Origin of the sequence: Psychrobacillus sp. FSL K6-1267, assembly GCF_038003265.1 — a bacterium.
Taxonomy (GTDB): Bacteria; Bacillota; Bacilli; order Bacillales_A; family Planococcaceae; genus Psychrobacillus; species Psychrobacillus faecigallinarum.
The window spans coordinates 1,557,134-1,614,804 of record NZ_JBBOOR010000001.1; the positions used below are offsets into that span (position 1 = coordinate 1,557,134).

The window sequence follows — 57,671 nt, forward strand, 5'->3', positions numbered from 1 at the left end:
CAATGCTAAGAGAATATATTATTAGTGAAGCAATGCATGGTCTTGGAATACCGACAACGCGCAGCCTGTCTGTTGTAACTACTGGTGAAGCTATTGTTAGAGAGACTAAACAGCCGGGAGCAGTTATGGCGAGAATTGCCAGCAGTCATATTCGAGTTGGTACTTTCCAATTTGCTGCAAATATGGGTGAGTATGAGGATTTGCAGGCATTAGCTGACTACACGATTAACAGGCATTATCCTGAATTGAAGGATAAAGAAAATAAATATTTATTGCTACTTGAGGAGGTAGTAAAACGTCAAGCAGCCCTTATTTCTAAATGGCAGCTAGTTGGTTTTATACACGGCGTGATGAATACAGATAATATGAGCATCAGCGGGGAAACAATAGACTACGGACCATGTGCTTTCATGGATACGTATGATATGAAAACAGTTTTTAGCTCGATTGATACTCAAGGTCGCTACGCTTACGGAAACCAACCAGGTATTGGTGGTTGGAACTTGGCTAGACTTGCTGAAAGCTTATTGCCCCTTTTACACGAGGAGCAGGAGGAAGCTATTAGGCAAGCACAGGAAGTACTATCCGCATATCCAGAGTATTTCCAAGCAAATTATTTAAATGGTATGAGAGTAAAATTAGGATTATTTAATAAAAAAGAAGAGGATTTATCTCTTATTCATGAGCTTTTAGAACTAATAGAGAAATATAATGCAGACTATACGAACACCTTCCGTGCTCTTACTATGGAGAAACTAGAGGAAAATGAACTTTTCAAATCCGATAAATTTGCTCAGTGGCAAACGAAGTGGTCAGAAAGATTAGAAAAACAACAGGAATCGAAGCATGAATCTATAGAACTGATGAAACAGCATAATCCAACAATAATTCCAAGAAATCATCGCGTAGAGGAGGCCCTAGATGCAGCAGTTGAAAAAGGAGACTATCATGTGATGGAAAAGCTACTAGCAGCGCTTAAAAATCCTTACGATTATTCAGCTGATAACCTGGAATATACAGAACTACCTCCGAAAACTAGCGGCGGATACCAAACCTACTGTGGTACATGATAATAAAAGACTGTATTTCCTTCCTTTAAGCAAATGCTAAAAGATGAGAAAGCAGCATTAGTCACCTAGTAATTCTAAATTAATTTCTTATTAAAGCCTACAAATAAGTATTTTGTTTGTAGGTTTTTTGGTTTGGTATGCAGTAATTATTTCGTTTATATGCTTAATCATAACTTCAATTTTAGAAAAGGATTTTATTGGTAAATTGAAGGTCTTTAGTATTATCTGTTTCTGATAGGTATTATATATCAACTAACATAGCGACATTTTTAATACATATCTATCCTATCAAAAACTAATATACTGAAAATTGTAATTCTAACGATAAATGAAGGTTTTTAAAAAAGGAGGAAGTGAATGTTCACTTTCCTCCTTTCACTATTTATCTCTTTTTCTTTTTTCCGAGCTCTAAGGCAGCTTTATTTTTCTCGACTATTTTTTCGAACTCTACCTGAACATGCACATGATTATTGTCATTATAAGTGACATCTAGAACCTTACACTTTCGTCCTTTGATTTTTAAATCTTCGTCCACTGCAGGAATAGTTCTTAAGGCTTGAGTTAATAGGATTGTGTTATTTTCATGAAAATGTACCACGAACATGTGCTTTTCCCCTTTTTCCAATAAATTAATTCCAATAGTAGAATCTCTATATTTTATGAAAAAGATAGGAATATAGAACAATAGAAACGGCAAACTTAAACTTGAAGAGAATAGAGTAATAATGATGGAATCGACCGATTAACTCTTTGAACAAATAATTCCCCGTAACAGTTTAAATATGTCTAACTGTTACGGGGAAGTTCACTTTGTGAGGCATCTTTCTTTTAAACCGAATCACTTTTTATATCCTGTAGCTTTTCATAAATTCTTCTTTTTCTGTAAAGCATAGTTCCAGTCTCTGCGATGTCTTGGATCATTCCTTTGTTTGCAAATGCTCCGAAGATGATTCCAGCGATTGGCACCATTTGTAAGAGCTTTTTCCATCCGAATTGATCACGATAAGTGAAAAATACCTCCAGCCATCCTTTTAACTGAGACAACATATTTTCAGATGATTGCTTGTTTTGATGTAGAGCAGATAATTCATTTAAAATGGATTCCTTTCCCACAATATCAGCCGAAGCAAACTGTAGGCACTTAACGATAAAAACACGCTCTTGCTTATCATTTGGATCATAACCATGAATAATCGCAATTTCTTGCAAAGTTTTAAGTGCTGTACCTAGGATCAAAGGAATATCAATCGCTAAAGTAAAAATACCCCCGATCCCAGTTGTTGCACCTTGCAGTGTGGCAAATTTCACTCGTTCCTTTTGGAGATTTTCACTCAATATAATCATATCTTCTAAAGGGATGTTCCTAATATCCTCAATAGATTCTATAGGTTCATATTTAGTGGAAGATTGTATTTTTTTAATCATTGCTTGTTCATTAATTAAGTATTTTCCACCCGTTTGAATATAACTACCTATTTCAGAAACAAGTACGCCAATTTTCTCCTGGATGAAAGCGGGAGTTAACTTGTCAAGAACCTTAAAAGGAAGGCGCCCTATCTTCTCCCAAAACCATAAACCCTTTTGGTCTTTCTCCCAATCTTCAATTTCCTGTATTCGAGAATATAAATATTCTTTCGTTTCCATCTATCACTTCTCCTTTTAATGAATTCCTACTATAACTATAATCTATTGTAACTTTCTTTTCTTAATAAGACGCCCACATTTCTTGAACAGTTACCTGAAAGCAAGATTATTACAGCTTCCAAGAATTGTTACAGGTGCCAGGCACCTGTAACAATTAGTAAATATTATCTTGCAATAATTGTTTACCAATTCTTAATCTTCGTGTTAAACTATCATTTATACTTAGATAACACAATAATTTGACATAATGAAGAGTCATTACATCTTAGATTATGCTATTATGTTAAATATCGGGGGGAAAAACATGAAAAATCTTATACATAAGTGGAACCAAGTAAGCCTAGTTAAACAAATTTTACTAGGGATTGTAATAGGCGTGGTTCTAGCTGTCACTATACCTGACGCTGCAAACTGGGTAACTATTTTCGGAACTTTATTTGTAGGTGCTTTGAAGGCTGTTGCACCAATATTAGTTTTATTCTTAGTTATGCATGCTATCTCTTCTCACAAAAGTGGCCAGCAGACTAATATGAAGTCAATTCTTATACTTTATGGAATTGGAACTTTCCTTGCAGCACTAGTTGGTGTAGTTGCTAGCTTTATATTTCCGGTTACTCTAACCCTCACCACAGGAGTTGAGGATGTAACTCCTCCTAGTGATATTGTAGAGGTATTGAAAACTCTATTGTTCAACGTTGTTGATAATCCAGTAAATGCAATTTTAAATGCCAATTATATCGGAATTTTGACTTGGGCTATCTTACTAGGTCTAACTTTAAAGAATGCTGCAGAAACAACAAAGAATGCCATTGCAAACTTTTCTGATGCTATTTCTCAATTAGTTAAATGGGTTATTAAATTAGCTCCACTCGGCATTTTAGGACTTGTTTTTGAGGCAATAGCTACAAACGGTCTTTCTGCTCTAAAGGAATATGGCCAATTAATTATCATATTATTAGGATGTATGTTATTTGTGGCGCTAGTTATTAATCCACTCATTGTATACATATATGTACGCAAAAATCCTTATCCATTAGTATTCCGAACGTTAAGAGAAAGTGGTATTACTGCCTTCTTCACACGTAGCTCTGCTGCTAATATTCCAGTAAATATGGGGCTTTGTGAAAAGCTAGAATTGGACAAGGATACTTACTCTGTTTCAATTCCATTAGGTGCTACTATTAATATGGCTGGAGCAGCAGTAACTATTTCTGTATTGACACTTGCTGCCGTTCACACTTTAGATATAGAAGTAGATATAGCTACTGCAATAATCCTAAGTGTACTAGCTGCCGTTTCAGCTGCAGGTGCTTCAGGAGTAGCTGGCGGATCTCTTTTACTTATTCCATTAGCTTGTAGTCTATTTGGAATTCCTAACGAAATAGCAATGCAGGTTGTTGGTGTTGGATTCATCATTGGAGTTATTCAAGATTCATGTGAAACAGCGCTAAACTCTTCTTCAGATGTATTGTTCACAGCAACGGCAGAATATGCGAAGGATCGTAAAGAAGGAAAAGAAGTAATTATTCACTCCTAATAAAATAGCACCCCTTCATAAAGAGAAACTTTGTGAAGGGGTGCTTTTTACATATTTCTCATCAAATGAAGGATACTAAAGCAAAAAGGAGATTCCTAAATGTCCGAGTGTCCTCTATGTAACGCATTTAATCATTTAGAGCAAAACTGTCCAAAGTGTACCAATCCTTTAGAAGATGCTGGTAAGGAAAGTGATTTTTTTGATCCCTATGCTCATTATAACGATTTAAATACTATAAAGATGGGAGACGGTTATCCAGACACATACAAAGATGACACCTGTCCACATCTCATTATGTGTAATAACTGTGGTTACGATGAGGTAAAATTTATACAAGGAATATAATAAAGAAACAGCTGATTTTGAATTTGCAAAACAGCTGTTTTATTTTGTTGTATAAAGTACAATATATGTAATATTGAAAAAATATGTAAGTGGGGTGGAATTTTGAGTATTGGATCAGAATATTTAATGGTAGTTAAAAAAAGATTTGAAAGTATGAAAGCACTTGGGGATAAAACTTTTAATCAATTATCAGAAGAAGATATACATTGGACTTTAAATGAAGAGTCAAACAGTATTGCAATTATAGGAAAGCATATGAGCGGTAATATGATATCAAGATGGACTGACTTTTTAACCTCTGACGGTGAAAAGCTAAATCGAAATCGAGATAGTGAATTTGAAGACAATAACACAACCAAAAGGAATCTCCAGGCTATGTGGGAGAATGGATGGCATGTATTAATGGAGGCACTAAATGAACTAAAAGAGGAGGATTTATTGAAAATAGTTTATATTCGTGGTGAAGGTCACTCAGTTATCGAGGCGATTGAAAGACAGTTAGCACACCAATCCTATCATGTCGGTCAAATAGTCTACATTGGTAAGCTTATCAAAAATAAGGAATGGGAAAACTTAAGTATACCAAAAGGTAAATCAGATGATTACTTACGCCAAATGCTAGAACAAAATGCTAGTGAAAAGAGGAGTTATCATTAAAAAAAAGATTCATCACCCATTCATTTATTTCTTCTTTGAGCCGAACACAGTCATGGTTTATAAAATAGAAACTCAAAAATATATAACTGTTTATGATTTAAGAAAACATGAGTGTGATATTTATAAAATTAATGCAGCAATTGACTTTGAATATTTCCATCATGAAGATTATGAACCAGCTATTTCTTATAGCTACTTCATCAATGTGGATTTAATGGTTGAAATAGTAGAAGAAATCAACCTAGTAATACAAGATTATCTTCGCAAGAATTTCCAAAAACCTGTGGGCCCTTATCATTTAGTTTGCTTTGAATCTACTGCCGGTTCGCTTAATGTGGGACTTCCAAGGCCAAAGACGGTAATCGCAATTCCGGATAACTTATCGTACGGTCCTTTAGGGAAATTAGATAAAAAAGAAGACAGAAAAATACGTGAAGAATGGCTATATGAAAATATAAATGACGAGCTTGAAGAAGGAATTTATACATGTAAATTCAGTAATTCCTTACGCCAAATCGAGGATATTTCAGAGTCAGTACCTATTTATTTATGGTGTGGGAGCAATGCAGCTGAACAAATAGGACTTCGATTTATGTTGTATTTATTGAGAAAAAAGAAAAATACTATCTATCTATTAGGAAATCAGATAGAAGAGAAAAAAGCTGATATTTCTTTTACGAGTCAAATGGATTCAAAACAAATAAAATCCTTATTTGAGCGAAATAAAGAAAGCCGCCAACTATCCCTAGAAGAACGTTCTTATTACTCGGAGGAATGGTTAAAATTAATCGAAAGAATGGAAGTATTACGCATTTGGAATGACGGGGAAATATTAGGCGTCCCAGAGAGCTTTTTTGATTCTCTCATCCTGGAAACACTAGAAGGACTTCATGCCAAGCAAACGGAAAAAGATTTCATCCCTGTTGGAGAAGTGATTAGAGAGATGTTAATTTCTTCAGAAGCTAATATCAACTTGTTCTTTTTAGAATATAGAATAAGACAGTTAATTTATAATGGCTCTTTGTATATAAAAGGAATTCCTAAATCTATTGACCGATACAAAGTAAAACTTCATTAATGACTTTCAAACAACATTGGCTTTTAAGTCCGGGACTTTTATAAAGGTTTTTAAATACTTGGAAGGGAGTCTTGAAAATGAGAAAGTTCTTTGAGTACAATTGGCACGTAAGAGATGATTGGTTTGAATGGTGTAAGCAATTATCAAAAGAGGAGTTATATAAAAAACGATGCGGTGGAGTAGAAAGTATTTTACATACCCTTTTTCATATTACAGAAGTGGAATACAGCTGGTTGCAAGGGATTCAGGGAAAAGAAGATATCCAATTTGAATTCCGTAATTACGAAACCTTGGAAAAAGTACAACTAATCTCAGATGAACTGAGAGATGAAAATGCAAAATTTTTAAAGTCGAACTTTGATATGAATAAGGTGGTTAGTGTACCTTGGGCTAAAGCAAAGTATACAATCGATGAAATTTTACACCATATTGTCGCACACGAAATACATCATATAGGTCAACTTTCAGTTTGGGCAAGAGAACTAAATTTAGCGCCTATTCAAGCTCACTTCATTGGAAGAAGGATCGATATTTTAAGAGAAAATAAATGAAAGTAAATTAAAATAAAATTTACTATATACAAAAGGAGGAAAAGTAAATGAAGGAACTTTATATAAAGCAAAAGGTATTGAGTCTAAGTGGCAAGTTTACTGTAAAGAATCAGCAGGAGAACGATGTTTACTTCGTGGAGGGCAGCTTTATGCAGATTCCAAAAACTTTCTCCATTATGAATACATCAAGAGATGAAGTCGCGCTCATTACAAAGAAAATGTTCAGCTTCTTACCAAAGTTTTTTGTAGAGGTGAATGGTAGAGAGGTGTTAAACATGGGGAAGTGGTAGGTAATGTGAACAAGGAGTGGTTCACTTGGGGAGATAGTTACAAGGTTCAAATTCTAAAAGAAGAAATGGAAACTATTATTATTGCGCTTGTTATCGCAATTGATTGTGTGAAGGCTGACGAAGCTGCATCCTCATCAGCCTCAGTTTAAAAATAAGAAGTTATGAGTATTACCTAATATGTATTTTTAGATAATACTAGAAAGAGATTCTTAAAATAATGTAGATACTATAAAAAGTACAAAAAGAGCAACATAGTCTTTACAGCAAAAAAACGTCACAAAACACGATTTTTGCAAATTCACAAGAATCGTATTTTGAGAACTCAATCGGAACTATAATATTGCTTCAATATCCTTTTCCATATCTACTGTGTCAGTAGTAGGTTCAAAGCGATGAAGAACATTGCCATTACGGTCTAATAAAAACTTGGTAAAGTTCCATTTAATAGAGTTACCGTGCATATAATGTGGAACCTTTTCATTAATGAGAGAACTTAAGATTCGCGATGATGGATGAAAATTGTTGAATCCTTTAAAGGGCTTAACCGCAGTTAGATAGTTGAAAAGAGGTTCAGCTCCCTCGTCTCTTACTTTTACCTTAGAAAACATAGGGAATTGAACACCATAATTTAACTTACAAAATTGGTTAATATCCTCATTCGTCCCAGGCTCCTGGTTATCAAAGTGATTAGTGGGGAATCCTAAAACAACAAATCCTTTATTCTTATATCGATCGTATAACTTCTGAAGATCTTCATATTGATATGTAAAGCCACATTTACTAGCAGTATTGACAATTAATACTACATTCCCTTTAAATTTCTCTAACGAAACTAAGTTACCGCTGATGTCTGGCACTTTAAAATCAAAATCATAGATACTCATCTTTATTCTCTCCCATCTTCTAATTAAAATCATGTAATAAGAGTCTTATGAACTAAGTCTTAAGTCTTGTATTTTGATTATAGTATACTTTTAACTCATTTACCAAATAACTGCTTAGTAAATTAATAGATGGTAACTAAATAATAGTTTGAATGAGCTAGACTAAAACTGTTTGTAAATGCAAAAAACTCAGACTATTAATAAATCCAAAAAGGGCCATCAATTTAAGAAGGAAATGAAGAACTTTTGGCGTATTTATATAAATTGAGATTTTTTTTCATTTAGTTTTTATTACCATGTGGGTTCGAGAGGGTGTGGATGGGATAGTATAATGAGTTTCCATGTTTTGAAAAGAGGTTAATTCTTAGTATTTATGCATGATACATACTCAAATACTAGAAGGATATACATTTCTAGTATTTGAGAGGCTGAATTTATAGGTTTTCGTTTTGTTGTTTTATTTCATTTCATCGCCAGTCAGAATTATATTGGCTTCCTCAAACGCCTTATGTTCATCAACAGAGTTCCCAGGCATATTTTTGCCATTGGGAAAGGTAGAACCATTATCAAGTGTTAACTTCTGTTTTTTATGAGAATTTTTAAGATAATTCTCTTGCTTTTTCAATCTGTATCACTCCTTTTTAAAAGGTTTTACAACAGCATGTAAACTTATACATATATAAATTAATAGGTATTACAAGCTAAATAATGGGGTTTTAAAATGATAGATTTATTTGGAGTTGTTTTCTTATGGGGAATTCCAGTTTTGTTAATGTGGAGCATTATTTTAAGTATTCTTCATACGGTGAAATATAGTGAATCAGGACAGTTTCTAGGAAGAATAGTGACCTTCATCGGTGCTATCTATACATATTTTGTGGGTTCATTTGCAGCTTAGTTTGGTCTAATTTGTATATTTTTTGGACTAATCGGTTTTACGGAAGGGGCGATTATATGGTCGTTACTATGTCTATCGTTCGGCGTATTTATGGTGTATCAATTTTTCCCACGTTATAAGATGCCTGAGGAATAAAATGGAGGAGGAAAGTAAATGAATCGAATTAATATTATTACACTAGGTACAAGGGATATAGTCAGTGCTCACCATTTTTATAAACAGCTTGGATTTGCCACATCTATTAGAGGAACAGAATCAAATCCGCATATTATTTTCTTTAAAAATGAAGGAACGAAAATAGCATTGTATCCAATTATGGAGCTTGCAAAGGATACAAATAAAGAGAATCCCCCAGTCTTATCAAGTGGATTCCCAGGAATTACATTAGCTTACAACGCAAAAACCAAAGAAGAAGTGGATGAGTTAATGGAAAAGGCTAATTTAGCAGGGGCAACTATTCAGAAAGCACCGAAAGCAACTGATTGGGGAGGCTATGGAGGCTACTTTACTGACCTAGATGGCTACTATTGGGAAATAGCTTATGCTGAAGACTGGGAGTTTGACGAAAACAATATGTTAGTGATAGAGGATCAATAAAGCTTGTTTTTAAGATAACGGAGGAAAATGAAAATGGAGAAGTTTGTGTTTATATTTGGTCCTCAAGCAGTTGGTAAGATGTCAGTTGGACAGGAGCTCGCAAAATTGACGGGTCTAAAGCTATTTCATAATCATATGACAATTGATCTACTAGAGCCGCTCTTTGGCTTTAGTGATGAAATGTGGCGGCTCACTCATCAATTTCGAAAGGAAATATTTCAATCATTTACTCAAAGTAATCATTACGGAATGATTTTTACAAAGGTTTGGTATTTTGATAAAAAAGAGGATTGGGATGATGTTGAAAGTATATGTCAGTTGATGTCTTCTAATGGGGTCTCTATTTACTTTGTTGAGTTAGAAGCACAAGTAGAGGAAAGATTAAAGCGAAATAAGAATCCACACCGTTTGGAATGTAAACCAACAAAAAGAAACGTGGAGCAATCAGAACAGCATTTACTAAGTACATTGCAAAGCAATAGGTTGAATTCGTTTCCTGAGGAAATTAAACGTGAAAACTTTTTAAGAATAGATAATACTTTTTTAAGTCCAGACGAGGTAGCAAAAATAATTAAATCTAAGTTTCATATATAAAATTATAGAATATGAGGAAACAATATGTCTGTAAATTCCACGTTAGAAATAATAAGTGAGTTAACTACAAAGGATCAGTGGATAGAAGCTTATCCTATAATGAAGCAGCTGAGAACTGATTTGACCTTGGAAGCGTACATAGATTTATTACAAGAAATGCAGAAGGATGGTTACAAGCTTTACGCCTTATACTTTCAAGGGAAAATAGCTTCATTAGTCGGTTTTAGCTGGAGAACAAATTTTTACAGTAAGCGTCATATATTTGTCTACGATTTAGTAACCGATGCGTCCCAGCGTTCAGGTGGCTACGGCAAGAAGTTATTAAAATACATACAGGATTATGCTAAAGAAAACGGTGCAGAATATGTAGCACTAGAATCAGGTATTCAACGAATAGATGCACATCGGTTTTATGAAGAAAAATTAGAATATGACAAATGGTGCTATTCCTTTAGAAAAACATTAATTTAATATAAAAAACATTAAACGTCTTCAAAGTATTCATTGAAGACGTTTTTCTTATACGAATAGAGATTTATGATTAATTTTATATGCGTTCAATAAGACAACTAGAGTGAAGCACAGTCTTTATTACATATAGGTATCAGAAAATTTACTATTAACATATTTTCCATTTATTAGTGTGTTATGATAAAGATAAAGCCTATTCTTGTAGTCTAGGTATAATATTCTTTTTTGCTAGGTGGGGTTTAATGGAAAACATATTAGAAAAATTAAAGGAAATTAAGCAGGGGGAAATTGGAATCACGCTTTACTCAACGACAGAAGATAAGATTTTACATACTTTAAATAAGGATTTAATAGTGCCATTAGCTTCTGCAGCAAAGATAGTAATTGCTTTTTGCGTTGTAAAATTGGTGGAAGAGCAGAAATATAAGTGGACGGATCAAATACAAAATATAAATTTTAACCCTGATGAGGATAGCGATGTCCTTTATCCTCATTATCAAAATAGGTCCAGGCTGATGCTTTGTGAAGCGGTAGAGGTGATGATTGCCTGCCATGATAGTCATGTAGCAAATAGCATAGTTCAATTTTGTGGAACCTGGGACTATTTTAATCAAAAGATTCGAACCTATTTTAAGAAAATTAATATAAAGCAAAATCCAAAGGATTTAAGTAGCGAGGGCGAGTTAGCTCAAATCTTAGAACTTTTAAAATGTAGTATTCAAGGCTATGATTCAGAGCCAGAAGTATGGGCTCCCCTTATCAATGGTCTAGTTAGGCAAAGAGGAGAAATCAAAGGAATTCCAAGCCACTTAGTAAATCATATGACAGGTGGATTAGATAATGTAGTAATAGATATTGGGATAATCGGTGAATTTTCGAAAGCTCCAATTTTATTCGTTTTAGGAGCCAAAAATTTGCCGAATCGAAATATTAATCAATTGGCGGATGAGAAAATAGCAGAAGCTTTGAAATTAATTTACGAAACATATTGTAAAAGTAACAACGTTCAGGATTGTAAAATTTTATAAAAGGGGACAACTTATGAACGATGGACAGTTGATACAAATCAATGGAAAAGAACTTTGAAGAAAGTAAGACCTGTGACAAAGCTGTCTTATTTCTTCACGGCGGACCAGGAGAGAGCTGCTTTGATTTTTCTTATCACCAGACAAGTAGGTTAGGCAGTCGCTTTAGATTAATTACTTTAGATCAACGTGGTGTTTGTAGGTCGGAGGCTATTAAAATAGAAGAATCTTTTTGTCTAGATAATTTAATAGAAGATTGTGAGGAGCTTCGAAAACATTTGGAAATACAGGAGTGGTCTATTATTGGACATTCTTTTGGAGGCTATCTAGCTGCACTTTATGCTCATCGCTACCCCAATTCAATTGAAAAAGTTATTTTTGAAGCTCCAACTTTTGACTTTGAACTGACAGGAAAGGCACTCCTCAGTAAGACGGCGGATTTATTTGAAAAATATAAACAGCCAGATCTTCAAGAACAGTGCATGGAATTGGCTAAAAGCTCTTATTCGCCAAGATTGCTTGTCGAAGGATATATGGAGCTTAGCTCTTTTTTAAATGATAAAAGAATGGAAATATATACATCTAATTTTGATAATACTACCGATTCAACTGTCTATACAGAGAGCCAATGGGAAATATTTTATGATAAATCAGAAATTCATTTTAATCGTTTGAGAGAAGAAGGAAGTATTTTTAAATCAGCCTTACACTTGCTTAAAGAAATAAATATACCTTGTTTATTAATCTTAGGCGAGCATGATGTAGTGACTTGTCCTATTCAAATAGAAGTTTTTAACAAAGATTTACGACAGGGTGAAGTGGTTTTAATAGAAAACTGCGGACATTCCCCACATTATGAAACGCCAGAGCAATACTGTGAAATTGTAACAGAGTATTTGTTGAAATAAATTTTTTTATGGAAGCTGAGGATTTTAATATGGATCAATTATTTACAATAGATTGTGGTGAAATATTATTAAGAGAGTTTTCAATTGAAGATGTCGGTGCTATTTATTAACTAACATCACAACCAGAGGTTTATGAATTTTTACCTGATTGGCGTTCTACAAAAGAACAACGAGCAAGCTGGGTTACAAACTATGAAATTCCATCAAATCAATCTTTTTTGTCAGCAGTGCCAAATATTGATGATCAAAACTATTTAAAGTTAGGGATTATTTTAAAGAAAAGCGGAAAATTTATCGGTTTTTGCAATACAGGTTTGAAGGAGGAGCTCCCCGAACAAAATCGAGAAATAGCTTATGCAATATCCAAGCATTATCGAAAGCGTGGTTATGCTTCAGAGGCTGTAAAGGGATTAGTCCATTATTTGTTTACATATACAAATGTTCAACTACTAAATACGGTAGTCCTTCCTCGCAATCTTGGATCGCTCAAAGTTATTCATAAATGTGGTTTTTGCTTTAAAGGAACTATCCAAATAGATTCTGAACAACATGAGCATTATACGATAACAAAAGAAGACTGGCTGAGAGGTTATTGAAATGAATATAGTACCATCAAATGAACACATAAATAGTTGGATACAACAATATGTACCAGAATTAGATTTCTTTTTTATTAAAGAATCGGACTTACTAGAATTGGATAAGTATCTTTTTGAAGTGCTAATTATACCGAAGAATGAATTTTTCAAGCACACTTCTTATAATGATATTCAAATTGTGAATAGCTACGAGTATTAGAACATAGCAAATGATGTTCAATATATTATAATGGCGAAATCTGAGTGGTTTAACAAACTACCGAAAGACCAAAAAAATATGTTAAATAAAAGGCAAGTAGAAATAAATAGAGGATTAGTTTTACCTTTAAATAATACAAGCAGTAATATTTCAGAAGATCATTTGGTATTCAAAAATAATAAAACATACATAGTAGTTCAAAGTAAAATGTGGAACTCTCTCTCTTATCAGTTAAAAGTAGAGATGCTTCTGGAATATGCAAAGAAATGGGATAGTTGGTCTTGTTCGGAGTTGCCAGAAAAAGCTCCAATACATTTAAAACAGTTTGCAAATACTTTTCCCTATAAGGCGGGAAGTAATTGCTTATCCGCAACATTATTCGCTGCCACGCAGCATGAATGGATGATACATGAATGGGTACATCCACAAACATTTCTAGAAGGGATTAAGAAGGCGGGGTACTTAATTCATGAAGGAGATGTTGAAGATACTGACATTATTACTTGGATTAATGCAGAAGGAGTTATTCAACATGCCTCTTACTGTATAGGTGATAAGCTCTTCTTCAATAAAAATGGTCAAACCTTCTTTAATCCTTGGAAAATAGTAGAATGGACTAAACTTAAAGAAGAATGGAAGAAATTCAATACAAGAATCTATAGAAAACCTTATAATAACCAAATCTAATAACAAGGGAAAGACATGATGAAAATACTAATATTAGGTGCTACAGGATTTTTGGGCTCTACTCTATATCGAAGGGCTTTAGAAGATGACTCGCTAACCGTTGTAGGAACCTCTAGATCACTGAAAAATGAAATAAATTTAATGCATGTAGATGTAACAGACAAACCTTCCATTGTACAAGCTATTAAGAAGAGTATGCCGGATGTAGTAATATGGTGTCTTATGAGTATGGAGGCAGAGGATCAACTAATTCACGTGGGATTGAAAAATGTCCTAGAAGAATTAGAAAGTACCACCAAGCTAATCTTCGTATCTACCGATGCAGTATTTGTGGAAGGGAAAGGCAGCTATAAGGAATTGGATCCTACCGGTTTGTTGCCTAAAGAAGCCCGGCTAGCAGTATATGTGAATGCTAAACATGAGGGAGAAAGATATGTTATGAATACTCATCCAAATCATGTAATAATTCGAACAGGTCCTTTGTATGGCGATATGAATAAATTAGACAATCGAACAGACCAAATAATAAAGAACATTAAAGATGATAAACCATTCCATGCGTGGGCAAATGTTTATAGATCCTTTGTGAATGTGGATGACTTATCTAATGCTATTTTAGAGCTAGCTAAAAATGATGTGACGGGAATATTACATGCTGGGCCGTTAAAGAAGGATAGCTATTATTCTTTTTACAAAAAACGTTTAGAGCAGCTGGGCTTGGATAGCCCACTTTTTCTTCCGAAAATGGTCTCGCAGGAGGAATCTCCTTATCTTTCCTTTGATACATCATTAAACACCGAAAAGATTCATCAACTGCTTTCAACTACTTTTCGAATCATTTAATTACATTAAGCTGAACGGTCATAAAAAATTTTATACGGTCATAACAAAACGAATTACTAAAAATCTACTTTTTTATCGTGCAGCAAACGTAACTACTTCTATTAAAAAGTGAAAAAATCACCACTAATACAAAAGACGCGTTATTCAGAAAGTGTATATAGGCTTATCGAATGAGTGAGGCTACATTAAACTCAATCGAAAAGCCTGTTTTTTATTCCATTGAAGGAAATTTTTTCTTTATGAGGAATATGACCCTTATCTATCAATGAAAATTAGAAGAGGGGGAAGGTTATGAGGAAAAAGTGGACAAGCCTAATGATGGCTTGGGTATTATTTGTAAGTTTACTTGGAATGGGACAGGTTGCTCAAGCAGAAGAACCGTTCGTTTTGACTTTGGATGAGTCTATTTCAAAAATTATTGATGAAAAACTGACAGGTGGAGAGGTGAGTATCGCGGTTATCGATCGGATGACTGGTGAGGCTGTGTATGACTATAATGGTCAAACTCCTGTCAAACCAGCTTCGAATATGAAACTAATCACCACTGCAGCAGCACTAGACATTCTTGGAGAAGATTATCGTTTTAAAACAAGCTTATATACTAGTGGTAAGCTGTCTAACGGAGTTCTCAAAGGGGATGTATATCTTCAGGGGCAAGGAGATCCTACTCTTATGGAGGAAGACTTAAGACAATTTGCGCAAGCTTTAAAAGCAAAAGGTATTCAATCTATTGATGGAAGAATTGTTGGTGATGACAAATGGTTCGATGATGATTTGTTAACTCCAGGTATATGGGAAGGTGATGAATCGTATTACTATGCAGCTCCAATTTCTGCATTGACTACATCACCAAATGCTGACTATGATTCTGGAACAATTATCATAGATGTAAGTGGTTCGGCTATCGGAAATGCTCCTTTAGTAAAAGCAACTCCTTATCTTGGAGATTTAGAAATAGTCAATCAAGCTCAAACCGTTGCGGCGGGTCAAAGCAACACCATTACCATTGAGAGATCTTATAGAACAAATCAAATCATCATAAATGGTAACCTACCGATTGATAAAACCAAAAGAGAATGGGTAACGATGCTTCACCCTACTACTCATACGCTCACAATGTTTCAAGAAATACTAGAAGAAGAAGGTATAGAGTACAAAAAAGAAAAACTTTTTAGAGCAGCAACTCCTAAAAGTGCTACTCTCATCTCGGTGAAAGAATCTATGCCATTGAAGGAATTACTTATTCCTTTTATGAAGCTAAGTAATAATGGAATTGCTGACATTTTAGTAAAAACGATGGGTAAAGTAGAGGGACATCATGGAAGCACGAAGGCAGGTTTAAAGGTAATTGAGCAATACGGCAAGTCCATCCAATTAAATATGAATGACTGGAAGTTTGAGGACGGGTCCGGAATGTCTCATGCAAACTCGGTCTCTAGCTTTGCTATTAGTGACTTGCTATATAAAGTGCAAGGGGAAGATTGGTTCAATACTTATTTTAATAGTCTTCCTATAGCTGCACATCCTGAAAGAATGGTAGGAGGTACATTAAGAAATCGATTGAAGGATTCGCTCACTTCAGGTAAGGTTTTTGCCAAAACTGGATCTTTAACTGGAGTTAGTACACTTAGTGGTTATTTAGAAGGCAGTAGCGGTCAACAATATATATTCAGCGTATTAGTACAAAACAAATCCGGTGTAGTGACTGCAATAGATGAAATTGTAAAGGAAATGGCTAGGGAATTATAAATTATAACGGTGAAATAGAGAAGCTAGTAAACGAATGTTTGCTAGCTTCTTCTTTACTAAGGAATTAAGCTGAAAGAATGAGTGAAATCTGAAAAAGTATTGATTTTTTAGAATTTTTAAAATATATTAATATAGTTACAGTACAAAAGGGGGAAAATTATGTGAGGAAGATTAATAGAAAGTTATTATGTGTGTTTTTACTTGTCTTAAGTATTTTGTTAGTTGCATGCAATCAAGAAGAAAAAACAGAAAGTAGTACACCAAAAGAGCCTGAAACTACTGAGGGAAAGGATTCTGGTGAGCTTGATGAGGCACAAGAGTTAAATTTAGTTGCAGGTGCTGAAATTCCATCGATGGATTCTGTTTTAGCGGACGATGCAGTTTCATTCAATTACTTAAACAATGTTATGGAAGGTCTTTACCGATTAAATCAAGAGAACATTGCAGTGCCTGCTATGGCTGAGGGAGAACCAGAAGTTTCAGAGGATGGATTGACCTATACGTTTAAATTACGAGATGCAAAATGGTCAAATGGTACTTCAGTTACTGCAAATGATTTTGTGTTTGCTTGGAGAAGAGCGATTGACCCAGACACAGGCAGCTCATATGGACCTTATATGATGCAGGGATTAATAAAAAATGCAACGCAAATTTCAATGGGTGAGATGAGCAAGGAAGAATTAGGTGTGGAAGCAATAGATGAGAAAACATTGAAGGTAACTCTAGAAAGACCAGTGCCTTATTTTAGTTCGTTAATGGCATTTGGAACTTTTTATCCTCAAAATGAAGAGTATGTAACAGAGATGGGAAGTTCATATTCTTCTAATTCTGATAGTCTTATATACAACGGACCATTCGTATTGACTGAATGGGATGGGACAGGCTTATCTTGGTCACTAGAGAAAAATCCAAATTATTGGGATGCGGAAGTTGTTCAGTTAGACAAAATTAACGTGGACGTAATTAAAGAAACTGCTACATCTGTTAACCTATACGAGAATGGTGAAAAAGATCGTGTTGGTTTATCCGGTGAGTTTGCTCTTCAATATGCCGATCATGAAGAGGTGCTACAAGAGCTAAAACCGACAATATTCTATTTGAAGCTGAACCAAGAGCGTGATGGACAAAAGACTGCTCTTTCAAATGTGAAAATCCGTAAAGCAATCGCAATGTCCTTCAATAAAGAGGATTTGGCATCTGTGATATTAGCTAACGGCTCTATTCCAGGAGATTTCCTAGTTCCTAAAGGATTAACTTTTGATGAAAATCAACAGGATTTCCGTGAAATTAACGGGGATATGGCTAAGTACAATCCAGAAGAAGCTACTAAACTATTTGCAGAGGGAATGGCCGAGGAAGGATTGACGGAATTAGAATTAGAATTGGTCGGTAATGATGGTGAGCTAGCTCAAAATATGGATGAATATTTAAAAGCTCAGATGGAAGGTAATCTTAAAGGATTGACTGTCAAGCTTATACCAGTCACTTTCAATGTAAAATTAGATAAAGACGCAGCACAGGATTACGACATTCAAAGTACAGGCTGGGCACCTGACTTCCAGGATCCAATTACCTTCCTAGAATTGTTTGTCACGGGCTCACCACAAAACAATATGTCCTATTCAAACCCCGAGCTGGATAAGCTCATTGACCAAGCAAAAAATGAACTTGCATTGGAGCCAGAGGCACGTTGGGAAGCACTAGCTAAAGCAGAGAAAATTATAATGGAAGAAGATGCTCCAATTGCATCCATGTATCAATCAGGGCTTATGTCGCTACAAAAACCATATGTGCACGGAATCATATCTCATCCGTTTACAGGTGACTATAGCTATAAATGGGCTTATATTTCAGGAAAAGAATAAGAAACTAAGAGTGTCTATCCGTCCCTAGGATATTCACTCTTTTTTATTTAGAGGATTAAAACCTTAGTTTTCTACATAGTCTGCATATTTGCAAATTGGGGGGAGAATATAATAATATGGACTATTTACTTAAACTAATTAGGCAAAAAATAGGAAGGTGCCAAAGAGGGTGAACCAACTAGGTTTGCGGCCTCCGGAGACACTACCATATAGTCAGAAAGTTTATAAATGGAGACTTAAATATGCTTCTGCAATCATTGCCAAAAGCCCAGAAGATGAAGTATATATGGAAAAGAGAATAAGTAACGCAAATAAATTCTCCTTTCAAAATTTAGCGGATAACTTTTATACTTCTAAAAGCGATTTAATGGAGATTTTATTGTTAAAGTAGTAGGATTTAATAGATAAGTTAAGGAGGCAATATAATGGACAAACTTAAAGATAAGGTAATTATTGTTACTGGTGGCGCTGGAGGTATTGGACTTGGTATGTCCAAGGCGATGGCTAGAGAAGGAGCAATATTAGCAATCGTGGATGTTAACGAAGAGGCTGGACAAGCAGGTTTAAAAATACTTCAAGAAATCTCGCCTAAATCTATGTTTTTAAAAGCGAACTTAATGGATAGAGAAAATCTTCCATCTATAGTTACAGCTGTAGCAGAAAAATACGGAAGAATTGATGTTTTAGTAAATAATGCACATGCATCTAAACAGGTGACAATTGAAGAAACGACGCAAGCCGATCTTGACCTGTCATTTGGAACAGGATTTTACCCAACCTTCTATCTAATGCAGGCAGCACTCCCTTACTTAAAGGAATCTAAGGGAAATGTTATTAACTTTGCTTCTGGAGCAGGTTTAAATGGACACGAAACACAAGGTGCTTACGCTGCTGCCAAAGAAGCGATTCGTGGAATTTCCAGAGTAGCTGCCAATGAATGGGGTCGCTTCGGTATTAATGTAAACCTTATTTCCCCTATTGCAAACTCAGAAGGCGTACAAGCATGGGCGAAAGCACAACCAGAATATTATGAAGCCGTTCGCAGCAAAATTCCCCTTGGTCGCTTTGGTGATGTTGAAGAAGATATCGGTCGTGTAGCAGTATTTTTAGCAAGTGAGGATTCTCAATATATCACTGGCCAAACAATTATGGTTGATGGCGGATCTATAATGCTTCACTAAATAAATAAAGAAAGTCAGTGTGATAATTACGTCGCTCTGGCTTTTTTTGTTTATTAACAAGTGAATGGAAGCTCCGCAAGGTTCTCTTTCGTTTCTGCAAGGTTTACTCCACTCTTTATTCTATCCATTATAAAGAACAAGGAAATAGGAACAATTTGTAGAATTATACTAGGTGGCTAACAAAAATGCATAAAGGAGTAGACAAAATTGGAACTAAACGAAAATATACATAATTATAGATTTGATGAAAATGAATATGAATGTTTAAATGTGGAGCTATTTACTAATTCAAACGGTTTTCTATTAGATGTAAAAGAATGGACTATAAAAAATGATTGGTCTTTATCAACATTAGATAATGATTTCAAAGAAAACTTTCTAGCTAGCTTAGAAAAGTTCCAACCATACTTAGTTATTGCTGAAAATAGCAATACCGGAAATTTAATTACGATCTCCCAGACTACAAGTGAAATATATGAGCTTGAGCACGAAATCACGGAAAGAGTAGAAAAATATTTTGTAAATTCCTCATTAGATAGCTGGTTTTCTTGTTTGAAATGTTTTAAAAAGTACTGGCTTTTAATAATAGAAACAGAAAACGAAGAAAAGTTAAAATGCATCTTTAATGAACTAAAGGATAAATTAATGAAATTAGATGAAAGAGTACAGATAAATGAGGATAATTATAATAGACAATTTTGGAACTCCTTGTATCACGATAATTTAAACTTTTTCATTGAGAGACTTAGAGAAAAATAGATTATCTCGATAATATTTACTAATAAAGGAGGGAAATAATAAATGGAAAATCGATTATCTTTATTAGATCAAATTCGATCAATAGCTCAGCATGGTCTTCATTATGCTAATGATCCGTATGATAGAGATAGATATGAAATGCTACTCACCCTAGCAAGCAAAGAATATTCGGAAATTGTTGAAATTAAAGAAAGCATTATTAAAGATAAATTTTTAAAAGAGCTTGGACATGTAACGCCCAAGGTCGGAGTAAATGGTGTGATTTTTTCAGAAGATAGAAAAATTCTTTTAGAGCGTCGAGCAGATGATGGAACATGGGGCATTATTGGTGGTTGGTGCGAAGCTGGCGAAAGTCCTCAAGAATCTTTAAAAAGAGAATTTTTAGAGGAAACGGGTTTAACTGTAAAGGTTAATGAACTTATTGATATATTTACAAGAAAGCCTGGAAACCTTGGACAGCCACATACTTCCTATCACCCGCTTTTTGCTTGTGAAATTATGGGGGGGAAAATGCAAAAATCATTTGAGAGCTTAGAGCTGAAGTTTTTTCACTTTAATGAGGTGAAAAATTGGCACGGTGACCATTATGAAATGGCGAAGAGGGCATATGAATCGAGTATTAATAATGGGGAAATTATTTAATTGCAACGAATAACTAAACCAGCCTCATAAACAAGAGCGGTGAATGGATTGTAGTAAAATATCGGGGGATTGTCGTAAAGTAAAGCTCGATTGTAGTAAACGAGCGCTAGATTGTCGTAAAGTAGCTCCACAAACATGATCAGGAAATGGATTGTAGTAAAATATCGGTGGATTGTCGTAAAGTAGAGCCTCATTGTAGTAAACGAGCACTAGATTGTCGTAAATCAGCCTCACAATCAAGAGGTGTAAATGGATTGTAGTAAAATAATGAGGGATTGTCGTAAAGTAGAGCTCGATTGTAGTAAACGAGCGCTAGATTGTCGTAAACCAACCTCACAAACAATAGCGAGAAATGGATTGTAGTAAAATATTGAGAAATTGACGTAAAGTAGCGCCCCATTGTAGTAAACAAGCGTTAGATTGTCTTAATAGTCTTTAGGATTTGGATTCCAGTAATACTCCCATGTATTAGATAGTGAGGAATAGGTGAAAATTCACATAGATAAGCTTTAATTTCCCTATCAGAGGAAATGGCAAAGAACCAAAGAAAAAGAAGACTGAAGAACAGTCTTCTTTTGGAATTTATTTTAGGAAATTTGGGTCTTCATATTTTGGGTGTGGATAATCATAGAATCCTTTACCTGTTTGTATGCCAAGTCTGCCTTTATCGATTAGCTCTGTTTTAAAGTATTCTGCTATTTTAGCCTTTTGATCATTACCTGATTTGGCTTTTTCAACTGCTATATTATAAGGTGTGTTAAGCCCAATAATATCTAGAACGCCGAAGGGACCTCTCGATACTCCCATGCCAGCCATCCATGTCTTATCAACTGTTTCAGGGTCTGCAATACCATTAGCTACTAAATTTTGAGCAGCGTCTAAAAATGGTACTAATAAGGAATTTAAAATATATCCAGGTTGTTCTTTGTAAATAGGAAGAGCAATCATATTTATAGCTTTAGCAAATTCAATAATTTCTTCAAATACGCTAGCATCTGTTCTATCATGCTTCATAATCTCGGCTGTGTTGTTTACCCAAATTCTATTAGCGAAGTGCAAGTGAAGGAATTTTTCAGGGCGACCTGTAAATTCAACAAGCTGACTAGGAATCATTGTGGAAGAGTTAGATGCTAAAATTGTTTTTTCTGGTGCAATCTTTGCCAATTTTTCATATAATGCTTTTTTGATGTCTAAAACCTCAGGGACTGCTTCAATTACTAAATCAGCATCCTTAACTGCTTCAGCCAAATCAGTAAACAAAGTTAAACGTTCGTAAGCAGCATCAACTGCCTCTTGGGTAGTCCCTAAGTCTTCTTTATAATCTGCTTTCAATCCAGTTAGTCTTTCCTTGGCTCTCTCTAAAGCCTCATCATTAATATCATAAACGGAAACGTTAAATCCGTTAAAAGCAGTTTGAAATGCTATTTGACTTCCTAAAACTCCACTTCCAGCAACCATAACTTGTTTAATATCCAAACTATTCTCTCCTTCATACAGTCTAATAACTAATAGTTATTTTCTAAATTCTACGTAATATACATCTCAAATTCATACAATCAACTTTCTCAATTTTGCTTATCTAAAATATATCCCCTAATTAATTGGAAAATTTAAAGAATAAAGTATTTATCATTCTGTAGTCATGTTAAAATTAGATAAGAATCAATTTACCAATTTTAGGATTTATCGACTTTATTAAAGAAGAGGTGAGAACATATGGAACTACGAATGATAAGAGAAGATAATAATGAATCTAAAAAAAATATTAATGAACGATTGTATTATTTTAATCTTGCACACTTTCCGGAGGATTTAAGAGGTAGGTATGAAGAGGTTAACATTTTTTTAAAGGATGAAAATGATAATGTACTTGGAGGGATTTTGGGAGAAATCTGCTGGAATTGGCTAGAAATTCATGTTTTGATAATGGATGATTCGCTACGGAATAAAGGATTTGGTACAAAGTTGTTAATGGAAGCAGAGGAAATTGCTAAGGAACAAAAATGTGACTTTATCAAATTGGATACTTTAAGCTTTCAGGCGTTAGACTTTTATAAAAAACATGGGTATGAAGTATATGGAACTCTTCCTAACGTAGGTAGGGATTTTAACCATTATTACTTGAAAAAAGATTTATTGAATTAAAAGAGATAGGAGTAATTTAATGACCATGCAGAATATACATGCACTAGACATTTCATATTGTGAAACATTTTCGAGAAAAATAGATAAGCCTTGGGGAATACTATTTTATAATGAAAATCAGCCTAATTACTATGACGCAAATCATGCAAGGATAATGAATGCTTGTGAAGAGCCTCAAAAAGTAGTTGAAGAGACAACAAAATTCTATCAATCAAAAAATATTGTTCCTAGATTTTATATTTATGATTTAGTAAATCAGCAAAATTTACTTTCCGAATTAAAATTGAGAAATTTTAAATATGAAGAAATGATTAGCCCAGTTCAATTATGGGATAACAAAGAACTTAATATACCACCTAATCCTATGGTGACGATTGAAATAGTTACAGATGAAAACTATAAAGAAGCACTAAAGATAGAAGGTAGCATTAAAGAGTTCGGTGGCATTGAAGTAATGGAAAAAGTTTTTGAGGAGCAGTTTAATCATCCAGCTTTCACTCATTATCTTCTCCGTTACGATGGTATTGCCTGCTCCACTGCTTGTATCTTTGAAGATGGCAATCAAGCTAGAATGGAAAGTGTTGCTACATTAGAAGCCTTTAGAGGTAAAGGATTAATCGGTCAAATCATTGATTATATCCAGCAAGAGATAAAGAAAAAAGGGATAGAAATGCTTTGGGTTTTGCCGATAAATGAAGCTATAGAAAAGGTCTACCAAAAATATGGATTTGAAACAGTCGAAAAATACATATCAGGTCACGCGTTTTTAAGTGGGAAAAGCATTAAAGAAATTCAAGGATAAACCTAGGTAAATAGGAAATATAATATTATTGGCTTGGTTCATTTTAATGAGCTAAGCTTTTTGGACGGATTTTAGGCTTTCTGCAAGGTTTATGCTTGTTTCCGCAAGGTTCTCCCCGCTCTTTGCATGTTCTGTTTGTCTCCCACAATCCTTAGTGGGCAATTCGTATACAAGAATTGGTCACTAAAAAATTTCCAAGCTGTTTCTTTTGTTTGACTTTTCAGTTGACTTTTTTATTTCCAGATATTACAATACAATAAGGATTAACAAATCGTTAATCAAAAAATGAATTAAATCGTCTTCGAAAGGAGTGCTAGATATGTCTAACGAAGAAGCGTTAAAGCAATATAATATTAGTAAATATAAAACCCCTGATGGCTATACATCGGACATTGCGGTTTTTACCATCATTCCAGAAAACAAGGAAGAACACAAACCACCAAAAATGTCACTAAAACTTATGCTAATTCAGAGAGCGTTCCTCAATGCAGAGGGAGAGACAAATATAGAAGCGGGAAAATGGGCGCTTCCTGGAGGGTTTGTCCAAGAGGATGAAACAGCTTTGGAAGCTGCTAAAAGAGAGTTAGAGGAAGAAACCGGTGTAGCCGATGTACTGATTAAACATTTCGGGGTGTACGACAAACCTGGTAGAGACCCACGCGGATGGATTATTACGAACGCACACTATGCAATTGTTCCCATGGATTACCTTTCTAAAAGAAAAGCGGCAGATGACGCAGCAGAAGTTGAGTTATATTCCATTGATGAAGTATTAAACCTTAAGTTAGCTTTCGATCACCAGAATATTATTACAGATGCTATTCGAATAATCACTAATGATTTGCTTCAAACAACGGTGGCTAAAAACTTCTTGCCGAAAAATTTCACTTATTCGGAGCTGCAAGCGGTACTAGCAACGGTAACTGATGAACCAAGTATACTGAGCGAACAATCATTTGCTCGCAAGATTAAGACCCTTCCTTTCATTCAAAAAGTGCCAGGCAAAAAGACACAAAGGACTTCTAAGTCACCGGCGGCTCTATACGAATTTTTGGAGATGGATATTATAAAGTCAATTTATACGGCTAGGTATTAATTTTTTTAATATTTATGATTAACATTTTGTTTGTCAATAACATTAATTAGGAGGAAGTTAAAATGAAAGCACTTATTAACATTGATTACACAAATGATTTTGTTGCAATGGATGGAGCTTTAACATGTGGTAAACCAGGGCAAGAAATTGAGCAAGAAATTATACGCCTAACAGAATCTTTTCTTCAGGAAAATCATTACGTAGTATTTGCGATTGATCTACACAAGCAAGGAGATCCCTATCACCCCGAAACCAAATTATTTCCTGCCCACAATTTAGAAGGAACAGAGGGTCGTAAATTATATGGTGGACTGCAAGAGGTATATGAAAAGCATAAAAGTAGTAACCAAGTGTATTGGATGGACAAAACAAGATACTCTGCTTTCGCTGGGACAGATTTAGAAATAAAACTACGCGAAAGAGGGATTACTGAAGTTCATTTAGTAGGAGTATGTACCGATATTTGTGTGCTTCATACTGCTATGGACGCTTACAACAAAGGCTTTAAGATTGTCATCCACAAGGAGGCAGTTGCTAGCTTCAACCAAGTGGGACATGACTGGGCATTAGGGCATTTCCAAGGCTCTTTAGGAGCAGAAATTATTTAATCGAATTTAAAACTAGGAGGTTTTATTAAATGGAAAGGTTATATAATGACGATAGCTTGGCACTTCATACGGACCTTTATCAAATAAATATGGCACAAACGTATTGGAAAGATGGATTTCACAATCAAAAATCTGTGTTCGAAGTTTATTTTCGAAAGCTTCCCTTTGGTAACGGCTATGCTATTTTTGCCGGTCTAGAGCGAGTAATCCAATTTATAAACAACTTCCATTTTTCTGAGACAGATATCGATTATTTAAGAGAACAGGGCTATGAAGAGGAATATCTAAATTACTTAAAAGGTCTTCGATTCACTGGTACTTTGAGAAGTCTAAAAGAAGGAGAGCTGGTTTTTCCGAATGAACCCATTTTGCGCATAGAGGCTCCACTGGCAGAAGCTCAGCTGATTGAAACTCCAATTTTAAACATCATCAATTTTCAAACGCTTATTGCAACTAAGGCAGCACGAATCAAACAAGTAGTTGGAGATGATACAACTTTAGAATTTGGTACACGTCGTGCTCAAGAGATGGATGCGGCTATCTGGGGCACAAGAGCTGCTTATATTGCAGGTTTCAATGGGACATCTAATGTCAGAGCTGGAAAACTGTTTGGTATCCCTATTGCCGGTACCCACGCTCATTCATTGGTTCAGGCTTATATTGATGAATATTTAGCGTTCACCAAGTATGCCGAGAGTCATAAGGACTGTGTATTTTTAGTCGATACGTACGACACATTGAAGTCGGGTGTGCCGAATGCTATTCGAGTAGCAAAAGAGCAGGGGGACAAGATTAATTTTAAGGGTATTCGGTTAGACAGTGGCGACTTGGCCTATTTATCAAAAGAAGCAAGGAAGATGCTGGACGAAGCTGGGTTCAAAAACACAAAGATATCTGCCTCTAATGATTTAGACGAGGAAACCATTATGAACCTCAAAGCACAAGGTGCAAAAATAGATACATGGGGAATTGGAACAAAGCTAATCACTGCTTTCGACCAGCCTGCATTAGGGGCTGTTTATAAGCTTGTTTCTATAGAAGGAAAAGATGGGGAGATGGTGGACACTATCAAAATTAGTGCGAACCCAGAAAAGGTTTCGACCCCTGGCCTCAAAAAGGTTTACCGAATCATTAATCGAAACAATGGAAAATCAGAAGGTGACTATATCGCATTGGAAACAGAGGAACCTCAAAACGAGGAGAGATTAAAGATGTTCCATCCGGTCCATACATTTATCAGCAAATTTGTGACCAATTTCGAAGCAAGGGAATTGCATCATACGGTCTTTCAAAATGGAATTCTTGTTTACGATCTTCCTTCCATTCAAGAAATTCGAGAAAATGTTACCGAAAACTTGGAGCTGCTTTGGGATGAATATAAGCGCCCACTTAACCCGGAAGAATATCCAGTTGATTTGAGTCAAAAATGTTGGGATAACAAAATGACTCGAATTGCGGAGATTAAAGAGAAGACTCATAAAATGATGAAACAAAAAAATTAGATTTGCAGGAGGAAACAATATGGCTAGGATTGGAATCTATGGTTCATCCTTTGATCCCATCACGAATGTCCATTTATGGACGGCGAGTACAGTGGGACGTAGGTGTCGTTTGGATAAAGTAGTCTTTTTACCTTGCTCGCATAAGAGAAGGGACAAAGAGATGAATGTTGCAGATAGTCATCGTTGGAATATGATATTACTTGCTATCGAAAACAACGAAAATTTTGAAGCGGATGACTATGAGATGAAACAGGAAGCTTGGAATGCAAATACTTATGAAACGATGAAGCATTTCAAAGAAAAATATCCAAATGATGAAGTGTTTTTCATTATGGGAGCTGATTTACTGGTAGACATAGGCGCTGGTAAATGGCAAAGAGGAGAAGATCTTGTGAAGGAAAACAAATTTATCGTTATGGCAAGAGATGGAATCGATATGCTAAAAGTAATCAGCAAATCACCTATCTTAAGAAACAACGATGAAGGCTTTCACCTCATAGACAAAGGCCTAGCAATGGAAATCAGCTCTTCCTATATAAGAGATGAGTTTGCAATGGGTGGGGAGCCAAGATATCTTCTTCCAGATAATTGTTACCAGTACATTATAGATAATTTACTTTATCAAAGAGAATAGATAGAAGACGCCTGTATTATTGTAACAGGCGTCTTTTTAAGTTTAAGCAATGTATGACTGAGATGGCAACTAAAGCAATAGAGGAACTACAAGAAAGAGTAAAAGAGCTTGGAATGGATTCAATTGGATTAAGTGTATTTGGTAACAATAAAAATGCACAAAGACTTTATGAAAAAATGGGCTATACATCCTCATCAATAACCATGTATAAGTTGTTGTAACTTTATTTATAACTTATCTTATTCAACATAGAAATTTGCATTTATCACTAAGCAATAGTCGGAACAAATAAGAAAACCTCTTGTTTGATGTGCTCGGGGACCACCATCAAACCAAATCATCCCCGATATGATTAACTTGTTAGCATAGTCATACTAAAGATTTGCTTTCTCGGAAGACAAAACACCCCACATAGGGGGTGTTTGTTCAATCCTCTTTCGGTATATACAGCTTCACGTTGTAATAGCCTTCTAGGAAGTGAAGCGTCCCTTCAGGAGCAATGGCTTCCTCTAGGTACTGATAAGTTATATACGGTTCGGTCAATCCTTCGACACGCACACGCTCCACATTAAGACGAAGCTTTTCCCCATCTGGAATGTCCCCACCGCTCAGCTGATAGGAATACAGCTTGCGCGGAGGGTCAGTGAAGGAAACCATCTCAGCACGCATGGAATTAATTTCCTTGTACTCATCAATCTTTAGGGTCACCAGTGGAAATGTAAGGATATAGTTCTCTTCTACCTGTTCCTCCCAATCTGTGATATGTTCCTCCTCATAGGAGTCCACGATGACCCATAGGTAGAATCCGCCAAAAACGGTAGCAAGAAGGGTTATAAAGAACACCCCGACGAAGGCAAACAGACTGATCTTCCGAAACAAGAACCACATCAATATTAATGCTAGTACGATAAATGCTCCCCCGATGATTAACCAGCGCTCCGTAGAAGACAGGATAAGCGCCTCCTCGTAGGTACGTAACACATCTGCTTTTGTAATATCTTTTCCCCCTTTTTTTGTCCGTAAAGAGTAGCAACGTTTCTCCATCCTTCTCTATAAAGGATACCACGGAAAGAGGGGGGAAATCTAAAAAAGTTAAAATGATGGTTTTGTGTTATATTTTTACAAAATAAGTCATCAGGAACCTGAGCACTTACTTTCAATAATGCTCAAATGGGCGAAGGGACAGCCGATGCTCTGCTATCTCACTGGCGTCTGCATTTTCCTGAGCGTCCCTTGAAGCATGTGCAATCCCTCATGCAGGTATCGCTTAAATCTAAAGCTTAGGAATTATGTTAACTGCAACGGTTTTATTGTTTGTTTTCTCGTTTGAGTTACTCATTTTATAATATTTTATCATTAGATTGTTTAGTTCATTTTGGAAAAGCGTAAATTGCTCATCAGATAAGGCCAATTCTATTAATGAGAATGTGGCTGTATCTTCAACGTTTTCCTTATCCTCTAGTAAAGTTAAATAATTTTGATATTGGGATAGTAAAACCAATTGATAGTTGGAAATATAATTTAATTTTTGTTCCTTTGTAAGGCTCTTCCAATCTTCGTCATTTATACCTGCTGCCTCTTCTTCATTAAGAGCATAAAATTTTTCAATGACGGATCTTACCTTCCTTTCCTTGACGATCTTTATGATACTTTCATCCAACAAAATTTGAATATGGCGATATAAGGTTGCTTGTGGCACATCTTTAATAATGGCAATCATTTCTAATGTACTTACGCCTTCTTCTTTATTTTTCATTAGAGCTTGTAATATTTTCATTCTCACGGGGTGCATTATGACCTCTACTTTGTTACGCATAATTAGTTCCTCCTACAAGTTAGATGTGATGTTATCAATATTTAAAGAGTTTCATTCCTATAACAGAGAACATTATCAAAAAATATAAAATAAAATTTTAGAAATGTACAGTGAAAAAAGTTATTGAGTTTGGTTAATTCTTCTGTTATCGTTATCGATAATGATAACAGAATGGAGTGAAAAAATCATGCAATTACACTTTGGAATAAATGAAATTTCAGAAATTGATTGGGGATTCTTTTTGCCAATTATAATTCCTTTTTTTCTTGTAACACTTTTATTGATAATGATTGCCTTAATTGATTTATATCGTCATAGATCCACGAGACAAAATGTGTTTCTTTGGACATTGTTAATAATCTTCTTTAATACTATTGGACCTATTTTATATTTTGTGATTGGCAGAAGGGACGTAAATGAACATGCGATTAGAAATAAATAATATTACTAAAAGGTTTAAACATAAAACGGCTGTTCATCATTTTTCAATGGAGATGGATTCAAACGAATGTGTAGGTCTAATCGGTCCAAACGGTGCTGGTAAGTCTACCCTAATACAAATCATTGCAGATATTCTAAATGCTGATGAAGGTAATATTTTGCTAGATGGAAAAAAAATCTCTACAAAAAAAAATCAGATTGGTTATTTACCGCAGTATCCAAATTTTTTCTCATGGATGACTGCTTATGAAACCTTACTATTTATGGGGACATTATCAGGTATTGCTAAAAACATATTGCAACAAGATATTCCTCTTATTTTAGAAAAGGTAGGACTAGCAAATGAGTCTCAAACTAAGGTAGGGATATTTTCAGGTGGAATGAAGCAGCGGTTAGGTATTGCACAAGCCCTCCTACATAAGCCAACAATAATAATCATGGACGAACCTGTATCTGCACTCGACCCAATAGGGAGAAGAGAAGTTTTGAATTTGATGAAAGAAATAAAAAAGGATACGACAATATTATTATCCACACATATCCTGGGAGATGCAGAAGAAATCTGTGAACGATTTGTTGTCATAAAAAACGGTCAGAAAATTGAAGATGCAACAAAATCAGATTTACTAAATCGAAATCAGGAAAGCGCTATATACATAGCTATTCCAAAAGAAAATTTTAAATGGTTACAAAAAGTTGACCAGTTGCCTTATGTTAAGAAGATAGTCAGCTATGAAGACGGGTTTAAAATATTCGTAAATGAACCAGAAGTAAATGCTTCTCAATTATTACAATTTGGTTTGGATGAAAAAGTTTGTTTTACAAAATTTGAGATAGGGATGAAAGAGAGTCTTGAAGAAATCTTTTTATCATTGGTGGTGGATGTATGAATACGTTTATAGCATTAAGTAAAAAGGAAATCAATCAAATGATTAGCGAATATAAAATTATATGGCTACCAATAGTTTTTGTCCTGTTAGGGCTTACTCAGCCGATTATGATGTATTATTTGCCACTTATTTTAGAAACCCTTGGTGGAGTGGAGGGTATTATTATTGACCCTACAATGACAAAACCTATGGGTAGTGAAGTACTTGCTTCGACACTTAACTCACAGTTTGATCAGTTAGGGATTATTGTTCTGGTAGTTGCTGTAATGAGTGTGATTCAATCTGAGAAAGCAAATGGAATGCTGGCATTTATTTTGACGAGACCAGTTTCTATCTCCTCTTATATAGGAAGTAAAATATTCACCCATTATTTGTTGGCAGTTCTTTGTATTGCAATTGGTTACACCGTGTCCTACGGCTATACTGCTTACTTATTTACGCCGATTCCTATTTCGCAAATGATTTTAGCGTTTGTTCTATATAGTATTTGGGTGTTATTTGTCATTACATTTGTAGCCATGATGAGTACATTTTTTACTAGCCCTGCGTTTATCGCATTGATAAGTATTGTTTTTCTTTTAATAAGCCGTTTATGTGCAGGTTTACACCCAATAATAGATACTTTTAATCCGGCAAGTATGAGTCTTCGAGCTACAAGCATTCTTATAACAGGTGAACTGGGTGCTAGTTGGGCAATTGATATTATAGCAACACTCCTCATCATTTTTGTAATGATGACTATAATGCACTACTGGATTGCCAAAAAGAAATTTTAATAAATTAAGGAGAGTACAACAGTGAAGGAAGGTAGGCGTAGGTGCTAACTATTCTAAATTTAACCAAAAAGTTTGGTAAACAGGAAGTTTTAAAAGGCGTAGATTTACAAGTGAAAAAAGGAGGAATTTTAGGATTTGTTGGCGCTAATGGTGCTGGGAAGACAACTACATTACATTGTATCACGGGGTTGGAAGAGCAAGACGGTGGAAATATAGTGATAAATAATATACCGAAAACTCATGAAACAATATTTAAAAAGCAGTTTTATTTTATTCCGGATACAATTCATGTCTTTAAAAATATTTCTGCATACGATTGGATACATTTTGTTTTAAAGCTCTATGAAAAATTAGATGAAGAAAAGTTAGATTACTATATAAAGTCATTTGAAATGCAAAAGAGTATTTATAAACCAATGGGAACTTATTCCTATGGAATGCTTCACAAAATGGCATTGATAGCAGCTTTCACGATTAGTCCACCTATTATCATTATGGATGAACCGTTAAATGGTTTAGACCCTTTTGCTGTGCTTGTCTTTAAAAATTGCTTGAAGGATTATGTGGAGAATGGAGGAACCGTGATATTTTCTACTCATTTACTGGATGTTGCAGAGAAAATCTGCGAATCCATAGCATTTTTAAAAGAGGGTAGGATCGTATTGCATGAGTCTGTAGAGAGTTTGCTACTAGAAGGAAATTTAGAAACTACTTTTATGGAGATACAAGCAAATGAAGTTTAATTTTCAACTAGTGAGATTTTTTATTGCTTCGAGCTATTCAAAGCCCCAGCAGCTACCTATATATATTATGTTAATCATAGCTATATTTTATTTAGCTTCACAGTACCTAGGGGTTAATATAATGATTTACTTTTTAGGAACTTCTAAAGAATATTTGTTTTTCAATCTATTTATTTCCATGGCATTAACTTATCTATTGACAGCTTATTTTGCCGTTTCAGTTGTATTTAATCAGCGTGATTTTAATATCTTATCTAGTCTTCCTATTTCACCAAAACAAATAGTTAAAGCAAAAATTATAAGTGGGCTTGCTTTTCCTATAATTATAGTTGGAACGTTACAAATACCAATTTATTTATTATTGTTTTATAAATATGAGATATGGGAAATTGTCCGAGCGGTGATTATTCTAACTCTTATAAATGTAATGACAGCATTATTTATTTTATTTATATTGTCTATTTCGAACCGCTTTAGAAGACTATACTCAAGTTCCTTATTGTACTTCGTGACAAATACATTATTAGTCGTACTAATTGGAGTAAGCCCAATTATGTATTTCTTTGAAATAATAAATACTGATATAGTGAGTCTTCAATTCTCATCTATGTCCGACATAATCACTACTTTATCAAGTTCGCTTAAAATGTACTATAGTTTTTCAATTCAAGAGCCACTTATAAAAGTTATAGTAACTCCACTCTTATCCAAAGTTAGCATGATAGATTTTCTCGTTATAGTCAGTAGTCTAATGGTAATCTGCGTGCTCTTTTTCATCTCTACAGTAAAGAATACAGCAGTTAACTATTACAAAAATGGGTTGCTAGAAAATAGTGTAGAAAATATGCCTAAGGTTAAGATATACAAAACGGAAAATATTTGGTCATATTACTTACAAAGAGAGTGGTGGATTATTCAATCAGAGCCATATTTTAAATTGCAAGTGATTTTAAGTTTGTTTTTAGCTCCACTATTCACCTTTATCTTTCTCATTGTAGCTCAGATGGATTTATTGAAGACGGAGTGGCTAATCGACAAAGAACTTTATATATTTGGATATATGATTTTGTTTGTAAGCTGTGTGGACAATATTAGTGGTACGCCATATTCGAGAGAGGGAAAGAATTATGCTTTTAGTATTGTACTTCCTTTAGATCGCCGAAAGGTTTTTCTTTCAAAAGTTGCAACTTCCTCGTTTATTAGTATCGTTTCCGTTGTAATCAGCTATATTATTTACCTGTTGTTTGGAAAAGTCGATATTCTCAGCTTGTTGCTATTATTTATTACATTAGTCTTAATTATTTGTTATAACTTACTGTCTCCTATTCATGATATGCGACATCCGTTAGTAAACTGGAAAACACCATCAGAAGCTGTAAAATCGAATCCTAACGTTTTAATCAGCTTAGTATACGGTTCTCCAATATTAATATTTATTGCCATCTGTCATTTCTGTTTACTCGCGTTCAATGTTTCTCAATGGATAATGGCGATTATCATTGCACTCTTAACAGTAGCAATTACAATGTTCACATTTATAAAGGTAATGCGCTCTATTTAAATATGAAAGGAAGGAGAGAAATGAATGTAACTTTAGACCCGAGCAGCAAGATTCCTCTTTATCAACAGCTTGCTCAGCGACTCATATTAGAAATGGCTAAAGGAAATTTGAAAAATGGCGATCGATTACCATCTATTAGAGACTTGGCAATCCAAGCAAATATTAACCTACATACCGTTCATAAAAGCTACAAAGAACTTCAGAATAAAGGTTTGATAGTAGTGAAGCCTAAATCTAAAGCTTTTGTTTTCACTGGAAAATCAAGTCCTCCAAAAGAAAATAAACTGTATCATATCACTTCTAATCTTGAATCCCTTTTAGCAGAAGCATATGTAATAGGATTAGATAAAGAAGAGTTACAACAATTATTCAATCAAATCATTCAAAAATATTCTTTTTCATAACATATTTTTTTGTAAGTTTTATAGCAGAAAATAATCCCTATCCTTCTTATCGTTTTTAAGCGTTAAGACAGATAGGGATTTATTAATGAGTAAAGAGCTCATCTCAATGAATAAAAAAGTGGTTTCCCCTTTACATTGGTGGCAAAAAATAGCAAAACAGTCTCTAGTCATTGGACGTTAATCTACTATATAATATATGTACAAAAGATAAATTGGAACGGAGAAAATTTCTTGACACACATTCTGGTAGTAATAATGGCAGGGGCAATAAGTTTGTTTCTTAGCTTATATATACGAGTCAAAGCTAAGGATGCTCCAGGAGTAAAGCCGTATATTTTAGTTACATTACTGTCATCGATTTTCACTTTTGCTTATGCCTTTGAATTAGCAAGTACCTCTTTAAAGGAAATGAAGTTTTGGCTTGGTGTAGAATATCTTGCCATGCCTTTCATACCTGTATATGTTCTTTTTATGTGTTTAGAGTATGTAGGACGCAAAATAAAAACATGGAACTATGCTCTTTTCATCATTCCCATCACTACTATATTTATGATGCAAACGAATGACCTTCATCATCTTTATTATAAATCTATGAACATTAATAATGAAGGACCATTCCCATTGTTAAAGCTAGAATGGGGGCCTTGGTTTTATATTCACGCCGTTTTCCTATTTGTATGCTTAACTCTATCTGTCTTCGTATTGCTACGAGAATACCGTAAATCTTTATTTTTGTTTCGTATGCAAATATTATTGATGGTTGCAGGTTTTATTACCCCAATAATAGCGAATTATTTTTATTTAAACGACTGGAGCAAAGGTATTGATCTTGGTCCTATTTCTTTGAGTATCGCTTTTATTTTTCAAGGCGTGGCTCTTATATCCTTACAAATGTTCAATGTCGCTCCGATTGCTAGGGAGAGTGTATTTGAAAGTTTAAAGGAAGGAGTAATTGTTTTAAATCAAAATAAGGTGATAGTTGACTACAATAAGGCTGCATTATTTTTAATCCCTCAGTTGAGTAACCATCATATCGGTAAATCGATAGCAGATGTCATCGATGACCCTATACTGAAAGGAAAATTAGATGAGGAATTAGAGTTCGATTATACTAGCTTACTAGAGGATCGAGCTATTCACTTTCGGATTAATTTTACAGAAGTGAAGAATAAAAATGGAGTACAGGTTGGTAAGATTATTACCTTTATGAATGTTACGGAAAAAGTGCAAATGGAAGCGAAACTAAAACAATTAGCAAGCCTAGATGGCCTAACAAACGTGTTGAATCGAACATTTTTTATGAAAAAATCTGAAATGCTATTTGATGATTTAATGTTGGATGGAGGGAATATATCTATTGTAATGTTTGACATTGATTATTTTAAAAGGGTAAATGACACATATGGACACGAGGCTGGAGATATAGTCTTGACTAGAGTCACAAGTATAGTAAAGGAAAAATTACGTTCTGTAGACTATATGGGTCGTTATGGTGGAGAGGAGTTCATTATTTGTATGCCTGAAACTACATTAATGGAGGCCACTAATAGAGCGAATATAATTCGAAAAGCAGTTGCAGAAAGTTTAACGACTTTTAATAAAGTGGAAATTCAAGTGACATCAAGTTTTGGGGTATCCCATGCACTTTTGGAAGTAGGAGAGGAAAGTTACTCCATTCAACAATTAATAAGAGAAGCCGATCAAGCGTTATATGCTGCCAAGCATAAAGGTAGAAACTGTGTAGAGTTTTACAGTGCAGATGAACTTTTGCTGCAAATTTAATGAATATAACTTTTTAAAATTGAGTGCAAGTGAGTAAACAGATGATCTGTTTGCTCTTTTTTTCTTTGTAAAGAACTAAGCGCATATGTATTTATTTAAGCTATCGGAATAGGTTTTTATACAAAAAAATAAGTATAAAGACTTGTGTGAGATTAATACAAAAGATTTAAATGTACAGAAAACTAATGCTCCTTCTGAATTATTTTAAGAGAAAAGGCAATTTAACTCTTTACGTTTCTTTGGAATAAATGGAATATTATAACTAACGAAAGGTTACTAGAGGAGGAGAAAATATGTCTAGTGGTAGGGAAATATTGTATAATAAAGAGAACAGGCAATCCTTCCTTGTGCCCAGTATGTGGAGTGCTTGCCTATGAAAATATTAGACGTAGACTTACTTCAAGATGGGCTAAAACGAAATATGGCTATGCTGGAGCGCCTGAAAACCGAGACAGAGAATATAGAAAGAACAGTAAGCGGCTTAGTTGAAATGGACGAACTGTTAAAGGGAGAGGGAGGCTATGCTATCCGCGATTTCTATGCAGAATGTCACCTGCCCTTTCTACAATTCTTTCAGCTGTTTTCAGAAACCTACAGACAGAAGCTACAACAAATAGAGTCTGCACTACAATCACTGGAGCCAGATTCGGCTGGATACATAATGCAAGAATTTCTAGAGGGAGAGCTGGAGCAGGGTCTAACACTTATCGGTAACCTGACGGAAGCCCTCACGAATGAGGCTAACAGTATAATGGATAGTGTCAGTGATATCGTGTCCTTGCCGCATCTCGATGACAGTGCTGTCCAAGAGGGTGTCATTACTTCCAAAAAGAAGCGGGATGACACCGTTCAACAGTTGAATGAGTTCGATTACTCTCAGACAGTATCATTAAATCCTGTGGAACAAGATATCCAGACGATGGACACATGGCTAACGGATATAGAAGGAATGTTTCAAAGCGGTCTAACCGATGTCCATTTTCAGTCTAGTCATTGGGGGGTATTAGCTTCACGGAACACTTTGAAATTGGAATTAGAGGCACGTAATATTCAGGTTACAGGAAACACAATTGTACAAACAAAGAACCATGACTTGACTACCATGTTTTACACTTTTCTAACAGGCGCACTTCCGCTTCAATTTGGCTACGGAGGGCTTATCCAAAAAACCAATGCTTTATATGGTCCTAGTATTCTAGGTTTTGCCAGTCTGCCTATTCATACAAACAGTGTAGATATAAATAAAAACGTTCAAAATGAGACGAATGAATTGGACGAAATTTATGCGGCAATGTTACAAAGTAATCCAGAATTGGCCATTGATCATCCGTCTTCAGGCCAGACGTACACTGCTAATGAACCCATTACCTATGAGGGAATGAGGAAAGTGCTAGGAGGAAACGGGTCAGGAACGCCGGATGGATTGTTTGGAATGGGCCTAGGTTTGAAAATAGTGGGTGAAATAGTTGTAGAAGAATTCGTGTTAGATGATCTTTTCACCGTATTTGACCCAGATGCTTCGAGAAGAGAAAAAGGTGTAGCACTATTATCTCTTACACCAGTAGGAAAATTAAAAAAAGTAGCTGAAGGGGCAAAGGAAGGAAAGGATATTCTAGAGCATATCATCGAAGCTCAAAAAAAAGCCGATAAAGCAAAAGATACGTCAAAGGATGCTAATAAATCCGTGGGGGATGTTGAGGTTAAGGGTACGGATAGTTCTATCCAATATGCTGAATCTGGCGGAAGAAATATATCCCCAGAGCAGTTCTTCAAAGAAGAAGCTATTGCAGAAGAGATGTATGAAAAATTTAGGAATTTAGGAACAGAAGACGTGAATGCTATCGCTAAAAATACGGGCTTTTCTGTTGCTAGAGTACAAAGGATTAAAAATCATATTTTTAATAACTCCCATATAAAGGATCACGGATTTGGGAGATTTGATCCGGACTTCGAACTAGCTCAAGCATGGCAAAGATTGATTGATGGGAAACAAGTAGATTCTGATATACAATTGTTACATCACGAAATTTTCGAATCAAAATTTGAGAGTATATTCCAGACTAATTATAGAACAGCTCATGACAAAACAATAGAATCTGGAAGGCTTTGGAATTGGGAGAAAAACAATGAGGAGTGAAGATTCATGGCAGTTTTTATTTTAATGTTGAAGGAGTTTGAGGATGAAGAGAGGGTAGTATATCAATATGGACCGAATGAGGATTTAATGGGTCGAATTGAATATGATAAAAAAAATGAAGTAATCAACCAACTATCTCAAATTGATTCACAAGAGTTCGCTGATGAATTCTTCTTTAAGAGAGCAGGAAGACGTCTTTCAAGAATGATTATTAAAGAGAATCAAAATTTTGTTGATCGAACAACTATTGAATCTTGATACTTGCTTATGATTTTAGAAATTTTTAGCAAGAAATATAGCACAGAGTAAGAACCTTGATTGGCTTTTGCCTTTTAAGGTTTTTACTTTTAGATATTTGGGATTAAAAGTAAAATGAGTTTTGAATCAAAAACGAAAGGTATTTTTATTTTTCTCATTATTTAGATCAGTGAAGTTTTAGATAGGCTGTTTTTTATTAGAAACTTTTAAGATTACAACATAGGGTTCGGGTGAACTTAATAATGATTTAGCAAAAGCTTATCTGAGGGATATAGAGGCTAGAACTGTACGAAAGGTTAATAAAGAGCAGATTCATCTTATAAAAGAAGCCTTGAGAAACAAAACCTATGAAAAATTGACACCAAAAGAGACTGCTAAGCATAGAAGCAAATTTACATCGATCTTAAAAGATAAATTGATTGCAGAATGAGAAGAAAAAACAACCAAAAGTGGCCTTGATATACAGAAGAAGTGCTTTATAAGAATGGAGAGGTTGCTCGGAGTATCGGTCAACCGTATGATGCCCATCATATTTGAGGGTCCTCATGAGTGGTGAATCCAGCAAAATATCCTAACGAACACCAAGCAGGGATACATGGAAAGGGAGCTCCATCAGGTAAACTATTTCCAAGGAGGTAAAATAGCAAATGGCTGATTTTGAATTTATTAATGAGCTAGAAAATAAAATTTATAAGGTACCTGAAGATGATATTTTAAAAGCTGAACAAAGAATGGATATCAGTTTTCCAAATGATTTAAAACAGTTATATTTAGAAGTTGGTTATGGTTTTATTAAAGGTCAAAGTGCTAATGCAATAAATAGGATATTGGGACCAGGGGCTGTAGCAGATATTAGATTAAGAGAAGGTTTTTTTGAATTTGACCCAGATTTAGATGAAATTTTTAATGATGAAGATAAACTTATTTTCTTTGAAGTAAACGAGAGTGTTTATATTTCAATAGATTAACAATTAGTTAATAATCCAATATATTATTTCGATATTCAAATAGCTGAATCGTTAGAGGATTTTTTTAAAAAGTTTCTCAATAATAATGAATATTATATAGATTTAATTGAGGATTAGGCTTAATTGGAAGAAGAAGTAAAAACTAATTGACCTTGATTGGCTATGAAATGCCTTTCAAGGTTTTTTACTTTATTTGAATCAACTACTCTTAAATAGAGGAAAAGAAAATGATTTAATTGAAAATCGAAAGCTCATGATGGTTGTACCTTCAAGGAGTATCGTTATGATACTTGGCGGAACTAAATAAGTAAGAGAAATGGGCGAGATGATGACGAAAATTCTTCTATTGGTGCATTAATACATGAATACACTCATTATTTAGACGATATGAAACAAGGATTTCCTGGTATGAGTTATCATTTTCAAACAAAAAATAGGGTAAGAATGGAATTAAATGCATACATGAGAGAGGTAGAATTTGCCGAAAGTATAGGGCGTAGAGATATAGCGAATATGCTTTTTGAGAATTATATTGAAGAGAGGAGCTTATTAACTACTCATTTAAAATAAGAAAAAAGGAGAAGAATTTATGAATATAGTAGATAAAATTAATGAAGGAAGTTGTACAGCTGATGAGTTAGAAAAATTATTAGATGAACAAAATCCTATAATTTTATATCATGTTATGTCGGCTATTGGAAATTTTGGAGTATATAATGAAAATGTTATGAAAAAACTATATAATTTGTCTTTCAAAAGGGAAACAAAAGATAAGTTGTTGGGTTATTATAAAATTGGTGATTTAGCAATTGTAACTCTACAAAAGATTGGAAAAAATATTGATGAAATTTCTTCATATCAAATTTTAGATGACTTTGATCGAAAAGTGCTTTTGCAATTAGCAAAAGAGGTAGGGTGGTAAATATAGACTATGAAATTTTAAAAGGATCGTTGATTTAAAAGTAATAGTAAATCAGAGAACATATTCATAAATATTTTAAAATTTGTTGGAAAGAGGTTGTTAAGGCTTTATCAACTTGATGATAAAGGTGAAACTGCCTAGTGTTCTCAATAAATTGTTAAAAAGGTTAGTATGCCTCTTTAAAGATAATATTGATAAGAAATATGAAAAAATTTGTATTCTAATTTAAAACTAAAAAACTTGATGATAGTTTGAGGATGAATTGTATTTAACTTTTGAATCAGAGCATGTATAAAAATTATAAAAACCAAGTCTCGCCAAGAGTTAAAGAATACTATATGTAAAATATTTTTAATTCATATAATTTCAACTAGACAAGTTAGTTGAATAAAAAAACTACAGCTACCCCAAGCTTTAAGGGTTGGCTGTAGTTTTTATTCTTCCCCAAACATTAGTCAATTGCTATTAAATCAAGATATTTCCAATTACCATCTGAATCTTTTTCCAGCAAATAAGTAAAACTATATGCAATGCTTTCCTCTTGGTATGTTTCAACTTCATCATGAGTGACAAGTGCTATACCATCAATTATAAAATGAGTTTCAATACCTAGCGTCTCATACCTTAAGTCAAAGTCAATGAATGTACTTTCTATTTCTTTTTTGAGATTCAAGTAATCAGGATAATCTTTGCTATATAGACCAAATAGCAGCTCAACATTTTCTGCATTTGTATATTCTGTAGATATTTTAAAAAACTCTGTTATTTCTTTTTCTTGTGATAAGAAGTTTGAGTCCTTTCTAATTATTTCATAATAAATTGTATAAAGGTCCCCAGCAATTTCTTCATTTTTTATCATATCCTGCAGGCTGAAAAATGTAGCAACATTTGACTCTATTTTATATTGAGGAGCTTTATTAGCAATCAAGCTCTCTAAATTATTTAAATGAATCTTTGTAGAAATTACATATTTCGATGTTTGAAGAGCTTTTACACCTGGCTGTTTATATTTTGTAAGTATCGCCTCTCGTGTTGATTTTCCGTAAACATGATAAAGAATCTGAGCTTGTTTACGAATTTCCGTTGATAAATCATGGTATTTTTGTACAGTTACGTTAGATGTCGGGTCTGAAGAATATAGGTTGTTGTATTGATCTGTTAACCGCTCTATTTTCTTTCCAGAAGTAATGGCATCAATATATGAAGTAGCTCGGGAAAAGTGAATACCAGTATTATTGTGTAAGCGATTTTCAAATTTCTCTTTGTCTTTCCCATTATACTTCTCAATTTCAAAATAAGCTTTCCAGTAAGCATTTTTCGTTAAGTTAAAAACTTTCATATCTGGATTTTTAATTTCCTTCGTAAATTCATATGAAGTTTGCCACTTTAATTCACCTGCATGTTTCTCTGCAGTCTTCAACAAAGATTCAATTTTAGATACTGAAGTAGCTTCTGCATTGGCAAAAGGTACTTGTGTACTAGCGAAAATAATAATTGCTACTACAATAGATAATAATTTTTTCATAAATAGTCTCCAATTTTGATAAATAGTCTTATATTATATGTATAAGCTTTATAAAGTATATTATATAAAAATAATATTTACTATATTTACAATAAATATAGTTTCTTAAGTATAAAGTATCCTGATGATATAACCAGGATATAATACCTAAATTTATAAGTGTATTTAGAAATCCTTAGCTTTAAGAGAAAGAATATACACTTTTAATCCAGGGATTAATTTAATAAAATCTATTCGTAGAGTTTGGAAAATAGCTATGTAGCAGAGGTTTAAGTTATTTTTAAATAGTGTTTTTTATTTAAATGCTAGTATTCCAAATATGTTTTTAGGGTATGATGGAGGATATAAATGAATTCTACAAAGAATGAAAGTTCCATAAAATGAAAGTTAATAGAAAGTGTTATATATTATTTTTTGAATAACATTTCTTTTGTTTAGATGGTTTTTTTAATCATGCAATAATAGAGGAATACCGGGACTTAGGTATACTTAGGTTTATTTCATGTTTATATGCATCTCTTTTATTTCTACAAATATTAATATGTCGTATGAATCTGTTTATCCACCTAATCAGTTGGATAATAAGTTTGTTAGTTTTGGTACTTATTTTTTATATAGTTCGTGAAATATAACCTTTAATGAGGAATGGAGAATTTTATAATATAAACAAGGGGTATTATAGAAGAGTATTTCGTATATCTTAAATCAGAGTCAAACATGTTACTACGAGTAAGATAAGTATTGAGATAGGGGATCAATATGTACACCGATTCAGAAATAAAACGATTATTTACAACAGGAGAATTCGCAAAGCTTTGTCATGTGAAGAAACAGACATTATTTCATTATGATGACATTGGGCTACTTTCGCCTGAGGTGAAATTGAAAAACGGTTATCGTTACTATTCATATGATCAATTTGAGTTATTTCATATAATTAATTTATTTAAGGAATTAGATATTCCACTTAGTGAAATTAAAACGCTTGTACATCAAAAAAATCCTAAAGAAACTGTTAATGTCTTAAAAAATAAATCAATAGAGATTGAGGACAAAATAAAACAACTAACATACTTACAAAAGATGCTGGAAGTGAAAATCAATCTTGCAGAGCAGGCGCTTGAAAAAGATTCAGTCAGTATCACTATTCAATACCTTGATGAAGAGCGCTATATGTTAAGTGAAAATATACTGAATTTAAGTGAACGTAAATTCATTGCGAAATTATCGGAATTTATCCATCACATACAATCCAAGCATTTAGATTTGGGCTACCCTCTAGGCGCAATTTTGCAAAAGCAACAGATTTTAGAGAAAGATTTTTATCATTATAGTCACGTCTATATGAAAGTGAGTGAATATACAAAAGAGGACAATATTCATAAACGACCAGGTGGCTATTATGTGATTGGATATCAGATTGGTGATACAGCTGAAGAAACTTATGCAGGCTTAAAAGAAGCTGCTGAGCAAAATGGCTATGATATAGGGTCTAATGCATATGAGGAATACGTATTTGATGGCATATTTTTCGGTGAGAAAAAAGTGCAGGTGACTAAAATATGTTTACAATTAATAGAAAAACAAAAACAAAATTAGCAGGTGTCTTGTTGTGAATTCAACAGGACACCTTTTGTTTAAGTGGAAAATAGAAGAGTTTCCTTAACTATACGGTTACCGAATAGGTTAAGTTTAAGGGGAAGGCAATATAAAAGAAGGGTTTTGACATTATGTTCACAGAAATTCGTGACATTACAGATTCAAATAAGCAAGAAATTTTAGGTTTACACATAGCAGATGAACAGGAAGGATTTATTGAAACGGTAGTTCAATGCTTAAATGAAGCAAAAGAGGATCCGAGGTTTATTCCAGTCGGTTTATATAAAGAAAATGTACCAATAGGATTTGCGATGTATGGTCCATTTCAATACCCAGATGGTATGAGAGTATGGCTAGACCGCTTTTTTATCGATGAACATTATCAAGGAAAGGGCTATGGCCGCTATTACTTCAAGTTACTCATTTCATTTCTAGCCGATAAATATTCATGTGAGCGAATTTATTTAAGTGTTTATGAAAATAACCTTGTAGCAATTAAAATGTATGAAAAGTTTGGTTTTAAATTTAATGGAGAACTTGATGTACAAGGAGAAAAAGTAATGGTATTGAATTTGAAAAATATGCAATGGTAATGCCTCGATTCACTTCTCTAAGAAGAATTACTTTAGAAAATGCTCACCAGTAACAGTTATGACTGATGAGCATTTTTTTCTTTAACACTTTATAAATGGAATCGTGTTTGTGACATATCCCTCTTTTCTTCGTAATATAAGTAAATGAAAAATAATACGGAGGGTTTTAATGATGAAGAAGGTACTAATATTTACTGATATGGGAATCGATGATTCTATTGCATTATATTACGCTCATTTAAATAAGGATATTGAAATTATTGGTGTAGTTGTAGATTATGGTAATGTATCCAGACAAAAAGCGTTAATAAACAGTCAGTATTTATTTCAAGTTTTTAATCTTTCCAAGGATATCCCTATCATTCGTGGAGCGGAATTCCCTTTGACCGGGGAACAGCCATCTTACTATCCTGAAATACACGGTCCGCATGGTCTTGGTCCCATAACGCCAAATCAAGTTCAAGGAATTTCTGTAGGTCAATTTTTAGAAATAGAGCATTTAATAGAAAAATATGAAAATGAGTTAATAATCGTTAATATGGGACGCCTTACTTCACTTGCTACGTTGTTTATTCTTAACAATTGCCTAATGAAGAAAGTGAAGGAATACTATATAATGGGTGGCGCATTTTATGTTCCTGGAAATGTGACATCTTACGCAGAGGCTAATTTTCATGCTGATCCTTTAGCTGTAGAAATCGTTCTTTCTAATGCTCAAAACACTACGTTGCTCCCATTAAACGCAACTAGTAAAGCTATCATAACGCCACAAATGATTAATTATATAGACTACTTTGATAAAAGCAGAGTTCTCAAACCACTTTTGAAGTTCTATAACAGGGTTTATATGACGCGAGATCCTCATCTTAAAGGAAGTCCCTTACATGACGTATTGACCCTTATGGCATTCACACACCCAGAATTTTTTTCGTTTTTCTCGTATCCAATACAAATTGAAAAACGTTTAGAAATTGCTTCAAGAGGACAAAGTATATTGGATACAAGCTTTAGTGACAAAAGAAAACATCGCGTAGCACTAGATTTAAACTATCGCAAATTTTTTAATCACTTTCTCTTAATCATGTCAGGTAAACAAGAAGAGTATAATACAATTTGAATTAAATTGTTCATTTATTCGAATACACCATTTCTCACTAGTTCAAAGTCAACTTTAACATTTACTTTCATAGTTTTAAACAACTCATGCCACTTTTCATTGGTAAGCTTGGAATTTCTTACTGAGCTTCTATACCATTCACCAAATCCAAAAACATCGGATTCATATTTTTGACCGATAGAAATTACTCTTGATATTTCTCTTTTTAGGTTATTACTAATACCTTTTTCAAGCTCGTCTACTATTTTGGGGTTGCCTACATCGATGTCTGATCGAAGCTCCAATAACCTTCCCTTAATGGTAATGTTTAAGTCGAATTCAGGAGTTGTCGAATTGACTAATTTCAATTTTCTGTCGGTCTTTACGGTATCAAATGCTAAAGGAATCTCATCAAAAGGATTTTTCATTAATGAAGGGGAGATATCTTCTTCTTTTAGTTTGGTTTGAAAGTTTCCATGTTTATAATTATCTCTGATTATTTTTACAAAAAAGCTATCTTCAGCGGAAAGCCTGCCTGACATATTACCATCTTCGAAAAGAGCAATGCCAGATATTTCAACAAATTCTTCCTCTCTTTTAATAATTGGCATAACAATGTTTCTGCCAGCTGAGTAATAATCACGTGCTACTACATGGAGAGTTGATGAAATCATGTACTCAGATTCAATGTTTTGTTCTAATAATCTGTATATATGTTGTCCAATATCTTCAATGTTTTCATATTTATATTCAAGTAAGGATGACATTGGTCCTTCAACTACTGCCATGTAGACCCCATTGCTAACACTAGCGTTTTCTAAATGGGCATCAATAAAGTAATGAATATCATCCTTAGCTATCTCTTCACTGAAAAGAATAACTCTCATCTGTCCTACCATAATTTTTTTAGAGAGCTTTCGATTTGTTTTTACACGAGCACCTTTACTTGTTGCTTCCTCTGCCGTGACAACCTCCACATTACTTTGAAATTCTGGACTCACTTCACGAATAACTGCTGTAGTTTTAATATTTTCTTCTTCACTACCGATATCATAGCCAACTAAAGTGGTTAATCCGATTCTATCAAGAATATTTGTCTCTGCACACCCGGCCAAAATAATGCATAGAAAAAGTGTTATTAAATAGAAGCTCAACTTTTTCATTCTTCCTGCTCCTTTTTAGTTGTGAATTTCTTTTTCACCACAGCGACTAAGTATAAGAAAATAGGGTAGACAAAGACAATATAAAATGCGTATTTGGCAAATTCGTTGTTAAAGGTATTGATTTGAATTCTGCTTTGAACAACTAAAGTACCTATTAAAGCAACAAAGGAGAATAGCCATACGAATTTATTTCCGCTAATTTTTACAATTCGTGTTGTCGCTCTATAAGCTGCCCATACGTAAAAACATAGGTTTGGTATAATAATCAGCATCCAGTAACAAACAGCAACATACTCAAATCTTTCAACAAACGGAAAACTTATGAAGCTAAATAAGGTTAAAGTCGCCCAAACTGTTTTAAGTAACTTTCCTTCACTATAATAAGTAATCGAAATCAACATAATAGAAAGATAAACCAATGTAGTAGCTAATAAAGCAAGGTGAGCATGCTTCTTCACCTTTTCTTTTTCCTTTATGTAAGGGTAAATACTATAAAGAATTTCGAAGCCAATAATAGTGAAAGTCATTGAATGAGCTCCTTTTAAAATAGAGCTTATTTTTGTTTCTAAAATAGGCAAGAGGTTAGCAGCTGTTGAATATTCAAGAGGAATTGTTAAAATTGGAAGTAGCCACAAAGACAATATGACGCTAAAAAAAGAAACCCCCACAATTACACGGAGCCCACCTGTAAAAGCATAAATCACGATTAACAACAATGAAGAAGAAATAAACCATGTACTTAAACCGGGGAATATCCATGTTTGGATTACTTCAATGTAGTTGCGTAATATAGAAAAGAAGGCAAAGCTACAATATATAAGATAGGTAGCATTCAATAAACTTCCTATCAATTTTCCATACACATCTTGATGGATACCATATAGGTCATCGGAACCGTATAACTCTAAAGTTTTTATCATAAAAAAAACAACAATATGTGTGGCAAGTCCTGCAATAATTATTGAGATCCAAGCGTCATGTTTAGCATCTTGATACACAACACGCTGAAATCCTTGTACCCCAACACCTATTTGAGCACTATGAATCACAAAGAAAAGTAAAAAAGCATTAAGCATTTCATTTTGGCTAATTTTTATGGAACTTTTCATTATTTCACCTTTTTTCAGGTTTTATAGGCTCTGTATCATATTTTTTCTTATTTTTTGCTTTAGTACTGGTAGGTCTTTTGCTTGTTAATGGTAAAGGCATTCTGATAATACTATTACTCCAGTCTTTTAGACGAGGAGGATAAAATGGAGCGGTATAAGGAGTCCCCATACTGGATTGTCTTAAAAGATGAATAAGGATAAAACAAAAAGCAAGCATAACGCCAAAAAATCCCCAGAATCCTGCTAAAATTATGATTGGAAATCTAAGGACCCTAATTACATTTCCCATCATGTAACTAGGAGTTGTAAAAGAGGCTAATGCACTTAAAGCAATAATAATTATTAATATATTGCTGGTAATTCCCGCTTGCACAGCTGCAGTCCCAATTACAATACCTCCAACGATACCAATAGTTTGGCCGATCTTTGTCGGCAATCGACCGCCGGCCTCTCGTAATAATTCAATAATGATTTCTAACAATAATGCTTCAAATACTGGGGGGAAAGGCACCAAAGCCCTTGATTCACTAAGTGGTACTAAAAATGCTTGCGGGATAACTTCATAATGAAAAGTCAATGCAGCAACGTATATGGGTGTCAAAAAAATAGATAATACTACAGCACTAAACCTTAATAATCGAAGAAAGGTTGCTATTTGCCATCTAAGATTTTGATCCTCTCTACTTTGAAAAAATTCTATAAAAGATTGGGGGCAAATGATTGCCATGGAACTACCATCAACAATTACTCCCACTTTTCCGTTTAATAGGGAATCGCAAAACCTATCAGGTCTCTCAGTAAGAAGAAACTGAGGAAAGATTGACATAGAGTTATCATCAATCATTTGTGTAAGAGCGGCACTATCTATCAATGCATCAAGTTTGAGGCTCGTAATTCTCTGTCTTAACGAGTTGACTATTTCTTCTGAGGCGATTCCGTTCATGTACAATAAAGTAACTGATGTGTTTGTTAGTTTGCCAACTTTGAATTTTTCTAAACTTAGATCGGGACTTATTATGTATCTACGTACAAGAGAAATATTCGTTGAAATGCTCTCATTGAACCCAACCTGAGAGCCAATTACTTGAGATTCGTTTTCTGGTGCCGACAAACTACGCGACTCATTTTTAGAGATGCTTGCTAGAACAACTTGAGAGTTCCCTTCCACATGAATCAATACTGTTCCATTTACCATTGATTGAATTGCTTCATCTAGGAGATCTGACAAGTCTATTTCAGGTATGGATAGATTAGCTTTAATGCACTCTGGAGAATCATAACTTTTTTGTTGCAACTCTCGCAGGATATGCTCATTTAAGGTCTGTCCATCCACAAGATTATCAATATAAATAATAACAAGATTAGGAGTAATGTCTCTTACAATCAAATCTGATGGATTGTTTGTTAACTCCCTTATTTCTTTTATAAATAAACTGTTTGAGGCAGAAATAGTTTTTTGCGTGGATTCCGTTTCTTTCCCTTTTTCGACTGAAGGAAGATTTTTAAAGAAAGACAGTTTAAATTTTTTTATAGCGGGTGCAATCGCAACAATAAAGCAATTAAGTTACAATTCTCCGATATTAATATCATTTATACCAACAGCACTAGTGTTAATTATTTATTTTACATGGAAGAGAAAGTGGACTTATTTTGGTTTCAAACGAGAATTGACAAGAACAAATTGGATACCCTATTTACCACTACTTGTTATTTTAATCGTATTATGTTTACAAGGCTTTAGTTCACAACCTCTTAAAACAATTGTTTTCTATGTTGGCTTTGCTATTTTAGTTGGCTTTGTGGAAGAAAGTATTTACCGAGGAATAATGATTAAAATATTACTACCACTAGGTATCCTTCCGGCTATTCTGACTTCGAGTATCTTATTTTCTGTCACACACATGCTTAACTTGTTATCTGGACAGAGTATGGGGCAAACTGGACTTCAATTGGTATATTCTTTATTAATAGGTATTGTGCTAGCGCAATTATTTATTAGAACAGGAAATATTTATCCGTTAATTCTTTTTCATGGCCTTCATAATCTAATTCAATTTCTAGGTAGCGGAGGATCCAGTGCAATTCTTGATACGACAGTAATTATTATTTTAGTTGTAACTGCTATTTCGTTAGCATTATCTATGCGTAAAAAATTAGAAACAAAATTTGAACTCATTAGTGAATGAATTATAAATAATATTTAGCACATGCACTAATCTCTAAACTGAACCTCAAATAGTGGACACATGAAAAGTGGACCTATTCGGGGTTTTTGTGTTGTTTAGAAGGCAAATCTCGTTATACTATCATTAATAATTATGCGGTAACAGTATCTCAGGGTGGGCACTGCAAATACGCATTAAGTCCTAAACGACTTACACCTGGGTGATGAGGAGTACAATTTAGGACAATGCTAAAGAGAGAACAGTAGAAAACTTTGGAGCAATAACTTAGATTAAGGATAAAATACTATCTTCAAAAACTAAAGTAATAGAAATAACTGAAAAGACTGCCCCACGTCCAGTAAAACAATGAGACTTTATAATATTCAATATCATTATAAATAAAAATTCGTAGGCGAGCTTCTCTTATTTACTCAGATAACAAATGCTAGTGTTTAGGATTTAGTATTGCAAACATTTGATGATCTTCCCAGCTTCCGTTAATTTCAACACTTTTTTTTGCTAATCCTTCATTGTGGAAACCAGCTTTTTCTAAAACACGAATAGAACCAATGTTGTCCGGCATTACACCAGCTTCTATTCGATGTAAGTTTAGTTTTTCAAAAGCGTGTTCTATAACCAGATTAGTAGCTTCTGTAGTGTAACCTCTACCATTATGTTCTTGGTCTAAGGAATAGCCCAAAAGTGCGCTCTGACGTGGCCCACGGAAAACTTGAAATAATGAGATAGATCCAATAAGAACATCACCGTCGATTTTAAATATACCAAATTGATATCCGATATCCTTTTTTATATTTTCTGCCCATTTTTCAATTAATTCTTTTTGAGTTTCTATAGTCCAGTAATTTTCTGGAAGTGATACAGAATAGTTTTGTTGAAAAGCTCGATTTCTCTTTTCTAAATTTAGTAATTCTTCAGCATCTGAGAGTATAAATGGACGTATATATACATTTAAAGGTTTTGACATCTAATCTTCCTTTCTGTAAGAAATAAACAAAATAAATTATACCATAATGGAAAAAGAAGTAAGACTAATTAACTGATAAGATTTTTTAGTTGTTATGAATTAGTCACTTAAATGTTTGGCTTAGTTGATTTATTTATAGGAGAATTAAAATCTTTAGCTGCTATAACAAAGCTAGAAAATGCGAATGAAGTAAATCAAAGACAGACTACGAGTATTTAAAGAGAGTCGTGATCCACCAATCTTATTAAATAAAGTAAATAAATTAGTTTATTTGTGCATGGAGTTAGTATGTAAAATATTTACTTACGTATATAAACTAATAATATAATGTGTTTAATAGAAGAGGTGTTTTTTTGAAATCCCACAAAATAATAATACTAATAATGTCTGTAATATCTATATTTTTAATATCTATATTTTTAATGTTTATATATTTATTATTCTTTTATGATGATTCACCAGACGAGTATAAAAAATATGATAGAGGAGTTACTATAGAGGTAAATAATATGAGTAATCAGACTTTGCCTGAACTTAATTTTTTATATACTGACGATATTGAAGTAGGAACAATAAAGGACTTAAAACCAGGGGAAACTATAAAATTGAGTGGGAGTAGTAAGGAGATAAAATTTAGTGATGTAAGTTTATATTTGAATTATTGTATTAATAATGGTGAAAAAAAAGTAGATAGTTTAGCATATATGTATTATAAAAAACCTTACAAAGTTGTTGTTATTATAAATGTTATTGGCATAGACCAAAATGGATTGTTAGAGTATGAGTGGAAAGGTTATAACGATTGGTCCAAATTCGGCCCGGAAATAATGAAGTAGAATGATAGTAACAAATAGTCCTGCTCACTTGAAACGTGGGTGGGGCTTTTTTTATATACTTTTTCATGTACAATAATATAAATGGTATAATTTTCTATTTAAAATAATGTGTCGTGTTTGCTGAAGAAGGTAAAATGTTTTTCTACAATGAAAATAAATAATTAGGAGAATTCAAATGAGAAGATTTTTTCTGTTATTGTTAGCGTCGGTAGTTCTTATGGGATGTACTCAAAATGCGGTAGATGAAGCAAGTTCAAGGTATTTAGAAGGAATAATAATATTTGATGATAAACACTATAATTTGATACATGGATACTATAATTACAAGGATGAAGAGGTAGAAATAAATAAATTGGACCCTTTTTCTCCAATGGAGGCAGCAGATCAATTTGATACTTTAGCTGTCGCTAAGGAGAGTAAAATAGAGATCTTACTTGAAGATAAAGCATCTCATATCACCGTTCATCAGTGGAATGAAAATGGGCTTATTGAGGAAGTCAAATTAAACGAGAATATATTGATGGTTCCAACAGAGGAAGGCTACTATATATATGAAGTAGTAGGAAAATGGAAAAATGGTGAAACTACTTTAGTTTTTGATATTGATGTTAAATAAAAAGTTGTGAAGTTTCTTAAAATCGATGTGCTTTTGTTAAGTATGACCAGCATTAATATTAAGATGCTTTAGTGCCTTAAGAAAATGGAAGGGAATGAACGTTGTGATTCACTTTGCAGAATTAGGAATTTTTTTAATCCAATACTCGCGATAATAATATGTGTAAATTTAGTTAGTATTTCTACTAATACTATAATTGTAAGTTTATCGTTAGCCTACATCGTCTTTACTATTACAATACTTGCTAGCTTCTAAGGTATTGGTGAACTAACGAAGAATTGCGTAAACCTTTCAGAGATGAGTTCAAACCTTGCGGAGACGAGGATAAACCTTGCAAAGATGGTTCTAACCTTGCGCAAAAGGAATCCAATGTTGCAGAGAAGCCGTAGAAACTTGCAGACCTTGCGGAGACGAGCGTAAACCTTGCGGAGATTAGTTCAAACCTTGCACAAAAGGATTCCAAAGTTGCAGAGATTCGGCAGAACCTTGCCCAATCGTTTGGGATGAATTTGTATATCCACAATGCTAAATCCTTTATAAGATATTATGTTTCAAAAAGCTTTTATCTTTATTTTCGACAATGAATTACAAAGTCCAAGCAGTGCTATTTTTAATTTTAAAAGTTGGCGTACTTTATTCATTTAGTGAGTTGTGTACTAGTAGGAAGTCTTATAGTTTTGTTTAAAATAAGTTGTATTTCGTAAAATTTATGAAATCATTAAGTAAATTCATTTGATGTGTCAACATTATAGGAGGGATATTTAAATGAAAAAATTGTGCTTACTATTTATTAAATTATTAGTAGTTGGAGGATACTCAGATAAAGAGGAAATAGGTCAATTAACTAATAAATATGAGAACAGCTTGATGAGAATCAAAAGGTAATACAAGAGCAACAAAAAGCAATTAAGGATTTGAAAGACGAGATTTAGACATATAAACTAGTTCCACCCACTGACTATAGAACGACCTTACAGGAAACTGATCGTGAGGCTAGGAATATAATACGACTTATCTCAGAAGGCAAATTTGAAGAATTGAAGAGGGAATATAGTGTTGAATTTGAAATTAAAGATGATGCAATAGATTTTGGTGTTCCACAAAACAATCAACCATTTCCAATTGAATTGGCTTCAAATTACATGTATATTGCGAATTTTATTATAGGTACAGATGGAATGGATATAAGCTATTTTTATTTCTAGTCCATACAGTGATAGATACGAATTAATTCATATGTCATTTGAGAAAGACATGAAATTTAAATATATATTTGTAGGAGATGCCTAAATAATCTCACAGAGTTAGTAAATGAAACAGATAAATTGGGATTAACTGAAATAATCTCCTTAACTTCAATTGAAAAATTAAGATAGACTGGACATGATAGCTTTTATCTAGATGTAAAACCACTTCGCGAAGTTTGGAATTTTTAAATTATAACTGCTCATATTAAACAATCATGCCCAAGTACAGAATAACCACTAAACACCCATTCCTTCAAAATGGGTTTCCTCACCATTTTTAAAAACTTTCAGGTACTCATAGTCCCCTTTGAAATTTAATTTGTAAAACTTATATGTGTCTGCTTCCTCTTCAGAAATAGAACTGTCGTTCAGGTAAATGTTTATCGAATTTTCGTCCGTTTTGATATCTATTTCTCCAAAACCTTTTCCATCATCCAAGAAATCTTGATTAAGATACAAAAAGCGTTTATTTTTAGAATCGTTGTATATATAAATACCAGTTCCTGTACCTTTTTCATCATAATCTACAATCTCAATAAAGTTTTTCACATTGTCATTAGCGTTTTCTAAATTAATTTCTGAAATAGTTACTTTATTCTCCCCGCATCCAGTTATAATGCAGCAAACCATTAAAATTAGTAATAATATTCGCTTCAAACATCTCCAACTCCTTTAATTTTTTTACCACAACCTTTTCAAAATCTTTTGAAAAACACCAACCAGTGATGGAAAGTGGTTATATTATTTTTATTAATCCTTCAATGTTTCATTCTGTTCATACCTGCTTGCAATTGTTTCTAAATCCAAGGTTTTATAATTTTCCCAATCAACCTCTGTGAAAGTATCAGCTTCAAATCTTATTGCTAATATTTGTTCAAAAGGTTTACTGCCGGATTGGTCAGTAAAGGGTCGGGCATACCATTTAATTTCTACAGTATTCACTTCATCTAATTTGGATAATCCTGCTAACATTTCCCCAGTATCCTTTAACAAAGCGTTTTTCGAACCTTCATCAGCATCTTTGTCGTATATTTTAATTAAGTAAATACCCTCATCTTCATATATTTTATATTCCTCTTTGGTAATTGATACAATAGTAGATTCAATAGCAGTAGGTTCATCACTTCCTTTACCACAAGCAGCTAATAATAATGTTGTTAATAAAACTAATAACTTTTTCAAACAAAAACCTCCTTGTATATATTAACCATAATGGTAATACACGGAAGAAGGGTTGTATAGTCATCTTTTAATGCAAGGTAATTATTGATTCTGTAACAGTGGGCTCTTGGGGGGGAACAAGTTACAAATTGTAGAATGTTTTTCTTTGATTTGATAGCTTAGGTCTTAGGTACACATTCATTCCTACCATCTATTCGGTAATGTTGTTTTGGCGTTGAAATTAATTTTGGTTATAATACAGTTAGTTAGAATTAAAAGGTGGTGCTTATAGTTGGAGAATCTAAAACGATTGTCTGATGCTTCATATACTCATGCAAAGCCAGTAGTTGGAAAGGCGATACTTTGCGTGGGGCGAGAAATTTCATCTTATCGCTAAGCTTTTCTAATCAATTGGCTTTGCCCCTTATTCCAATTTATAATAAGGAGTGAGCAAAATTGAAGTATGTAAATGCACAACAGGTCTTACCTGAAAAACTAATTGTAGAAATTCAAAAATATGTGCAGGGGGAGACATTGTATATCCCCAAGATGGAAAATGATTATCAAAAATGGGGAACAATTAGCGGCAGCAGGCAGCGTTTGGATAGCCGAAATACAGCAATTCGAAATGCTTTTGCTAGTGGTATTCGAATCGAGCAATTAGCTCAGGAATATCATCTTTCCGATGAAACGATAAAAAAAATTGTTTACTCACATAAGAAATAAAGTATACCCCATGTAGCTATTACATGGGGTGTTTGTATGTATAAAACGTTTCTAACCGATTCTTGGTCTATTAGTGAAGTCTTTTTTCTTTTAAAATAGATATAATCAACTGGGTAGGAGCGATATAATATGACAGAAAAATTTATAAAAAATGAGCAGTTCAATTTTATTCGAAAGCAAGTAGCCTGGATTAAGGATAGTACGAAGCAACATTTACCGCCGGGGGTACTAGCCTCAGTTTACGAGTTATCCAATGAAAAAATCTCTAACTGTGTGACAGCTTTGACCCCAGAGCAAAAAGAGCTAATGGATTTTTCAGGTTTGAAAACAGTAGAAGCATATGAGCAGGCACTGGAGCAATTACCTAATTATTTATTGGCATTCCCAACAATTAGCGAGCAACAATTGAAAAAGCTATTTCCGAAAAGTAAAAAATTAAAGCTCCCGGATCTTTCGAATATAGATTTACATCGCTTAACGTATTTAAGCTGGAACGATAGTCGGTCAAATAAAAAATATATATTGTATGAGCTAGATAGCCATTTGGTTGGAATCGAGTGTTCATTTTCACCATCTACAAAGAAAAACATTTGCTCGATTTGTCATTGTCATGGAGAAGTCACACATTTTTCTACGATCACAAAAGCGAAAAAGGTCAACAATCCAGATTATTATAAGTCTATTGGTAATTTAATTTGTGTGAATAGTACCGAATGTAATAAAAATATTACGGATGTTAGTTATTTGGAAGAGTTTTTGCGAGAGTCATTGAAAAAATAGATAGATTTGAAAAGCTATTCTATGAATTATAATTTGTAATTTCATGGTCTATTTATTTTAGAATAATAAATAACTTACCTTACTAAATTATAATAAAACAGGTTCATTATATGGTGAAGAAGCCGAGCATTAAATTGATTCTATATTTCGAACAATCCTAAAATTTAAATAAAAGGGATACTGCTACAGGTTTAATAGAATGAGACTGGAGATAAGCTTTCCATCTCATTTTTTTTGTGCATTTTCAATCAACCTTTATCCTTAAAATAACCTTTAATTAAAAGACATGCATTCATTTAAATCCTCTACTTTTTACTGATCTTTCGTTAAGTTATAAAATATTGTAATACTTATTATTCCCATGATACCCATCATTAAAGTTAAAACTATAGCAGGCAACCAACTACTAATAATCATAAAGATTCCAGCTGTACTAATACCGATAATGGAGGATATTTCATAAAATGCTAGATAAGTACTACGTGATTCGTTTGGTACAAGATTAGCTAATAGAGTTTGTTTAATCGGCATATACATTATTTCACCAATGGAAGCAAGTAGCATTGCTAATATTAGTATATAGGGAGTTGTGTTAAAGCTTATCACAACATATCCTACAAAAAAGAAAAGAAGACCTATGAGGAGAATACTTCGATCCTTGAACTTTTGCATGACTCTACCGATAATGACTGTCAAAAATACAACAAGAAGGGTGTTTTCTGCTTTTAATAATCCTAAAAGATTCGCTCCATCAATTTCCCATGAAAGGTTAATAAAAAAAGGGACTGGATTGTTAATTTCTTTGGTAAGTCGAACGCCTATATAATTTGTCAATTGCTCTTCCACGGAGATTATAAAAAGGCTAGCGATGGAAAAAATGGTGAAGGCCCGTTGAGAAAATATAATTCTATAGGAATGAATAATGCTTTTAACACTAGAATTAGTTTTCTCATTGTTCGCTTCTATGTTAGGGGTATAAGTTTCCTGTATAAACAAAAAGGTGATGAAAACCGAAATTAAAGTACATAGTGCTACTCCCAAAAATAAATAAAATGGATAATCAAAAAATAAAAATGCGCCTATTAAACTACCAATAGCAATAGCAGTATTACGAATCCAATAAGAATATGTATAAACAGTTCTTCGATCTTCAGGAGAGGTTATATCGATGATTAAGGCTTGATATACTGGCAAAGACGATCCAGAGCTAAATTGAATAAATAGAAAAAACACAAAGGTGACATAGGGGGATAAATACCAAGGTGAATTGGCAAATGCAACACCTATAAATCCTAAAAAAATTATAAGTTCTGCAGAGAGAATAACTTTTTTTCGACCAATTCTGTCGGAAATGAATCCACCCATCAGTGATCCAATTACATTAGCCAGCATAACAAATAAAAATAATATACCAGTAACCAAGGTACCTACCTGATGAGAAAGATAAATTATCAAATAAGGTATCACAGCCATGGTAGCTATAGATGTAATAAATAATAGAAGTAAACGAAT

Annotated in this window: 61 protein-coding genes and 3 pseudogenes (2 of these 64 running past the window's edge); 49 read left to right on the forward strand and 15 right to left on the reverse strand. The window is 33.8% G+C overall.

The annotated features are described in order from the left end of the window. Window positions 1-1,070, forward strand: the 3' portion of a protein-coding gene (locus MHB55_RS07590) for a protein adenylyltransferase SelO (protein WP_340862907.1). It extends 400 nt beyond the left edge of the window; 1,070 of the gene's 1,470 nt are visible here — the last part of the coding sequence; its start codon lies beyond the left edge, outside the window; its stop codon occupies window positions 1,068-1,070. 382 nt (window positions 1,071-1,452) lie between these two features. Here MHB55_RS07590 and MHB55_RS07595 read toward each other — a convergent pair whose 3' ends face one another. After that, window positions 1,453-1,674, reverse strand: a complete 222-nt coding sequence (locus tag MHB55_RS07595; protein ID WP_340862908.1) for a hypothetical protein — start codon at window positions 1,672-1,674, stop codon at window positions 1,453-1,455. Window positions 1,675-1,898: 224 nt separating this feature from the next. Next, on the reverse strand, window positions 1,899-2,714 hold the full coding sequence (locus tag MHB55_RS07600) for an EcsC family protein (RefSeq protein WP_340862909.1): 816 nt from the start codon (window positions 2,712-2,714) through the stop codon (window positions 1,899-1,901). 304 nt (window positions 2,715-3,018) lie between these two features. Here MHB55_RS07600 and sstT point away from each other — a divergent pair, with 304 nt between their 5' ends. From sstT to MHB55_RS07630, 6 genes and pseudogenes are all read left to right on the forward strand, one after another. Then, window positions 3,019-4,251: a serine/threonine transporter SstT gene (gene sstT / locus MHB55_RS07605; protein ID WP_144538141.1), complete on the forward strand. Its 1,233-nt coding sequence runs from the start codon at window positions 3,019-3,021 to the stop codon at window positions 4,249-4,251. Between the two features lie 99 nt (window positions 4,252-4,350). Continuing rightward, window positions 4,351-4,596 carry a hypothetical protein gene (locus MHB55_RS07610; protein ID WP_144538142.1) on the forward strand — a complete coding sequence of 82 codons (246 nt, stop codon included), beginning with the start codon at window positions 4,351-4,353 and terminating at the stop codon, window positions 4,594-4,596. Between the two features lie 102 nt (window positions 4,597-4,698). Further along, on the forward strand, window positions 4,699-5,253 hold the full coding sequence (locus tag MHB55_RS07615; RefSeq protein WP_340862910.1) for a DUF1572 family protein: 555 nt from the start codon (window positions 4,699-4,701) through the stop codon (window positions 5,251-5,253). Further along, window positions 5,231-6,331, forward strand: coding sequence for a DUF1835 domain-containing protein (locus MHB55_RS07620; RefSeq protein WP_340862911.1), 1,101 nt, complete (start codon window positions 5,231-5,233; stop codon window positions 6,329-6,331). The genes MHB55_RS07615 and MHB55_RS07620 overlap by 23 nt, the downstream gene beginning before the upstream one ends. Window positions 6,332-6,408: 77 nt before the next feature. Next, on the forward strand, window positions 6,409-6,882 hold the full coding sequence (locus MHB55_RS07625) for a DinB family protein (RefSeq protein WP_340862912.1): 474 nt from the start codon (window positions 6,409-6,411) through the stop codon (window positions 6,880-6,882). Window positions 6,883-6,929: 47 nt separating this feature from the next. Further along, window positions 6,930-7,321 (forward strand): annotated as a pseudogene (locus MHB55_RS07630) (LURP-one-related/scramblase family protein). A gap of 183 nt (window positions 7,322-7,504) precedes the next feature. Here the strand turns inward: MHB55_RS07630 and MHB55_RS07635 are convergent. Both MHB55_RS07635 and MHB55_RS07640 read right to left on the reverse strand, forming a co-directional pair. Next, a complete protein-coding gene (locus MHB55_RS07635) occupies window positions 7,505-8,056 on the reverse strand; it encodes a glutathione peroxidase (RefSeq protein ID WP_144538147.1) in 552 nt (183 codons plus the stop codon). 457 nt (window positions 8,057-8,513) lie between these two features. Next, window positions 8,514-8,681 carry a hypothetical protein gene (locus tag MHB55_RS07640; RefSeq protein ID WP_260866604.1) on the reverse strand — a complete coding sequence of 56 codons (168 nt, stop codon included), beginning with the start codon at window positions 8,679-8,681 and terminating at the stop codon, window positions 8,514-8,516. A gap of 96 nt (window positions 8,682-8,777) precedes the next feature. On the opposite strand from MHB55_RS07640, the gene MHB55_RS07645 reads away from it, so the two are divergent. The 15 genes and pseudogenes from MHB55_RS07645 to MHB55_RS07715 all read left to right on the forward strand — a co-directional run bounded on the left by MHB55_RS07645 (window position 8,778) and on the right by MHB55_RS07715 (window position 21,073). Continuing rightward, window positions 8,778-8,954 (forward strand): hypothetical protein, encoded by a 177-nt coding sequence (locus tag MHB55_RS07645; protein WP_260866605.1) that lies wholly within the window; start codon window positions 8,778-8,780, stop codon window positions 8,952-8,954. Between the two features lie 153 nt (window positions 8,955-9,107). Then, entirely contained in the window at window positions 9,108-9,551 is a 444-nt protein-coding gene (locus MHB55_RS07650; protein ID WP_144538148.1) for a VOC family protein, read from the forward strand. A 33-nt stretch (window positions 9,552-9,584) separates the two neighbouring features. Beyond that, complete coding sequence (locus tag MHB55_RS07655) at window positions 9,585-10,145, forward strand: AAA family ATPase (RefSeq protein WP_340862913.1); 561 nt, start codon at window positions 9,585-9,587, stop codon at window positions 10,143-10,145. A 24-nt stretch (window positions 10,146-10,169) separates the two neighbouring features. Continuing rightward, window positions 10,170-10,616: a GNAT family N-acetyltransferase gene (locus MHB55_RS07660; RefSeq protein WP_144538150.1), complete on the forward strand. Its 447-nt coding sequence runs from the start codon at window positions 10,170-10,172 to the stop codon at window positions 10,614-10,616. A 242-nt stretch (window positions 10,617-10,858) separates the two neighbouring features. Then, window positions 10,859-11,644, forward strand: a complete 786-nt coding sequence (locus MHB55_RS07665; RefSeq protein WP_340862914.1) for a serine hydrolase — start codon at window positions 10,859-10,861, stop codon at window positions 11,642-11,644. 41 nt (window positions 11,645-11,685) lie between these two features. Next, window positions 11,686-12,549, forward strand: coding sequence for an alpha/beta fold hydrolase (locus tag MHB55_RS07670; RefSeq protein ID WP_340862915.1), 864 nt, complete (start codon window positions 11,686-11,688; stop codon window positions 12,547-12,549). Between the two features lie 29 nt (window positions 12,550-12,578). Beyond that, window positions 12,579-13,145 (forward strand): annotated as a pseudogene (locus MHB55_RS07675) (GNAT family N-acetyltransferase). A gap of 1 nt (window position 13,146) precedes the next feature. Further along, window positions 13,147-13,347 carry a hypothetical protein gene (locus MHB55_RS07680; RefSeq protein WP_340862916.1) on the forward strand — a complete coding sequence of 67 codons (201 nt, stop codon included), beginning with the start codon at window positions 13,147-13,149 and terminating at the stop codon, window positions 13,345-13,347. A 30-nt stretch (window positions 13,348-13,377) separates the two neighbouring features. After that, on the forward strand, window positions 13,378-14,034 hold the full coding sequence (locus tag MHB55_RS07685) for a hypothetical protein (protein WP_340862917.1): 657 nt from the start codon (window positions 13,378-13,380) through the stop codon (window positions 14,032-14,034). Between the two features lie 18 nt (window positions 14,035-14,052). Next, complete coding sequence (locus MHB55_RS07690) at window positions 14,053-14,877, forward strand: SDR family oxidoreductase (protein ID WP_340862918.1); 825 nt, start codon at window positions 14,053-14,055, stop codon at window positions 14,875-14,877. A gap of 291 nt (window positions 14,878-15,168) precedes the next feature. After that, entirely contained in the window at window positions 15,169-16,626 is a 1,458-nt protein-coding gene (gene dacB / locus MHB55_RS07695) for a D-alanyl-D-alanine carboxypeptidase/D-alanyl-D-alanine endopeptidase (RefSeq protein ID WP_340862919.1), read from the forward strand. Window positions 16,627-16,787: 161 nt separating this feature from the next. Then, window positions 16,788-18,491, forward strand: coding sequence for a peptide ABC transporter substrate-binding protein (locus tag MHB55_RS07700; protein WP_151110424.1), 1,704 nt, complete (start codon window positions 16,788-16,790; stop codon window positions 18,489-18,491). Between the two features lie 425 nt (window positions 18,492-18,916). Next, window positions 18,917-19,672, forward strand: coding sequence for an SDR family NAD(P)-dependent oxidoreductase (locus MHB55_RS07705; protein WP_144538163.1), 756 nt, complete (start codon window positions 18,917-18,919; stop codon window positions 19,670-19,672). A 207-nt stretch (window positions 19,673-19,879) separates the two neighbouring features. Further along, the gene (locus tag MHB55_RS07710; RefSeq protein ID WP_151110422.1) at window positions 19,880-20,431 is read left to right on the forward strand and encodes an SUKH-4 family immunity protein; all 552 of its coding nucleotides are present in this window, start codon (window positions 19,880-19,882) and stop codon (window positions 20,429-20,431) included. Window positions 20,432-20,473: 42 nt separating this feature from the next. After that, window positions 20,474-21,073 (forward strand): NUDIX hydrolase N-terminal domain-containing protein, encoded by a 600-nt coding sequence (locus MHB55_RS07715; RefSeq protein WP_340862920.1) that lies wholly within the window; start codon window positions 20,474-20,476, stop codon window positions 21,071-21,073. 582 nt (window positions 21,074-21,655) lie between these two features. On the opposite strand, the gene MHB55_RS07720 is transcribed toward MHB55_RS07715, so the two are convergent. After that, entirely contained in the window at window positions 21,656-22,549 is an 894-nt protein-coding gene (locus tag MHB55_RS07720; RefSeq protein WP_340862921.1) for a 3-hydroxyacyl-CoA dehydrogenase, read from the reverse strand. 240 nt (window positions 22,550-22,789) lie between these two features. Here MHB55_RS07720 and MHB55_RS07725 point away from each other — a divergent pair, with 240 nt between their 5' ends. The 7 genes from MHB55_RS07725 to MHB55_RS07755 all read left to right on the forward strand — a co-directional run bounded on the left by MHB55_RS07725 (window position 22,790) and on the right by MHB55_RS07755 (window position 28,081). After that, a complete protein-coding gene (locus MHB55_RS07725; RefSeq protein ID WP_191696344.1) occupies window positions 22,790-23,218 on the forward strand; it encodes a GNAT family N-acetyltransferase in 429 nt (142 codons plus the stop codon). Between the two features lie 19 nt (window positions 23,219-23,237). Then, on the forward strand, window positions 23,238-24,020 hold the full coding sequence (locus MHB55_RS07730; protein ID WP_340862922.1) for a GNAT family N-acetyltransferase: 783 nt from the start codon (window positions 23,238-23,240) through the stop codon (window positions 24,018-24,020). 319 nt (window positions 24,021-24,339) lie between these two features. Continuing rightward, window positions 24,340-25,116, forward strand: a complete 777-nt coding sequence (locus MHB55_RS07735; protein ID WP_144538169.1) for an NUDIX domain-containing protein — start codon at window positions 24,340-24,342, stop codon at window positions 25,114-25,116. A gap of 62 nt (window positions 25,117-25,178) precedes the next feature. Continuing rightward, window positions 25,179-25,724, forward strand: a complete 546-nt coding sequence (locus MHB55_RS07740; RefSeq protein ID WP_144538170.1) for an isochorismatase family protein — start codon at window positions 25,179-25,181, stop codon at window positions 25,722-25,724. A gap of 29 nt (window positions 25,725-25,753) precedes the next feature. After that, window positions 25,754-27,226 carry a nicotinate phosphoribosyltransferase gene (locus tag MHB55_RS07745; RefSeq protein ID WP_340862923.1) on the forward strand — a complete coding sequence of 491 codons (1,473 nt, stop codon included), beginning with the start codon at window positions 25,754-25,756 and terminating at the stop codon, window positions 27,224-27,226. A gap of 19 nt (window positions 27,227-27,245) precedes the next feature. Continuing rightward, window positions 27,246-27,860, forward strand: coding sequence for a nicotinate (nicotinamide) nucleotide adenylyltransferase (gene nadD, locus MHB55_RS07750; protein WP_144538172.1), 615 nt, complete (start codon window positions 27,246-27,248; stop codon window positions 27,858-27,860). A gap of 53 nt (window positions 27,861-27,913) precedes the next feature. Beyond that, on the forward strand, window positions 27,914-28,081 hold the full coding sequence (locus MHB55_RS07755; protein WP_340862925.1) for a GNAT family N-acetyltransferase: 168 nt from the start codon (window positions 27,914-27,916) through the stop codon (window positions 28,079-28,081). Window positions 28,082-28,286: 205 nt separating this feature from the next. On the opposite strand, the gene MHB55_RS07760 is transcribed toward MHB55_RS07755, so the two are convergent. Together MHB55_RS07760 and MHB55_RS07765 are read right to left on the reverse strand one after the other, a co-directional pair. Beyond that, window positions 28,287-28,904 (reverse strand): hypothetical protein, encoded by a 618-nt coding sequence (locus MHB55_RS07760; RefSeq protein WP_340862926.1) that lies wholly within the window; start codon window positions 28,902-28,904, stop codon window positions 28,287-28,289. Between the two features lie 229 nt (window positions 28,905-29,133). Next, window positions 29,134-29,676 (reverse strand): helix-turn-helix domain-containing protein, encoded by a 543-nt coding sequence (locus tag MHB55_RS07765; protein ID WP_151110398.1) that lies wholly within the window; start codon window positions 29,674-29,676, stop codon window positions 29,134-29,136. Window positions 29,677-29,863: 187 nt separating this feature from the next. On the opposite strand from MHB55_RS07765, the gene MHB55_RS07770 reads away from it, so the two are divergent. The 12 genes and pseudogenes from MHB55_RS07770 to MHB55_RS07825 all read left to right on the forward strand — a co-directional run bounded on the left by MHB55_RS07770 (window position 29,864) and on the right by MHB55_RS07825 (window position 40,558). Next, window positions 29,864-30,118 carry a PLD nuclease N-terminal domain-containing protein gene (locus tag MHB55_RS07770; protein ID WP_154311046.1) on the forward strand — a complete coding sequence of 85 codons (255 nt, stop codon included), beginning with the start codon at window positions 29,864-29,866 and terminating at the stop codon, window positions 30,116-30,118. Beyond that, entirely contained in the window at window positions 30,099-31,007 is a 909-nt protein-coding gene (locus MHB55_RS07775) for an ABC transporter ATP-binding protein (protein WP_151113714.1), read from the forward strand. The genes MHB55_RS07770 and MHB55_RS07775 overlap by 20 nt, the downstream gene beginning before the upstream one ends. Continuing rightward, window positions 31,004-31,783 carry a hypothetical protein gene (locus tag MHB55_RS07780; protein ID WP_154311045.1) on the forward strand — a complete coding sequence of 260 codons (780 nt, stop codon included), beginning with the start codon at window positions 31,004-31,006 and terminating at the stop codon, window positions 31,781-31,783. Before MHB55_RS07775 ends, MHB55_RS07780 begins: the two co-directional genes overlap by 4 nt. A gap of 41 nt (window positions 31,784-31,824) precedes the next feature. Then, window positions 31,825-32,526, forward strand: a complete 702-nt coding sequence (locus MHB55_RS07785; protein WP_340862927.1) for an ABC transporter ATP-binding protein — start codon at window positions 31,825-31,827, stop codon at window positions 32,524-32,526. Between the two features lie 121 nt (window positions 32,527-32,647). Beyond that, window positions 32,648-34,087: a hypothetical protein gene (locus MHB55_RS07790; protein ID WP_340862928.1), complete on the forward strand. Its 1,440-nt coding sequence runs from the start codon at window positions 32,648-32,650 to the stop codon at window positions 34,085-34,087. 20 nt (window positions 34,088-34,107) lie between these two features. Then, on the forward strand, window positions 34,108-34,491 hold the full coding sequence (locus MHB55_RS07795; protein WP_151110392.1) for a GntR family transcriptional regulator: 384 nt from the start codon (window positions 34,108-34,110) through the stop codon (window positions 34,489-34,491). 231 nt (window positions 34,492-34,722) lie between these two features. Next, a complete protein-coding gene (locus tag MHB55_RS07800) occupies window positions 34,723-36,273 on the forward strand; it encodes a histidine kinase N-terminal 7TM domain-containing diguanylate cyclase (protein WP_340844329.1) in 1,551 nt (516 codons plus the stop codon). A 373-nt stretch (window positions 36,274-36,646) separates the two neighbouring features. Next, on the forward strand, window positions 36,647-38,410 hold the full coding sequence (locus MHB55_RS07805; protein ID WP_340862929.1) for a ribonuclease YeeF family protein: 1,764 nt from the start codon (window positions 36,647-36,649) through the stop codon (window positions 38,408-38,410). A gap of 6 nt (window positions 38,411-38,416) precedes the next feature. Further along, entirely contained in the window at window positions 38,417-38,668 is a 252-nt protein-coding gene (locus MHB55_RS07810) for a hypothetical protein (protein WP_144538185.1), read from the forward strand. Between the two features lie 647 nt (window positions 38,669-39,315). Next, window positions 39,316-39,753 (forward strand): annotated as a pseudogene (locus MHB55_RS07815) (SMI1/KNR4 family protein). 291 nt (window positions 39,754-40,044) lie between these two features. After that, window positions 40,045-40,206 (forward strand): hypothetical protein, encoded by a 162-nt coding sequence (locus MHB55_RS07820; RefSeq protein WP_340862930.1) that lies wholly within the window; start codon window positions 40,045-40,047, stop codon window positions 40,204-40,206. Between the two features lie 19 nt (window positions 40,207-40,225). Then, entirely contained in the window at window positions 40,226-40,558 is a 333-nt protein-coding gene (locus MHB55_RS07825; protein ID WP_144538187.1) for a hypothetical protein, read from the forward strand. Between the two features lie 451 nt (window positions 40,559-41,009). Here the strand turns inward: MHB55_RS07825 and MHB55_RS07830 are convergent, their stop codons facing one another. Then, the gene (locus MHB55_RS07830) at window positions 41,010-42,083 is read right to left on the reverse strand and encodes a hypothetical protein (protein WP_340862931.1); all 1,074 of its coding nucleotides are present in this window, start codon (window positions 42,081-42,083) and stop codon (window positions 41,010-41,012) included. A gap of 759 nt (window positions 42,084-42,842) precedes the next feature. Between MHB55_RS07830 and MHB55_RS07835 the strand changes: the two genes are divergently transcribed. The 3 genes from MHB55_RS07835 (at window position 42,843) to MHB55_RS07845 (ending at window position 45,392) form a co-directional block, all read left to right on the forward strand. Then, window positions 42,843-43,682: a MerR family transcriptional regulator gene (locus MHB55_RS07835; protein WP_340862932.1), complete on the forward strand. Its 840-nt coding sequence runs from the start codon at window positions 42,843-42,845 to the stop codon at window positions 43,680-43,682. A 131-nt stretch (window positions 43,683-43,813) separates the two neighbouring features. Continuing rightward, a complete protein-coding gene (locus MHB55_RS07840; protein ID WP_144538190.1) occupies window positions 43,814-44,275 on the forward strand; it encodes a GNAT family N-acetyltransferase in 462 nt (153 codons plus the stop codon). Window positions 44,276-44,447: 172 nt separating this feature from the next. Next, complete coding sequence (locus MHB55_RS07845; protein ID WP_340862933.1) at window positions 44,448-45,392, forward strand: nucleoside hydrolase; 945 nt, start codon at window positions 44,448-44,450, stop codon at window positions 45,390-45,392. 14 nt (window positions 45,393-45,406) lie between these two features. Here the strand turns inward: MHB55_RS07845 and MHB55_RS07850 are convergent, their stop codons facing one another. The 3 genes from MHB55_RS07850 to MHB55_RS07860 are packed head-to-tail and all read right to left on the reverse strand — an operon-like array spanning window position 45,407 to window position 49,030. Beyond that, the gene (locus MHB55_RS07850; protein WP_340862934.1) at window positions 45,407-46,534 is read right to left on the reverse strand and encodes a Ger(x)C family spore germination protein; all 1,128 of its coding nucleotides are present in this window, start codon (window positions 46,532-46,534) and stop codon (window positions 45,407-45,409) included. Continuing rightward, window positions 46,531-47,643 (reverse strand): GerAB/ArcD/ProY family transporter, encoded by a 1,113-nt coding sequence (locus MHB55_RS07855; RefSeq protein ID WP_340862935.1) that lies wholly within the window; start codon window positions 47,641-47,643, stop codon window positions 46,531-46,533. The genes MHB55_RS07850 and MHB55_RS07855 overlap by 4 nt, the downstream gene beginning before the upstream one ends. A gap of 4 nt (window positions 47,644-47,647) precedes the next feature. Then, window positions 47,648-49,030, reverse strand: coding sequence for a spore germination protein (locus MHB55_RS07860; RefSeq protein WP_340862936.1), 1,383 nt, complete (start codon window positions 49,028-49,030; stop codon window positions 47,648-47,650). On the opposite strand from MHB55_RS07860, the gene MHB55_RS07865 reads away from it, so the two are divergent. Further along, the gene (locus tag MHB55_RS07865) at window positions 49,014-49,829 is read left to right on the forward strand and encodes a CPBP family intramembrane glutamic endopeptidase (protein ID WP_340862937.1); all 816 of its coding nucleotides are present in this window, start codon (window positions 49,014-49,016) and stop codon (window positions 49,827-49,829) included. The genes MHB55_RS07860 and MHB55_RS07865 overlap by 17 nt on opposite strands. Window positions 49,830-50,253: 424 nt before the next feature. Here MHB55_RS07865 and MHB55_RS07870 read toward each other — a convergent pair whose 3' ends face one another. Next, window positions 50,254-50,793, reverse strand: a complete 540-nt coding sequence (locus MHB55_RS07870; RefSeq protein WP_340862938.1) for a GNAT family N-acetyltransferase — start codon at window positions 50,791-50,793, stop codon at window positions 50,254-50,256. 353 nt (window positions 50,794-51,146) lie between these two features. On the opposite strand from MHB55_RS07870, the gene MHB55_RS07875 reads away from it, so the two are divergent. Continuing rightward, a complete protein-coding gene (locus MHB55_RS07875) occupies window positions 51,147-51,629 on the forward strand; it encodes a hypothetical protein (RefSeq protein ID WP_340862939.1) in 483 nt (160 codons plus the stop codon). 175 nt (window positions 51,630-51,804) lie between these two features. Further along, window positions 51,805-52,245, forward strand: a complete 441-nt coding sequence (locus MHB55_RS07880; protein WP_144538199.1) for a hypothetical protein — start codon at window positions 51,805-51,807, stop codon at window positions 52,243-52,245. A gap of 1,484 nt (window positions 52,246-53,729) precedes the next feature. On the opposite strand, the gene MHB55_RS07885 is transcribed toward MHB55_RS07880, so the two are convergent. Both MHB55_RS07885 and MHB55_RS07890 read right to left on the reverse strand, forming a co-directional pair. After that, window positions 53,730-54,149 (reverse strand): hypothetical protein, encoded by a 420-nt coding sequence (locus MHB55_RS07885; protein WP_340862940.1) that lies wholly within the window; start codon window positions 54,147-54,149, stop codon window positions 53,730-53,732. 93 nt (window positions 54,150-54,242) lie between these two features. Continuing rightward, the gene (locus MHB55_RS07890; protein ID WP_340862941.1) at window positions 54,243-54,674 is read right to left on the reverse strand and encodes a hypothetical protein; all 432 of its coding nucleotides are present in this window, start codon (window positions 54,672-54,674) and stop codon (window positions 54,243-54,245) included. Window positions 54,675-55,109: 435 nt separating this feature from the next. Here MHB55_RS07890 and MHB55_RS07895 point away from each other — a divergent pair, with 435 nt between their 5' ends. Both MHB55_RS07895 and MHB55_RS07900 read left to right on the forward strand, forming a co-directional pair. Then, complete coding sequence (locus MHB55_RS07895) at window positions 55,110-55,379, forward strand: CD3324 family protein (RefSeq protein ID WP_154311023.1); 270 nt, start codon at window positions 55,110-55,112, stop codon at window positions 55,377-55,379. A gap of 129 nt (window positions 55,380-55,508) precedes the next feature. Then, the gene (locus tag MHB55_RS07900) at window positions 55,509-56,159 is read left to right on the forward strand and encodes a FusB/FusC family EF-G-binding protein (protein WP_340862942.1); all 651 of its coding nucleotides are present in this window, start codon (window positions 55,509-55,511) and stop codon (window positions 56,157-56,159) included. A 312-nt stretch (window positions 56,160-56,471) separates the two neighbouring features. Here MHB55_RS07900 and MHB55_RS07905 read toward each other — a convergent pair whose 3' ends face one another. Beyond that, on the reverse strand, window positions 56,472-57,671 hold the 3' portion of the coding sequence (locus tag MHB55_RS07905; RefSeq protein ID WP_340862943.1) for an MFS transporter. Its footprint extends 33 nt past the window's final position; only the last 1,200 of its 1,233 coding nucleotides appear in the window; its start codon lies beyond the right edge, outside the window; the stop codon is at window positions 56,472-56,474.

Bases quoted from the DNA above. Each gene is read 5' to 3' on its own strand.
- MHB55_RS07855 (WP_340862935.1), bottom strand. From the start codon at position 47,643: ATGAAAAGTTCCATAAAAATTAGCCAAAATGAAATGCTTAATGCTTTT.
- MHB55_RS07665 (WP_340862914.1), top strand. From the start codon at position 10,859: ATGGAAAACATATTAGAAAAATTAAAGGAAATTAAGCAGGGGGAAATT.
- MHB55_RS07805 (WP_340862929.1), top strand. From the start codon at position 36,647: ATGAAAATATTAGACGTAGACTTACTTCAAGATGGGCTAAAACGAAAT.
- MHB55_RS07705 (WP_144538163.1), top strand. From the start codon at position 18,917: ATGGACAAACTTAAAGATAAGGTAATTATTGTTACTGGTGGCGCTGGA.
- MHB55_RS07660 (WP_144538150.1), top strand. From the start codon at position 10,170: ATGTCTGTAAATTCCACGTTAGAAATAATAAGTGAGTTAACTACAAAG.
- MHB55_RS07870 (WP_340862938.1), bottom strand. From the start codon at position 50,793: ATGTCAAAACCTTTAAATGTATATATACGTCCATTTATACTCTCAGAT.
- MHB55_RS07635 (WP_144538147.1), bottom strand. From the start codon at position 8,056: ATGAGTATCTATGATTTTGATTTTAAAGTGCCAGACATCAGCGGTAAC.
- MHB55_RS07595 (WP_340862908.1), bottom strand. From the start codon at position 1,674: ATGTTCGTGGTACATTTTCATGAAAATAACACAATCCTATTAACTCAA.
- MHB55_RS07810 (WP_144538185.1), top strand. From the start codon at position 38,417: ATGGCAGTTTTTATTTTAATGTTGAAGGAGTTTGAGGATGAAGAGAGG.
- MHB55_RS07760 (WP_340862926.1), bottom strand. From the start codon at position 28,904: ATGGAGAAACGTTGCTACTCTTTACGGACAAAAAAAGGGGGAAAAGAT.
- MHB55_RS07735 (WP_144538169.1), top strand. From the start codon at position 24,340: ATGTCTAACGAAGAAGCGTTAAAGCAATATAATATTAGTAAATATAAA.
- MHB55_RS07685 (WP_340862917.1), top strand. From the start codon at position 13,378: ATGGCGAAATCTGAGTGGTTTAACAAACTACCGAAAGACCAAAAAAAT.
- MHB55_RS07690 (WP_340862918.1), top strand. From the start codon at position 14,053: ATGAAAATACTAATATTAGGTGCTACAGGATTTTTGGGCTCTACTCTA.
- MHB55_RS07680 (WP_340862916.1), top strand. From the start codon at position 13,147: ATGAATATAGTACCATCAAATGAACACATAAATAGTTGGATACAACAA.
- MHB55_RS07650 (WP_144538148.1), top strand. From the start codon at position 9,108: ATGAATCGAATTAATATTATTACACTAGGTACAAGGGATATAGTCAGT.
- MHB55_RS07835 (WP_340862932.1), top strand. From the start codon at position 42,843: ATGTACACCGATTCAGAAATAAAACGATTATTTACAACAGGAGAATTC.
- MHB55_RS07775 (WP_151113714.1), top strand. From the start codon at position 30,099: ATGCGATTAGAAATAAATAATATTACTAAAAGGTTTAAACATAAAACG.
- MHB55_RS07745 (WP_340862923.1), top strand. From the start codon at position 25,754: ATGGAAAGGTTATATAATGACGATAGCTTGGCACTTCATACGGACCTT.
- MHB55_RS07900 (WP_340862942.1), top strand. From the start codon at position 55,509: ATGACAGAAAAATTTATAAAAAATGAGCAGTTCAATTTTATTCGAAAG.
- MHB55_RS07880 (WP_144538199.1), top strand. From the start codon at position 51,805: ATGAGAAGATTTTTTCTGTTATTGTTAGCGTCGGTAGTTCTTATGGGA.
- MHB55_RS07820 (WP_340862930.1), top strand. From the start codon at position 40,045: ATGAGTTATCATTTTCAAACAAAAAATAGGGTAAGAATGGAATTAAAT.
- MHB55_RS07790 (WP_340862928.1), top strand. From the start codon at position 32,648: ATGATTTACTTTTTAGGAACTTCTAAAGAATATTTGTTTTTCAATCTA.
- MHB55_RS07725 (WP_191696344.1), top strand. From the start codon at position 22,790: ATGGAACTACGAATGATAAGAGAAGATAATAATGAATCTAAAAAAAAT.
- MHB55_RS07755 (WP_340862925.1), top strand. From the start codon at position 27,914: ATGACTGAGATGGCAACTAAAGCAATAGAGGAACTACAAGAAAGAGTA.
- MHB55_RS07780 (WP_154311045.1), top strand. From the start codon at position 31,004: ATGAATACGTTTATAGCATTAAGTAAAAAGGAAATCAATCAAATGATT.
- MHB55_RS07730 (WP_340862922.1), top strand. From the start codon at position 23,238: ATGACCATGCAGAATATACATGCACTAGACATTTCATATTGTGAAACA.
- MHB55_RS07715 (WP_340862920.1), top strand. From the start codon at position 20,474: ATGGAAAATCGATTATCTTTATTAGATCAAATTCGATCAATAGCTCAG.
- MHB55_RS07830 (WP_340862931.1), bottom strand. From the start codon at position 42,083: ATGAAAAAATTATTATCTATTGTAGTAGCAATTATTATTTTCGCTAGT.
- MHB55_RS07765 (WP_151110398.1), bottom strand. From the start codon at position 29,676: ATGCGTAACAAAGTAGAGGTCATAATGCACCCCGTGAGAATGAAAATA.
- MHB55_RS07655 (WP_340862913.1), top strand. From the start codon at position 9,585: ATGGAGAAGTTTGTGTTTATATTTGGTCCTCAAGCAGTTGGTAAGATG.
- MHB55_RS07740 (WP_144538170.1), top strand. From the start codon at position 25,179: ATGAAAGCACTTATTAACATTGATTACACAAATGATTTTGTTGCAATG.
- MHB55_RS07845 (WP_340862933.1), top strand. From the start codon at position 44,448: ATGAAGAAGGTACTAATATTTACTGATATGGGAATCGATGATTCTATT.
- MHB55_RS07770 (WP_154311046.1), top strand. From the start codon at position 29,864: ATGCAATTACACTTTGGAATAAATGAAATTTCAGAAATTGATTGGGGA.
- MHB55_RS07670 (WP_340862915.1), top strand. From the start codon at position 11,686: ATGGAAAAGAACTTTGAAGAAAGTAAGACCTGTGACAAAGCTGTCTTA.
- MHB55_RS07625 (WP_340862912.1), top strand. From the start codon at position 6,409: ATGAGAAAGTTCTTTGAGTACAATTGGCACGTAAGAGATGATTGGTTT.
- MHB55_RS07600 (WP_340862909.1), bottom strand. From the start codon at position 2,714: ATGGAAACGAAAGAATATTTATATTCTCGAATACAGGAAATTGAAGAT.
- nadD (WP_144538172.1), top strand. From the start codon at position 27,246: ATGGCTAGGATTGGAATCTATGGTTCATCCTTTGATCCCATCACGAAT.
- MHB55_RS07645 (WP_260866605.1), top strand. From the start codon at position 8,778: ATGATAGATTTATTTGGAGTTGTTTTCTTATGGGGAATTCCAGTTTTG.
- MHB55_RS07795 (WP_151110392.1), top strand. From the start codon at position 34,108: ATGAATGTAACTTTAGACCCGAGCAGCAAGATTCCTCTTTATCAACAG.
- dacB (WP_340862919.1), top strand. From the start codon at position 15,169: ATGAGGAAAAAGTGGACAAGCCTAATGATGGCTTGGGTATTATTTGTA.
- MHB55_RS07610 (WP_144538142.1), top strand. From the start codon at position 4,351: ATGTCCGAGTGTCCTCTATGTAACGCATTTAATCATTTAGAGCAAAAC.
- MHB55_RS07850 (WP_340862934.1), bottom strand. From the start codon at position 46,534: ATGAAAAAGTTGAGCTTCTATTTAATAACACTTTTTCTATGCATTATT.
- MHB55_RS07865 (WP_340862937.1), top strand. From the start codon at position 49,014: ATGTCTCTTACAATCAAATCTGATGGATTGTTTGTTAACTCCCTTATT.
- MHB55_RS07840 (WP_144538190.1), top strand. From the start codon at position 43,814: ATGTTCACAGAAATTCGTGACATTACAGATTCAAATAAGCAAGAAATT.
- sstT (WP_144538141.1), top strand. From the start codon at position 3,019: ATGAAAAATCTTATACATAAGTGGAACCAAGTAAGCCTAGTTAAACAA.
- MHB55_RS07825 (WP_144538187.1), top strand. From the start codon at position 40,226: ATGAATATAGTAGATAAAATTAATGAAGGAAGTTGTACAGCTGATGAG.